The organism is Pantoea sp. JV6 (genome assembly GCF_025910055.1).
Classification (GTDB): Bacteria; Pseudomonadota; Gammaproteobacteria; order Enterobacterales; family Enterobacteriaceae; genus Pantoea; species Pantoea agglomerans.
Genome location: NZ_JAPCIM010000001.1, coordinates 115,343 through 158,431 on the forward strand (window position 1 = coordinate 115,343; position 43,089 = coordinate 158,431).

40 protein-coding genes (1 of these 40 running past the window's edge) are annotated in these 43,089 nt (G+C 57.1%); 26 read left to right on the top strand and 14 right to left on the bottom strand.

What is annotated here, in order from left to right; genetic code table 11:
- Positions 1-620, bottom strand: the 5' portion of a protein-coding gene (locus tag OK412_RS00520) for a M4 family metallopeptidase (protein ID WP_010257519.1). 394 nt of this gene lie to the left of the window's left edge; 620 of the gene's 1,014 nt are visible here — the first part of the coding sequence; its start codon is at positions 618-620; its stop codon lies off the left edge, out of view.
- A 279-nt stretch (positions 621-899) separates the two neighbouring features.
- Positions 900-2,273 (bottom strand): exodeoxyribonuclease VII large subunit, encoded by a 1,374-nt coding sequence (gene xseA / locus OK412_RS00525; RefSeq protein ID WP_052271788.1) that lies wholly within the window; start codon positions 2,271-2,273, stop codon positions 900-902.
- 168 nt (positions 2,274-2,441) lie between these two features.
- On the opposite strand from xseA, the gene guaB reads away from it, so the two are divergent.
- From guaB to OK412_RS00540, 3 genes are all read left to right on the top strand, one after another.
- The gene (guaB, locus tag OK412_RS00530) at positions 2,442-3,908 is read left to right on the top strand and encodes an IMP dehydrogenase (protein ID WP_010671324.1); all 1,467 of its coding nucleotides are present in this window, start codon (positions 2,442-2,444) and stop codon (positions 3,906-3,908) included.
- 68 nt (positions 3,909-3,976) lie between these two features.
- Positions 3,977-5,557, top strand: coding sequence for a glutamine-hydrolyzing GMP synthase (gene guaA / locus OK412_RS00535; RefSeq protein WP_022624130.1), 1,581 nt, complete (start codon positions 3,977-3,979; stop codon positions 5,555-5,557).
- 310 nt (positions 5,558-5,867) lie between these two features.
- A complete protein-coding gene (locus OK412_RS00540; RefSeq protein WP_033778668.1) occupies positions 5,868-6,641 on the top strand; it encodes a DUF3750 domain-containing protein in 774 nt (257 codons plus the stop codon).
- A gap of 30 nt (positions 6,642-6,671) precedes the next feature.
- Here the strand turns inward: OK412_RS00540 and OK412_RS00545 are convergent, their stop codons facing one another.
- On the bottom strand, positions 6,672-6,851 hold the full coding sequence (locus OK412_RS00545; protein ID WP_022624131.1) for a hypothetical protein: 180 nt from the start codon (positions 6,849-6,851) through the stop codon (positions 6,672-6,674).
- Positions 6,852-7,044: 193 nt separating this feature from the next.
- On the opposite strand from OK412_RS00545, the gene OK412_RS00550 reads away from it, so the two are divergent.
- Positions 7,045-7,290, top strand: a complete 246-nt coding sequence (locus OK412_RS00550) for a hypothetical protein (RefSeq protein ID WP_010671328.1) — start codon at positions 7,045-7,047, stop codon at positions 7,288-7,290.
- Between the two features lie 20 nt (positions 7,291-7,310).
- Positions 7,311-7,808, top strand: coding sequence for a helix-turn-helix transcriptional regulator (locus tag OK412_RS00555; RefSeq protein ID WP_022624132.1), 498 nt, complete (start codon positions 7,311-7,313; stop codon positions 7,806-7,808).
- A 3-nt stretch (positions 7,809-7,811) separates the two neighbouring features.
- On the opposite strand, the gene mgtE is transcribed toward OK412_RS00555, so the two are convergent.
- The 5 genes from mgtE to ppk1 form a co-directional block, all read right to left on the bottom strand.
- Positions 7,812-9,245, bottom strand: coding sequence for a magnesium transporter (gene mgtE, locus OK412_RS00560; protein WP_031594028.1), 1,434 nt, complete (start codon positions 9,243-9,245; stop codon positions 7,812-7,814).
- Between the two features lie 140 nt (positions 9,246-9,385).
- Positions 9,386-9,571 (bottom strand): YfgG family protein, encoded by a 186-nt coding sequence (locus OK412_RS00565; protein ID WP_010671331.1) that lies wholly within the window; start codon positions 9,569-9,571, stop codon positions 9,386-9,388.
- Positions 9,572-9,672: 101 nt separating this feature from the next.
- A complete protein-coding gene (gene tehB, locus OK412_RS00570; protein ID WP_052271789.1) occupies positions 9,673-10,287 on the bottom strand; it encodes a tellurite resistance methyltransferase TehB in 615 nt (204 codons plus the stop codon).
- Between the two features lie 41 nt (positions 10,288-10,328).
- Positions 10,329-11,855 (bottom strand): exopolyphosphatase, encoded by a 1,527-nt coding sequence (gene ppx, locus OK412_RS00575; RefSeq protein ID WP_010260078.1) that lies wholly within the window; start codon positions 11,853-11,855, stop codon positions 10,329-10,331.
- Between the two features lie 5 nt (positions 11,856-11,860).
- Positions 11,861-13,921 carry a polyphosphate kinase 1 gene (gene ppk1, locus OK412_RS00580; protein ID WP_010260075.1) on the bottom strand — a complete coding sequence of 687 codons (2,061 nt, stop codon included), beginning with the start codon at positions 13,919-13,921 and terminating at the stop codon, positions 11,861-11,863.
- Between the two features lie 150 nt (positions 13,922-14,071).
- Between ppk1 and OK412_RS00585 the strand changes: the two genes are divergently transcribed.
- From OK412_RS00585 to pstB, 3 genes are read left to right on the top strand one after another with little or no spacing between them, the layout of a single operon-like run.
- Positions 14,072-16,159: an ABC transporter permease subunit gene (locus OK412_RS00585; protein WP_264352572.1), complete on the top strand. Its 2,088-nt coding sequence runs from the start codon at positions 14,072-14,074 to the stop codon at positions 16,157-16,159.
- On the top strand, positions 16,156-17,790 hold the full coding sequence (gene pstA, locus OK412_RS00590; RefSeq protein ID WP_060680726.1) for a phosphate ABC transporter permease PstA: 1,635 nt from the start codon (positions 16,156-16,158) through the stop codon (positions 17,788-17,790). Before OK412_RS00585 ends, pstA begins: the two co-directional genes overlap by 4 nt.
- A 12-nt stretch (positions 17,791-17,802) precedes the next feature.
- Positions 17,803-18,570 carry a phosphate ABC transporter ATP-binding protein PstB gene (gene pstB, locus OK412_RS00595; RefSeq protein ID WP_010260068.1) on the top strand — a complete coding sequence of 256 codons (768 nt, stop codon included), beginning with the start codon at positions 17,803-17,805 and terminating at the stop codon, positions 18,568-18,570.
- Between the two features lie 109 nt (positions 18,571-18,679).
- Here the strand turns inward: pstB and purN are convergent, their stop codons facing one another.
- Both purN and purM read right to left on the bottom strand, forming a co-directional pair.
- Entirely contained in the window at positions 18,680-19,318 is a 639-nt protein-coding gene (gene purN, locus OK412_RS00600; protein WP_264352573.1) for a phosphoribosylglycinamide formyltransferase, read from the bottom strand.
- Positions 19,315-20,355 carry a phosphoribosylformylglycinamidine cyclo-ligase gene (purM, locus tag OK412_RS00605; protein WP_010671337.1) on the bottom strand — a complete coding sequence of 347 codons (1,041 nt, stop codon included), beginning with the start codon at positions 20,353-20,355 and terminating at the stop codon, positions 19,315-19,317. Before purM ends, purN begins: the two co-directional genes overlap by 4 nt.
- Positions 20,356-20,585: 230 nt before the next feature.
- On the opposite strand from purM, the gene upp reads away from it, so the two are divergent.
- The 3 genes from upp (at position 20,586) to hda (ending at position 23,452) form a co-directional block, all read left to right on the top strand.
- Complete coding sequence (gene upp, locus OK412_RS00610) at positions 20,586-21,212, top strand: uracil phosphoribosyltransferase (RefSeq protein ID WP_009088774.1); 627 nt, start codon at positions 20,586-20,588, stop codon at positions 21,210-21,212.
- 147 nt (positions 21,213-21,359) lie between these two features.
- Positions 21,360-22,643, top strand: coding sequence for a uracil permease (gene uraA, locus OK412_RS00615; protein ID WP_010671338.1), 1,284 nt, complete (start codon positions 21,360-21,362; stop codon positions 22,641-22,643).
- Between the two features lie 107 nt (positions 22,644-22,750).
- Positions 22,751-23,452, top strand: coding sequence for a DnaA inactivator Hda (hda, locus tag OK412_RS00620; protein ID WP_195719715.1), 702 nt, complete (start codon positions 22,751-22,753; stop codon positions 23,450-23,452).
- Here hda and arsC read toward each other — a convergent pair.
- Positions 23,449-23,790 (bottom strand): arsenate reductase (glutaredoxin), encoded by a 342-nt coding sequence (arsC, locus tag OK412_RS00625; RefSeq protein ID WP_122457929.1) that lies wholly within the window; start codon positions 23,788-23,790, stop codon positions 23,449-23,451. The two genes, hda and arsC, sit on opposite strands and share 4 nt — an antisense overlap.
- 32 nt (positions 23,791-23,822) lie before the next feature.
- Positions 23,823-25,286: a tetratricopeptide repeat protein gene (locus OK412_RS00630; RefSeq protein ID WP_010260049.1), complete on the bottom strand. Its 1,464-nt coding sequence runs from the start codon at positions 25,284-25,286 to the stop codon at positions 23,823-23,825.
- A gap of 754 nt (positions 25,287-26,040) precedes the next feature.
- On the opposite strand from OK412_RS00630, the gene OK412_RS00635 reads away from it, so the two are divergent.
- The 9 genes from OK412_RS00635 (at position 26,041) to OK412_RS00675 (ending at position 34,677) form a co-directional block, all read left to right on the top strand.
- On the top strand, positions 26,041-26,646 hold the full coding sequence (locus OK412_RS00635) for a DsrE family protein (protein WP_010671340.1): 606 nt from the start codon (positions 26,041-26,043) through the stop codon (positions 26,644-26,646).
- A 31-nt stretch (positions 26,647-26,677) separates the two neighbouring features.
- Positions 26,678-27,286, top strand: a complete 609-nt coding sequence (locus OK412_RS00640; protein ID WP_264352574.1) for a DsrE family protein — start codon at positions 26,678-26,680, stop codon at positions 27,284-27,286.
- Between the two features lie 124 nt (positions 27,287-27,410).
- Complete coding sequence (locus OK412_RS00645; protein WP_022624142.1) at positions 27,411-28,436, top strand: substrate-binding domain-containing protein; 1,026 nt, start codon at positions 27,411-27,413, stop codon at positions 28,434-28,436.
- Positions 28,420-29,442 (top strand): ABC transporter substrate-binding protein, encoded by a 1,023-nt coding sequence (locus OK412_RS00650; protein ID WP_045139762.1) that lies wholly within the window; start codon positions 28,420-28,422, stop codon positions 29,440-29,442. Before OK412_RS00645 ends, OK412_RS00650 begins: the two co-directional genes overlap by 17 nt.
- Complete coding sequence (locus OK412_RS00655; RefSeq protein ID WP_050482729.1) at positions 29,442-30,317, top strand: ABC transporter permease; 876 nt, start codon at positions 29,442-29,444, stop codon at positions 30,315-30,317. Before OK412_RS00650 ends, OK412_RS00655 begins: the two co-directional genes overlap by 1 nt.
- Positions 30,314-31,129, top strand: coding sequence for an ABC transporter permease (locus tag OK412_RS00660; protein WP_062758789.1), 816 nt, complete (start codon positions 30,314-30,316; stop codon positions 31,127-31,129). The genes OK412_RS00655 and OK412_RS00660 overlap by 4 nt, the downstream gene beginning before the upstream one ends.
- Positions 31,126-32,109: an ABC transporter ATP-binding protein gene (locus OK412_RS00665; protein ID WP_062758785.1), complete on the top strand. Its 984-nt coding sequence runs from the start codon at positions 31,126-31,128 to the stop codon at positions 32,107-32,109. The genes OK412_RS00660 and OK412_RS00665 overlap by 4 nt, the downstream gene beginning before the upstream one ends.
- 10 nt (positions 32,110-32,119) lie before the next feature.
- Positions 32,120-32,950: a phosphodiesterase gene (locus tag OK412_RS00670; protein WP_060680718.1), complete on the top strand. Its 831-nt coding sequence runs from the start codon at positions 32,120-32,122 to the stop codon at positions 32,948-32,950.
- A 161-nt stretch (positions 32,951-33,111) separates the two neighbouring features.
- Positions 33,112-34,677, top strand: a complete 1,566-nt coding sequence (locus OK412_RS00675) for a sensor domain-containing diguanylate cyclase (RefSeq protein WP_010260020.1) — start codon at positions 33,112-33,114, stop codon at positions 34,675-34,677.
- 99 nt (positions 34,678-34,776) lie between these two features.
- On the opposite strand, the gene bcp is transcribed toward OK412_RS00675, so the two are convergent.
- Both bcp and OK412_RS00685 read right to left on the bottom strand, forming a co-directional pair.
- On the bottom strand, positions 34,777-35,244 hold the full coding sequence (bcp, locus tag OK412_RS00680; protein ID WP_010260016.1) for a thioredoxin-dependent thiol peroxidase: 468 nt from the start codon (positions 35,242-35,244) through the stop codon (positions 34,777-34,779).
- A gap of 157 nt (positions 35,245-35,401) precedes the next feature.
- Positions 35,402-35,983: a glycine cleavage system transcriptional repressor gene (locus tag OK412_RS00685; RefSeq protein WP_010260011.1), complete on the bottom strand. Its 582-nt coding sequence runs from the start codon at positions 35,981-35,983 to the stop codon at positions 35,402-35,404.
- Between the two features lie 143 nt (positions 35,984-36,126).
- Here OK412_RS00685 and dapA point away from each other — a divergent pair, with 143 nt between their 5' ends.
- The 6 genes from dapA (at position 36,127) to ypfH (ending at position 42,661) form a co-directional block, all read left to right on the top strand.
- Positions 36,127-37,005: a 4-hydroxy-tetrahydrodipicolinate synthase gene (gene dapA, locus OK412_RS00690; protein WP_010260008.1), complete on the top strand. Its 879-nt coding sequence runs from the start codon at positions 36,127-36,129 to the stop codon at positions 37,003-37,005.
- A 14-nt stretch (positions 37,006-37,019) separates the two neighbouring features.
- Positions 37,020-38,051 (top strand): outer membrane protein assembly factor BamC, encoded by a 1,032-nt coding sequence (bamC, locus tag OK412_RS00695; protein WP_010260005.1) that lies wholly within the window; start codon positions 37,020-37,022, stop codon positions 38,049-38,051.
- A gap of 145 nt (positions 38,052-38,196) precedes the next feature.
- Positions 38,197-38,910 carry a phosphoribosylaminoimidazolesuccinocarboxamide synthase gene (gene purC, locus OK412_RS00700; RefSeq protein WP_010260002.1) on the top strand — a complete coding sequence of 238 codons (714 nt, stop codon included), beginning with the start codon at positions 38,197-38,199 and terminating at the stop codon, positions 38,908-38,910.
- Between the two features lie 130 nt (positions 38,911-39,040).
- Positions 39,041-39,907, top strand: coding sequence for a neutral zinc metallopeptidase (locus tag OK412_RS00705; protein ID WP_264352575.1), 867 nt, complete (start codon positions 39,041-39,043; stop codon positions 39,905-39,907).
- Entirely contained in the window at positions 39,907-41,907 is a 2,001-nt protein-coding gene (locus OK412_RS00710; protein WP_159227061.1) for a tRNA(Met) cytidine acetyltransferase TmcA, read from the top strand. Before OK412_RS00705 ends, OK412_RS00710 begins: the two co-directional genes overlap by 1 nt.
- 73 nt (positions 41,908-41,980) lie before the next feature.
- The gene (ypfH, locus tag OK412_RS00715; protein WP_264352576.1) at positions 41,981-42,661 is read left to right on the top strand and encodes an esterase; all 681 of its coding nucleotides are present in this window, start codon (positions 41,981-41,983) and stop codon (positions 42,659-42,661) included.
- The last annotated feature ends 428 nt before the right edge of the window (positions 42,662-43,089 follow it).

A 43,089-nucleotide genomic window follows, 5' to 3' on the forward strand; every position in this document is an offset into this window, starting at 1 on the left:
ATCCAGTCCGCCTCATCGGCGCGCTGTTTTTTACTGAACTGTTTCACCAGCGAGCCAAACACATCTGACAGCGACTCGTTCAGTGCACCAGCCTGCTCGAAGTAGATCAAGCCGGCTTCATTTTCCGTCACGCCATGCGCCAGTTCGTGCGCCACAACGTCAATCGCAATGGTGAAGCGATTAAAGATTTCGCCGTCACCATCACCAAATACCATTTGCTGACCGTTCCAGAAGGCGTTCTGGTATTTGTCACCGTAGTGCACGGTACCGAGCAATTTCAGCCCCTGATTATCCAGCGAATTACGCTGATAAGCCTGCCAGAAGAAGTCATAGGTTACGCCAAGATAGTTCCAGGCTTCCTCAGCCGCCACGTCGTCATTGCCGGGCTGGCCCTCCTGACGAATCAGCTTACCTGGCAGGGTCTGCTGACTTTGCGCATCATAAATTTCACGATCCACGTGGCCGCCTGCCGCGGTTTTTGCCACCGGCTGCTTTTGCCAGTGTTCCGCCATCAGGTGCTGGACGTGTGTCAGGGTGCGACGCGCCTGCTCCTGCTGGTGGCCGGAACCGTGCGCGATGATTTTGCGAAGGATATAGGGAGGAATAACGCAATAAGCCATCTGAAACTCCTTGGCGACAGGGAATGTGCCAGAAAGTATAGACCCGTCAGGCTGGTTAGACCTCATTAGTGAAGCCAGCGTTAAGTGTAAAAGTGTGAGCTGACGGGCAGAGTCAGGTGGCGGTTTTGCGGCGGCGCTTTTCTGAGGCAACAACGTTGGCAAGCCATCTGAAACGCCCTGGCGACAGGGAATGTGCCAGAAAGTATAGACCCGTCAGGCTGGTTAGACCTCATTAGTAAGGCCAGCGTTAAGTGTAAAAGTGTGAGCTGACAGGCAGAGTCAGGAGGCAGTTTTGCGGCGGCGCTTTTTCTCAGGCAGTAACTGCGTCACCTGGCTTTCAACCCAGCCATCATCAAGACGGGTACGGAGCAGGTCGCCGCTCTGGAGCTGTGCGGTTTTCTTCACCACCTGTCCGGCAGTGTCGGTGGTCACGCTAAAACCGCGCGCCAGCGTCGCCAGCGGGCTGACGCCTTCCAGCTGCGCCACCAACTGACCAAAGTGCTGTTTGCTGGTGCTCAGCTGTTTTGTCATGCTCTGCTGCAGGCGGTAGTGCCAGCTTTGCAGCTGTTTTTGCGCATCGAACAGCCGCTGCTGAGGCTGCTGGGCATTGAGTCGATGCGACAGGCGATCCTGCTGACGCGAGGCCTGACGCAGGCGGGTTTCCATCGCTTCTCCCAGTCGCTGCTGCAGGCGGAACAGGGCGGTCTGCTGACGGGCCAGACGCAGCTGCGGATGCTGCTGTTGCAGACGATGTTCAAGGCGGGAGTAAAGCCGCTGCTGACGTGCCAGGTAGTAATCCATCGCCATCTCCAGCCGCTGTTGCTGTGACTGCAACTGACGCAGCAACTCCAGCTGGTTACGGCTGACAATTTCAGCCGCGGCGGAAGGGGTGGGTGCACGTAAATCGGCAACGAAGTCGGCAATGGTGACATCGGTTTCATGACCCACCGCGCTGACGATGGGAATGCGGCTGGCAAAAATGGCGCGCGCCACGCGTTCATCGTTAAAGCCCCACAAATCTTCCAGCGAACCGCCGCCGCGTCCGACAATTAAGACGTCGCACTCGTTGCGCAGGTTGGCGATTTCAATTGCGCGGACGATAGCCGCTGGCGCATCGACGCCCTGAACCACGGTCGGGTAGATGACCACGGGCAGGGAGGGATCACGGCGATGCAGCACGCGTAACACATCGTGCAGCGCCGCGCCGGTGGAAGAGGTGATTACCCCGACCTGACGCGCTGGTTCCGGCAGCGGTTGCTTATGCTGCGGATCAAACAGTCCTTCGGTGGCCAGTTTTGCTTTCAGCAGTTCAAACTGCTGCTGCAGCAAGCCTTCACCCGCCGGATGCATACTTTCGGCAATCAGCTGATAGTCACCGCGTGGCTCATAGAGAGTGATGTTGGCGCGCACCAGCACCTGCTGACCATGCTGCGGACGGAAGGTGACGCGTCGGTTACTGTTGCGGAACATAGCACAGCGAACCTGAGCGCCATCATCTTTCAGCGTGAAGTACCAGTGACCGGATGCCGGTTGCGTGAAGTTGGAGATCTCGGCGCTGATCCAGACCAGGCCCATCTCTTTCTCCAGCAGCTGACGCACTGTCGTATTGAGACGGCTGACGGTAAAAATATTGGCGATGGGTGGCAGCGACATGTGACGAAGATCAAATTCCAAATCAGCAGGTTAATTCATCGATACTACAGGGCTGCCAGTGCGGATCAAGAGTTTTTCGTAAATAATGCTGGAGGCAATCGATTACGGCCTGTATAATGCCGCGGCAATATTTTATCTATTCTCAATCACCCGAGGTGGAGTATTGCCATGTTAAGAATCGCTAAAGAAGCACTCACTTTTGACGACGTTCTGCTCGTCCCTGCACACTCCACCGTCCTGCCGAATACGGCCGATCTCAGCACTCAGCTGACCAAAAATATCCGTTTAAATATTCCTATGCTTTCCGCTGCCATGGACACCGTGACCGAGTCGGGTCTGGCGATTGCGCTGGCACAGGAAGGCGGCCTTGGCTTCATCCATAAAAATATGTCAATCGAACGCCAGGCGGACGAAGTGCGCAAGGTGAAGAAACATGAAAGCGGCGTGGTGACTGAACCACAGACCGTCCTGCCAACCACCCCACTGGCTGACGTCAAAGCGCTGACCGAGCGCAACGGCTTTGCGGGCTATCCGGTGGTTAACCGCGACAACGAACTGGTGGGTATTATCACCGGTCGTGACGTGCGCTTTGTCACTGACCTTTCACAGCCTGTCTCTGCAGTCATGACCCCGAAAGATCGTCTGGTGACGGTGAAAGAGGGCGAAGCGCGCGATGTGGTGCTGCACAGGATGCATGAAAAGCGCGTTGAGAAAGCGCTGGTGGTAGATGACAGCTTCCATCTGCTGGGCATGATCACCGTTAAAGATTTCCAAAAAGCTGAACGTAAACCTAACGCCTGTAAAGATGAGCAGGGCCGTCTGCGTGTCGGTGCGGCAGTTGGCGCAGGTGCAGGTAACGAAGAGCGTATCGATGCGCTGGTTGCAGCGGGCGTTGACGTGCTGCTGATTGACTCTTCACACGGCCATTCTGAAGGCGTTCTGTCACGTATCCGTGAAACCCGTGCCAAATACCCGGACCTTGAAATCGTCGGCGGCAACGTAGCCACCGGTGCCGGCGCACTGGCGCTGGTTGCGGCAGGCGTCAGCGCCGTTAAAGTGGGTATTGGCCCGGGCTCTATCTGTACTACCCGTATCGTGACCGGCGTGGGCGTTCCGCAGATCACTGCCGTCTCTGACGCAGTCACCGCGCTGGAAGGCACCGGTATTCCGGTGATTGCCGATGGCGGTATCCGTTTCTCCGGTGACATCGCGAAAGCGATCGCCGCCGGTGCGTCCTGTGTCATGGTCGGTTCGATGCTGGCGGGGACCGAAGAGTCACCGGGCGAGATCGAACTCTATCAGGGCCGTTCGTTCAAATCCTATCGCGGTATGGGTTCACTGGGCGCGATGTCTAAAGGCTCTTCTGACCGCTACTTCCAGACCGATAACGCCGCTGACAAACTGGTGCCGGAAGGTATCGAAGGTCGCGTGGCCTATAAAGGCCGTCTGAAAGAGATCGTGCATCAGCAGATGGGCGGCCTGCGCTCGTGCATGGGCCTGACCGGTTGCCCGACCATTGATGACCTGCGCACTAAGGCGGAGTTTGTCCGCATCAGCGGCGCCGGCATCAATGAGAGCCACGTGCATGATGTGACCATCACCAAAGAGTCACCGAACTATCGCATGGGTTCATAATCCCGATTTCCCGCCCGGCTTCAGCCGGGCGCTTTTATTGATCAAGTCACCGTTCTGGAAAACCCTCAATGACGACGGAAAATATCCATAAGCATCGCATTCTGATTCTCGATTTCGGCTCACAATATACTCAGCTGGTTGCACGTCGCGTGCGCGAGCTGGGCGTTTACTGTGAACTCTGGGCATGGGATGTCACCGAAGAGCAGATTCGCCAGTTCAATCCAAGCGGCATCATCCTTTCCGGTGGCCCGGAAAGCACCACCGAACTGAACAGCCCGCGTGCGCCTGAATATGTCTTCAGCGCTGGCGTGCCGGTGCTGGGTGTCTGCTACGGTATGCAGACGATGGCGATGCAGCTGGGCGGCACCGTTGCTGGCTCAACCGAGCGTGAGTTTGGTTATGCGCAGGTTGAAGTGACGACGCCAAGCGCCCTGGTTCGCGATATTGAAGATGCGATCAGCGCCGCTGGCAAACCGCTGCTGGATGTCTGGATGAGCCATGGCGACAAAGTCACGGCGATCCCGGCTGACTTCGTGACCGTTGCCAGCACAGAAACCTGTCCGTTCGCCATCATGGCTAACGAAGAGAAGCGTTTCTACGGCGTGCAGTTCCACCCGGAAGTGACCCATACCCGCCAGGGCCTGCGGATGCTTGAGCGCTTCGTTATCGACATCTGTGAATGTGAAGCCCTGTGGACGCCAGCCAAAATCATTGAAGATGCGGTTGAACGCCTGCGTGTGCAGGTCGGCAACGACAAAGTGATCCTTGGCCTGTCAGGTGGTGTTGACTCCTCCGTGACGGCAATGCTGCTGCATCGCGCCATTGGCGACCGTCTGACCTGCGTGTTCGTAGATAACGGCCTGCTGCGCCTGAACGAAGCACAACAGGTTATGGATATGTTTGGCGACCACTTCGGCCTCAACATTATTCACGTTGAAGGCGAAGCGCGCTTCCTCGACGCGCTGGCAGGTGAGAATGAGCCGGAAGCGAAACGTAAAATTATCGGTCGCGTCTTTGTGGAAGTCTTCGACGAAGAAGCGCTGAAGCTGCAGGACGTTAAGTGGCTGGCACAGGGCACCATCTATCCGGATGTCATTGAGTCTGCGGCCTCTGCAACCGGTAAGGCGCACGTTATCAAATCGCATCACAACGTCGGCGGCCTGCCGAAAGAGATGAAGATGGGCCTGGTTGAGCCGCTGCGTGAGCTGTTCAAAGATGAAGTGCGTAAGATTGGTCTGGAGCTGGGCCTGCCTTACGACATGCTCTATCGCCATCCGTTCCCGGGTCCAGGTCTGGGCGTGCGCGTGCTGGGCGAAGTGAAGAAAGAGTATTGCGACCTGCTGCGCCGTGCCGATGCCATCTTCATTGAAGAGCTGCATAAAGCGGATCTCTATAACAAAGTCAGCCAGGCGTTCACCGTCTTCCTGCCGGTACGTTCAGTCGGCGTGATGGGCGATGGCCGTAAATATGACTGGGTTGTCTCGCTGCGTGCGGTGGAAACCATCGACTTTATGACCGCACACTGGGCGCACCTGCCATATGAGTTCCTTGGCCGTGTCTCTAACCGCATCATCAATGAAGTCGACGGCATCTCCCGCGTGGTGTATGACATCAGCGGTAAGCCACCAGCGACGATTGAGTGGGAATAACCTGGCCTCAGCCAGTTAATCCCTGATAAGTCTGCAGCCCGCTCCTCAGCGGGCTTTTTTTATTGCTCTGACCGTGCGCAGACTCGCTGTTTTAACCTTTCAGCACATCCAGGTCCGTCGCTGGTGTTTTTCTGTTCACTTTGCCGGGAATTACGCTATCCTCCATGCAGTAAAAGCCCGCAACTGACGTCAGTTGTGTCCCGCTTTTATCCGCCGCTTTCATCGATCGTCCGTATCCCAAAGCCGCCGCTTACTGAAACCGCCTGCTGAACAGGCGTTTCGCGATTCTTACGTCACCAGGAATGTTGTCATGCTCTCACTTAAAGTGTTCAGCCTGTTTTTTGTTGCCGTACTGCTGCTATCGCTGGGAGCCAGCATCGCGCAGGCGACGCGTCACAGCGATACCACAGAGCAGGGCGGCTGGTGGTCGGCCCGGCGCGATTCAGCCGGAATAGCGCCCGACCCGCGCGCTTTATATAGCCTGGCTATCGTACAGGTCTATGCTGCGCCGACCTATGGCTGGAAAGGGGCGGTGGCGGTGCATCCGTGGATCATCTTCAAGCGCGCAGGTGAAACGCGTTTCACTCGCTACGAAGTGATTAGCTGGGGCAGCGGCGATAAAGTCCGGCGCAACACCAACCTGCCTGATGGCTACTGGTATGGCGCAAAACCGCGGCTGCTGGTGGAACATCGCGGACCGGAAGCAGAAGCGATGATCCCGCAGATTGAAGCCGCCATTAAATCCTATCCGTGGCCGACAACCTATCGCGCCTGGCCTGGACCAAACAGCAACACCTTCCTGGCGCATATTGGCCGCGAAGTACCCGCTTTAAGGCTTGATCTGCCCGCTAACGCGCTGGGAAAAGATTACCGGCCACTGTGGCGTCCGGTCGGGCTGCCGCCATCCGGGCGCGGCCTGCAGGTGTCGATTCTGGGCGTGGCGGGCGTGACGCTGGGTGCAGAAGAGGGATTTGAAGTCAATCTGCTGGGTCTGAACATGGGAGTCGATTTCACACCGTTCCGGCTGCGTCTGCCGTTTATTGGCGGTCTGGGAAATGACAACCTTCAGCAGGATAAGCCCTGACAGTCTGGCCCCGTCAGGGGCCGTTTCACCTCAGCACACGCCAAAGTCACCCTCTTCGTGATAGAGATTGACGCTCTCTGCTTTTACTTCGATCTCTTTTTTCGCCGCATCATCAACGCGTGCACACCATAAGGTGTCGCCTTCTACGCGCAGCACCTGCATTTTCGGGCCGCCGGTTTTCGACTGAACAAAATCCTCTGCTTTAAACATATTGCCTCCGTTGATTATCGCTTCTGCTGCCAGATGACTTCTGGCGCTGATCGTTTTTTGTGTGACGTTTTCCAGTTTATACCCTGACTGTTTTACTGCGAGAAAAAGTCTGCGCATGCTGAGCCGCACTAAGATAATTTCATCAGGTTGTCAGTTGACAACTTATCAATTCGGCGTCAGGATAGGGAAAAACATGGCAAGGAAGCGGCATCCCAACAAAGAGATCGAAACGGCGTTACGTTACGCCGAATCCCATGGCTGGCTGGTCGTCACGGGAGGCCATCACGCCTGGGGCAAAATGTACTGTCCGAAAAATCTGTTGATGTGCCGATGTGGGGAGTTTTGTCTGACCTGTATCTGGAGCACACCAAAAAACGCACATCAGCATGCCCGCGCGCTGCGACGCGTGGTCGACAACTGTCACTATCTGAAGTCCTGATGCAGCACAAGGAGAAGCATATGGAATATTGTTTCACATTACGGTTCAGCCTGCCGGAAGGGCATGCGCCGGTGGATGAACTGCTGGAAACGCTGGCAGCGGCAGGCTGTGATGATGCGCTAATCGGCCTGGGCATGCCGGGCAGAATTGCACTGGAGTTCACCCGGGAGTCTGACTCTGCAACGGATGTATTGAAGCAGGCAGAAGAGGATGTGCTGCGTGCGATACCGGGGGCCACGCTGGTGGAAGCCGCACCCGATTTTGTGGGATTGACGGATGTGGCGGAGATCATCGGCATGACGCGTCAGAATATGCGTAAGCTGATGCTCAGCCACCGCCCGCCGTTTCCGCTGCCGGTGCATGACGGTAAAACCGCCATCTGGCACTTAGCGGATGTGCTGGAGTGGCTGAGTCAGCGTGGTAACTATACGCTGCCTGCGGCGACCCGAGAGCTGGCACAGGTAACGCGGCAGCGCAATCTTAACGGGTCGCTGCAACGTTACGGCCTGCAAGCCTGACGATTAGTGCGGCAGCAGGAAGATTGTCGCCAGCCCCAGGAAAATAAAGAAGCCGCCGGTGTCGGTAAGGGCGGTGATCAATACGCTGGAGCCGACGGCGGGATCGCGATTCATTTTAGTCATGACCAGCGGCACCAGCACGCCCATCAGCGCGGCCAGCAGCAGATTAAGCGCCATGGCCAGCATCATAACGCCGCCCAGCGCCATATTGTCATACATCATCCAGGTGATGCCGCCCATGATGCCGCCCCAGAACAGGCCGTTGATCAGCGCCACGCCAAGCTCGCGGACGATCAAAAACGAAAAGTTGCCCGGTTCAACCTGATGTAAGGCCAGCGCCCGCACAATCATGGTGATGGTCTGATTACCGGTATTGCCGCCGATACCCGCGACGATCGGCATCAGCGTGGCCAGCGCCACGATTTGCGAAATCGTCCCTTCAAACAGCCCGATAACCCGGGAGGCGACAAAGGCGGTGCAGAGGTTAATCGCCAGCCAGGCCCAGCGTTTACGTACCGATTTACGCACCGGCGCGAACACATCCTCTTCCTGGCTGATACCCCCCATTTTACGAATGTTGCTTTCGTTTTCGGCATTCACCAGGTCGATGATGTCTTCAATGGTCACGCGGCCAATCAGCTTGCCCTTGGCGTCGGTGACGGCGGCTGAAATGAGGTTATAACGTTCAAAGGCGCTGGCTGCGTCTTCGGCCTTATCATTGAGCTGGAAGGTGGTAGGGCGGGCGTTCATCACGTCGCTCACCAGGGTTTTGGGTTTGTTAAGCAGGATGTCCGTCAGCAGCAGTTCGCCCAGCAGCTGATTATCTTTATTGGTGATAAAGAGTTTATCGGTACCGCCCGGCATGCTTTTGCGCTTGCGCAGAAAGCGTTGCACCGTTGCAAGCGTGACATCTTCACGCACCGTCAGGATATTGAAATCCATTACCCGGCCTACGCGGTCACGGTCAAGCTGCACCATATCGAGCATGCGGGCGCGCAGGGCGGGCTCCACCGTTGCCAGCAGGCGTCCGGTCAGGTCACGTGGCAGATAACGCGCCAGCCAGACCTGATCGTCGATATCCAGCGGCTGGATAGCGCGCAGGATATCGCGGTCGCTCATCTCTTCGGTGAGGCTGGCCCAGACCGTTTCAGACGCTTCAACCAGCACATGGCCGCGCCGCTCGTTCGGCACCAGCCGCCACAGCGCCTGACGTTCTTCTTCGGGCAGGGCTTCGAGAATATCCGCGAGGTCAGCGGCATGCAGTTGCAGAATGTCCTGCTCCAGCGCGTCACGCTGGGCCGCATTTTCACGTTGCTGTTCAGGATTGAGATCGCCCGATTTCTCCAGCAGGGCATCAACCAGATCGTGCTCGCTGAGCAGCAGCGTCAGAATGCGATGACGTATTTCACTTAAACGTTGAGAGTGAGAGGCAGACACATTGGATCCCTTAAGTCTGAAAGCACCAGCACGAAGTGTAGCGTTTCGCCTGAAAAAGGGATGCAAAAAAGAGTCCAGTTAGCTGGATAACATTTACGTATCAGGTGCGTTTCAGGCGAAATGTCGTTATTGGTTATTCGCTATCGCGTATCGCCTGATGTTATGGCAACCGGTTCAGGAATAGCTTTCTGTTGCTGATGATGCTCGAAGGCAGCAGGCAGGATAAAAATCAGGCGACTAAAAAGAATGATAAAACTAATCAGCAACACAATGCGGGTCATGGTGCCGGTTTTTTGACGTCTTCGGGGAGAAATAGCGCTGTTCACGCGGGGTGGTTCCTGTAATGACCCCATCTGGGGCGACTGCAATATTTAGTCACAGTCGCCTGATGAAATCAATCGCTGTTGAAAAAAACAGCAGATAAAGATCAGTAACTCGCTTTTTGCGCCAGCAGCGTCGCGAACCGACAGGCGATGCGGTTGCCATTTTCATCTGTGCGATGCAGCTGACCGGGGTGCTCGTTGTACTTCACGATGTGCCAGTTGCGGTAGTAGTGGCTGAGCTCACCTGATTTAAACGCAAAGGAGAAATCAGCCGGGCAGGGCATATCGTCCGTGTTCATCGCCGCCACGATCAGGTTAAAACCGTCTCTGACCGTACAGGCCTGCATGTCGGCAATCAGCTGCGGAATAGTCTGCGGCTGCAGGAACATCATCACCACGGTCGACAGCACAAAGTTAAAGCCGCCATTAAAGCGCGTGTTGTTCAGGTCGCGCTGCTCGGTATGTATGCCGCTGAGATTTTCCTGCGCAATAATCTCCTGCAGGCGCGCCAGGCTTTGCGGATTATGATCCCACGCCGTGACGTCAAAACCGTGCTGATTCAGAAACAGCGTATTGCGTCCCACGCCACAGCCAAGGTCAAGCGCCTTGCCGACGTTGAGCTGGGGCAGCGCCGCAACCACTTCGGAGTGGGGCGGCGTTAAACCATAGGTTTCGGCAAAATAGTTTTCGCCTGAAAGGGGTGCGGTTGGTTGTGTCATATTCATCATTTCAGTTAAACGGGCGCCAGGCGCCCGTGTTGTCAGACTTCTTCTTCGAGGATCAGTTTCCATCCCGTGACGTCATTCCAGTAAACCTGCTCCCGTTCAAGATCGAGCTGAACCAGGTTGTTCTGCGTGAAATAGCCCGCCGGGAAGGTCAGCGTCCAGTGGCCGTCATCGCATTTCAGGGTTAACGCCTCCGGACGCGTGGTGGCCTGTCGCTGATTATTCAACAGGGTACCCAGGCGAAGCAGGAAGATCAGCGGCACAAACTGCTTTTTCTTGAACAGCGTCACGCGCGGCAGCTCATCAAGCTTTATCGCTTTACGATGGAATCTGACCAGCGCCGCCAGCAGCATCTGCTGATCCTGATTGAAGCCCGGCAGGTTGGTGTTTTGCAGAATATAGGCTGAATGGCGTTGCAGGCCGCTGTGATTGATGGTCAGGCCCACTTCGTGCAGCATCGCCGCCCATTTCAACAGCGCGGCCAGTTGTGGATTCGCCAGTTTCTGATTCTGCTCGCGCCACTGCAGATAAAGCTGCTCGGTGGTGTCGAGCACGCGTCGTGCCTGATCGCTGTCGATAGCGTAATGGTTCGCCAGACTCTGTGCCGTACGGCTGCGAATATCCTGATGGCGGAAACGGCCCTCCATCTCATAGAGCACGCCTTCACGGAGCGCACCGTCGGAGAGGCGCAATTCGCGAATGGCCAGCGCATCAAATACGCCGCACAGAATCGCCAGCCCGGGTACAAACACACCTTTACGCTCTTCCGACAGACCCGGCAGGCTGAGTGCAGCAAAGGATTTGTGTTTCATCACCTCGTCATAAAGCTTTTCGAGGCGCTCAGGCGTAATCAGCTTCTCTTTTTCATCCATCGCCAGCAGCACTTCGCAGGCGGCTTTGATGGTGCCGGACGCGCCCAGCGCATATTGCCAGCCATGCAGACGATATTGCCACGCCAGCGTTTCCAGCTTCTGTGCGGCCGCTAAACGGGCGCGACGGAAGTTTTCACGGCTGATTTCACCTTTCGGGAAATAGAGCTGGGCGAAACTGACGCAACCCATACGTCGGCTCTCAACCAGTTGCGGTTCAAAATCCTCACCAATGACCAGTTCGGTGGAGCCGCCGCCGATATCGATCACCAGCTTGCGGCCTTTCTCCGGCTGGGTGTGTTCAACGCCCATAAAGATCAGGCGAGCCTCTTCATGGCCCGAAATCACCTCGATCGGATAGGGGATCACCTCGGCCGCGCGTTGCAGGAAGGTTTCGGCGTTGACCGCCTCGCGCAGCGTGTGGGTACCGACAATCGTCACGTTGCTTGGACTGAACCCCTGCAGGCGCTCGGCGAACAGGGCCAGGCAGGCTAACCCCCGCTCCATCGCTTCCTCGCTGAGGTTGTGCCGGGCATCCAGCCCGTCAGCCAGATGGACGCGCTGCTTAAGGCGGCCCAGTACCTGCATCGCACCATCGACAACCCGCGCAATCACCATATGGAAACTGTTCGAGCCCAGGTCAATCGCCGCAAACTCCTGGGGTTTTGGCGTACTTTTATGAGAAATTGGCATAGGATTTATTCAGGTTGTTCCAGTTTCTTGATGTAATCATAAATGGCCAGCTGCGATCGCACTTTACGACGATTGCCGCGCTGGACGTAATGGTTACTCAACTCTTTATCGACGATGCGGGCTTTCACCGTATCACTCAACTGAATAGCAATAATGTCGAGTATGCGCTGCCGGATGTGGGGATCGAGAATCGCCACTGCCACTTCGATACGGTAATCAATGTTACGTGTCATCCAGTCAGCGGAGGAGAGGAACACCTTCTTATCGCCGCCATTCTCAAAAATATAGACGCGATCGTGTTCCAGATAACGGTCAACAATACTGATGACACGAATATTTTCACTGATCCCGGGCAAGTCAGGGATTAATGAGCACATTCCGCGCACCAGAAGATTGACCTTCACCCCTACGCTGGAGGCTGTATAAAGCCGATCAACCAGACCTTTGTCCACCAGATTGTTGATTTTCAGAGTAATGCCGCAGGGCTTATTCTGCTGCGCATTAGCAATTTCGGTGTCGATTAACTCATACAGCATCCGGCGCGAGTTCTGCGGCGAGACCATCAGATGATCGAACGTCACGGGCCGGTAGGGATTCTCAATAAAGTTGAACACCCGACGTACTTCATTGGTGATGCGCGCATCCGCGGTCAGCAACGAGTAGTCCGTATAGAGACGCGCGGTTTTCTCGTTAAAGTTGCCGGTACCGATATGCGCGTAGCGCACAATCTCTTCGCCTTCGCGGCGTGAAATCAGGAACAGCTTGGCGTGGATCTTCAGGCCTGGTGCGGAGAAAATGACATGCACGCCCGCTTCAGTCAGGCGTTTCGCCCAGTAAATATTAGCTTCTTCATCAAAGCGCGCCTGCAGCTCCACCACCACCGTGACTTTTTTACCGTTATAGGCGGCATGGATCATCGCATCCATAATGCGGGAGTGTTTAGCAACGCGGTAGATGTTGATTTTTATCGCCAGCACGCTGGGGTCGAACGACGCCTGACGCAGCAGCTCCAGCACATGCTCAAAGGTGTGGTACGGGTAGTAGAGCAGCACGTCGCGATTACGAATCGCATCAAAGCCGTTGCGGAAACCATCAAAGCCGATGTGGCGAATCTGCGGCAGCGGGCGGTTCACCAGGTTGTTTTTGCCGACGTTCGGGAAGCCGATAAAGTCTTTGAAGTTGTGGTAGCGGCCGCCTGGCAGGATGGAGTCCAGGTTTGAGATGGAAAGCTTGTGGCACAGCAGCGACACCATCGTGTCGGGCATATCGCGCTGGTAGACGAAACGCACCGGTTCCGCCGTCAGTCGCTGCTTCAGACTGGAGGACATCAGCTCCAGCAGGCTCGACTCCATCTCCGTGACCAGGTCGTACTCGGCGTCACGCGTCATTTTCATTGAATAGGCGTTGAGCGCGTCGTAGTCGTAGAAGCCTTTAAAAATGTCATCCAGGCAGTAGCGCAGGATGTTATCCAGCAGGATCATCGGTTTACGGCGGCGCGGTGGCTCAGCCGGTAAATTGATGAAACGCGGGACTTTGTCGGACGGAATTTCCAGCAGCGCATACTGAATATTGTCACCGCGGATAATTTCTACCGCCAGGTAGGTGTAGTCATCTTTAAGGAATTCGGTCAGATCCGTTTCATGGGTGATCAGAATCGGAGAGATATGCTGACGCAGTTCGTGCTTGAAGTAGTGGCGCAGCCACGCCTGCTGATTGGATGAGAGCTGACGTTCATTGATCAGGAAGATCTGGTTACGTGCCATCTCCAGCAGCAGATCGTTATATAACGCATCAAACTCCTGATCGGACTTCATTACCCGCTGCTGAATTTTCTTAAACAGATGGCGTGGCGTACTGGCGGAACCCTGCTCTTCACCAATCAGAATGCGGCGTTTGAGGTCGGCGAAACGCACTTTATAGAATTCGTCGAGATTATTGGAGTAGATACCCAGAAAGCGCATCCGCTCAATCAGTGGATTGCTTTTGTCTGCTGCTTCCTGCAAAACCCGTTCATTAAAGGATAACCAGCTTAATTCTTTTTCAATATAAAGCTTTACCTGACCCATTCTCACTCCATTTAGCGGTTGCAGGACTGAAGATCCAGTATCCACCAACATTATGGCGAGAGTATGGCAGCGTTGTCCAACGCCAGGAGTTGTCTTATCAATCGGCTACGGGCAACATAGCGGCTTATTTTGGCCTGCTAGCGGAACCGCATGAGCGCAAACCACATTCCTGTCCAATTCAGCGATCGTAAGCGTCGTGCCGTTGACCGTCTGACGCGGCGGCTGGTCACCTGCTGTGGCGTGGCGATCCTGCTATTGATGCTGCTGCTCTTCTGCTGGCTGATTGGCGTGGTATTACCGCTGTTTAATGCGCCGGGCCTGCAGATTGCGGCCAGCCAGCAACTCTGGGATCGTGCGCCAGCCTTAGCGATTGGCAATCAGGGGAAGGTCGGCTGGCGCATCAGCGAGCGCGGTGCGGCGCGTTTTATTCCGCTGGATGGTCAGCCTGCGGAACCGGCACTGGCGCTGACCCCGCCACCCGGGGAGATAGTGCGGAGTGCCGATGAGCAGACGCTACTGCTGAATATGCAGGGTGCGCTGACACTGATGCAGCCCACGGCCGACCAGCAGTGGCGTTTTCCGCTGGGCGATAAACCTTTTCATCTGCCTGATGGCGCAGTGACGAAGATGGCGCTGGCGACGCGCCATGCGGGTCAGTGGCGTATAGCCGCACTCACTGAGGCCGGACTCCGGGTGCTGACGCTCGGCACCGATCGCCAGGCCTCGGTTATCCCGCTGCCGCAACGCCAGCTGGATCTGCTGGCGCTCTCTCCGTCCGGCGATCTGCTCTACACCACCGAAGGCAATCTGCTGCGGGTCTGGCAACTTGATGATGACCGTGCACTATTGCGCGAAACGCACACCCTGCCGCAGCGGCCAAAAAGTCTGCATCTGCTGGTGGGCGGCACAAGCCTGCTGATCCAGGATGGCAGCGGCGTCACGCAGTGGTTTGCTATCGCCAGCGAACAGGGGCCGCGCCTGCAGCGCATTCGTACCTTTGCCAACAGCGACGGCGAGACCATTCTGGTGACGGAATCACAACGCCGCGTGTTTGCGACGCTCAGCAAACAGGGGCTGTTAAGGCTGTTCGCCAGCAAGCAGAATGGCCCGATACTGCAGCGTCAGCTGGAACCTGGCATTGTGCAGGCTCAGTTTTCGCCGCGTGGCGACAGCCTGCTGATTGAACGGGCGGGAAGCTGGCAGACTCTGCGGCTTGATAATCCGTGGCCGGACGTCACCTGGCGCAATTTCTGGCAAAAAATCTGGTATGAAAATTATCCCGGACCGGACTGGATCTGGCAATCGACCGCGGCGGGTGACAGTTATCAGGCCAAGTTCAGCCTGATGCCGATGGTGATGGGTACGCTGAAAGCGGCGAGTTTAGCGCTGCTGTTTGCCACACCGCTGGCGCTGGCGGCGGCGATGTACACCGCCTGGTTTATGGCGCCAGGCCTGCGACGCTGGGTTAAACCGGCAATCGAAATGATGGGCGCGCTGCCGAGCGTAGTGGTGGGGCTGATTGCCGGGATCTGGCTCGCGCCGCATATTGGTCAGGCGCTGGTAGGTGTGCTGCTGCTGCCGCTGACGCTGGCGGGCACGCTGCTGCTGTGCGGCGTATTCAGCGCGCGTTTACCGCCGCGCTGGCGTCAGCCGGGTCGTGAAGTGCTGATTCTGCTGCCGCTGTTACTGCTGGTCACGCTGCTGACGCTGTGGCTGCCCACGCTGTTGATACCGGATGCGGGCGACTGGCTGCCGCATTACGAACAGCGCAATCTGCTGGTGGCCGCGCTGGCGATGGGCTTTGCGCTGGTACCGCTGATCTTTACCCTCTCTGAGGATGCGCTGTTCAGCGTGCCAGCAGCATTAGGGCAGGGCTCGCTGGCACTGGGCGCGACGCCGTGGCAAACCCTGACCCGCGTTGTGCTGCCGGGTGCTTCAGCCGGTATTTTTGCCGCCCTGATGATTGGTCTGGGGCGTGCCGTAGGAGAAACCATGATTTTGCTGATGGCGACCGGCAACACGCCGCAAAGTGAAGGTGGCCTGTTCAGCGGCCTGCGCGCGCTGTCCGCCAATATCGCCATTGAGATGCCGGAAGCGGCGGCGGGGAGCGCTCATTATCGCGTGCTGTTTCTCAGTGCCCTGATGCTGCTGCTGTTTACGCTGGTGATCAACACGGTTGCCGAGCTGATCCGTCAGCGACTGCGCCAGCGCTACAGCCAGCACGAGGAGCAGGCATGAAAGCGATGCAACAGAACGATCGCTGGCGCTGGCTAACCGCCGGTGCCGTAGCCGTCTGCCTGCTGGCCTTTACGCTGCTGATTGGGTTACTGGCCTGGCAGGGGGTGCGCGCTTTCTGGCCGCAGCGCGTCGATCTCTACACGTTTAGCCAGCCTGAAGGGGGCGAGACGCGGCTGCTGGGTGAAACCCTGGAACATCAGCGGCGCTTTCCGGCCCCGGCAGATGAGCAGGGCAACAGCGGCGGACAGGTTAATCGCTATCTGATTAAAACCGGTAACCGTGACTGGGACGCACCCGATTTCCGGGTGGTTTACAGTCGCACGGCGGCGCAGGTCAGCCAGCCAGCGGACATCATGGTGCTGCAGCGCCGCAGCCACGGTCAGGCATACGGCTGGTTTGTCGGCCTGCGTGAGGATAATGAAGAGCTGACTGCGCAGGATCCCGATGCACTGCTGCATCAGCGGCTCGGACAGGTGCAGATGCTGGTGCGGCAGGCTAATCAGATTCGCCGGGTCGATATGGCGCGCCTCAACAGCCAGCGTGAGCAGCTTGATGAGCAGGCGGCCACAAACCGTGCTGCCGGGCGCTTTGATCTGCAGGCCGAGTCAGAATATCAGGCCAATCAGGCCGCTTTGCAGCGCCGGTTTAATCAGCTGAGCGAGACACTGGCTTCGCTGCAACAGCAGAGTCAGCGCGATCTGTTAATCCTGCGGGATGTGCATGGCACCGAACATGCGATCCCGCTGACCGAAATCGTTGACAGCTGGAAGCCGAACGCGATGACGCTGACCGGCAAAACGCTGCATTTTCTGCATCAGCTGTGGCGTTTCGTCAGTGATTCACCCGCTGAAGGCGAGAGTGAATCCGGGGCGTTCCCGGCGATCTTTGGCACCGTGCTGATGGTGCTGCTGATGTCGGTGGTCGTGATGCCGCTGGGTGTCATCGCCGCCATCTGGCTGCATGAATATGCCGGACGCAATGCGCTGACCAGACTGGTGCGCATCGCGGTGGTCAATCTGGCAGGCGTTCCTTCAATCGTCTATGGCGTATTTGGTCTGGGCTTCTTTGTCTGGCTGGTGGGCGGCACGATAGACCAGCTCTTCTTCGCCAGCGCGCTGCCCAATCCCACCTTCGGGACACCTGGTTTGCTGTGGGCGTCGCTGACTCTGGCGTTACTAACGCTGCCGGTGGTGATTGTGGCGACCGAAGAGGGACTATCCCGCATTCCCAACAGCCTGCGGCAGGGATCGCTGGCGCTGGGCGCGACTCAGGCGGAAACCCTGTGGAACGTGGTGCTGCCGATGGCGGTGCCTGCCATGCTGACCGGCCTGATTCTGGCGGTGGCGCGTGCCGCTGGTGAAACCGCGCCGCTGATGCTGGTTGGCGTGGTAAAAATGGTGCCGGAACTGCCCGTCGACGCGGTGTTTCCTTATCTGCATCTGGATCGCAAATTTATGCATCTGGGCTTCCAGATTTACGATCTGGCGTTTCAGAGTCCGAATATTGAAGCTGACCGGCCGCTGGTGTTCGCCACCGCGCTGCTGCTGGTGCTGATTATTCTGTCGCTTAATCTGCTGGCGATGGGCCTGCGTCACCGTCTGCGTGAACGCTATCGCCTTATGACTCAATAACAGGCTATGACTATGACGTCCGACACGGATATCGCGCTGACCGTTAACCAGCTGTCGCTGTGGTATGGCGAGCGCCAGGCGCTGCAGGCTATTTCGCTGCAGGTGCCGAAAAACAAGATTACCGCGCTGATTGGTCCCTCCGGCTGTGGCAAATCGACGCTGCTGCGCTGCTTTAATCGCATGAATGATGTGATTGATCATTGCCGGGTCGAGGGTGAGGTGTTGCTGGGATCGCAGCCGATCCTGCGACCTGAGCAGGATCTCTCGGCGCTGCGTCGTCGGGTCGGCATGGTGTTTCAGCGCCCCAATCCTTTTCCAAAATCGATCTATGAAAATGTGGTCTACGGGCTGCGTTTACAGGGTGTACGCGATCGGCGGGTGCTGAACGAAGCCTGTGAACGTGCGCTGCGCGCGGCGGCGCTGTGGAGTGAGGTCAAAGATCAGCTGTCACAGAATGCGCTGACGCTCTCGACCGGACAGCAGCAGCGGCTGGTGATTGCCCGCGCCATTGCGATTGAACCGGAAGTTCTGCTGCTGGATGAGCCGACCTCCGCGCTCGATCCCATCTCAACGCTGGTGATTGAAGAGCTGATGACTACGCTCAAGCAGCATTTCACGCTGGTGCTGGTGACGCACAACATGCAGCAGGCTTCTCGCGTGTCAGATTACACCGCGTTTATGCATCAGGGCGCGTTAGTGGAGTTTGATGAGACTGACCGTATCTTTACCGCGCCAAAACAGCGACGGACCGAAGATTATATTACGGGGCGCTACGGTTAAGTCAGTAACGGGAGCAGAGCAGGTTGTTATGTCAGACGGCTCAATGGTTCCCTGAGCCTTTACCCCGACCGCCAGCACTTCAGGGGAAGCCCCGGCTTCCCCTGTCGGGTCAGTCGTTAGCATAACCCTGCGGCGGCAGCGGTTCGCCATCCAGCCAGGCCTGGCCGTCACGCATCGCCAGACGACCCTCAACAAACCAGCCGATTACCATCGGATAGATGGCATGCTCCTGATGCTGCACCCGCTCCGTAATCTCCGCTTCGCTGTCGCCGGGAAATACCGGGACTTTGGCCTGCAGGATCACCGGACCTCCATCCAGCTCGTCAGTGACGAAATGTACGGAGGTGCCATGTTCGCTATCGCCATTTTCCAGAGCCTGACGATGCGTATGCAGACCCGGATATTTCGGCAACAGAGAAGGGTGGATATTCAGCAGGCGATCGTGAAAATGGGCCACGAACGCGCTGCTGAGAATGCGCATATATCCTGCCAGCACAATCAGGTCTGGCCTGTAGGCTTCGATTTCAGCGATGAGCTGGCGATCGAAGGCTTCGCGGTCAGTGAAGTCGCTGGCGGCAAGCGAGTGGGCGGGAATCCCCGCCTCCTGCGCCCGCGTCAGGCCATAAGCGGCGGCGCGGTTGCTGAACACGGCAGCCACGCTGCCGTGAATCCGCCCGCTTGCACAGGCGTCAAGGATGGACTGAAGGTTACTTCCGTTGCCGGAAATCAGTACAACCAGCTTTTTCATCCGTTGATGACCACACGCTCTTCGGCATCAGACGCTTTAATTACGCCGAGCTTCCAGGCTTTCTCGCCCGCAGCCTGCATCAGCGCAATCGCGTTGTCCGCGTCTGCCGGACTCAGGGCGATGATCATGCCGACGCCGCAGTTAAAGGTGCGGTACATCTCGAAACGGCTGACGTTGCCCGCCTGCTGTAACCAGCTGAAGACGGCCGGCCATTGCCAGCTCTTCTCGTCGATGACGGCCTGAGTGTTGTCGGGCAGCACGCGCGGAATATTCTCCCAGAAGCCGCCGCCGGTCAGGTGTGCGATAGCGTGCACATCGACCTGCTCAATCAGGCTCAGGATATTTTTCACGTAGATGCGGGTCGGTTCCAGCAGATGATCGGCCAGCGGTTTGCCTTCCAGCTGTTCAGCCAGCGGATCGGTGTTGCTGACTTCCAGAATCTTACGCACCAGCGAATAGCCGTTGGAGTGCGGGCCGCTGGAGCCGAGGGCGATAAGTACGTCGCCATCCTGCACCTTGCTGCCATCAATGATCTCTGACTTTTCCACCACGCCAACACAGAAACCGGCCACATCGTAATCTTCGCCGTGATACATGCCTGGCATCTCAGCGGTTTCACCGCCCACCAGCGCACAACCCGACTGCAGACAACCTTCGGCGATGCCGGTGATCACCGCAGAGGCGGTATCCACATCCAGTTTGCCGGTAGCGTAGTAGTCGAGGAAGAAGAGGGGCTCGGCGCCCTGTACCACCAGGTCGTTGACGCACATCGCCACCAGGTCAACACCAATGGCATCGTGACGTTTGAGATCCATCGCCAGACGCAGCTTGGTGCCAACGCCATCGGTGCCGGAGACCAGCACCGGTTCACGGTATTTTTGCGGCAGCGCGCAAAGCGCACCAAAACCGCCCAGTCCACCCATCACTTCCGGGCGACGCGTCTTTTTCACTACGCCTTTAATACGGTCAACCAGAGCGTTACCAGCATCAATATCAACACCGGCGTCTTTGTAACTGAGAGAGGTTTTGTCGGTCACTGCGAGGTCCCCACGCGAGTTGCGGTTGGTGGTTTAAAATAAAGCGCGGCAATTCTATCAGTGCAGGCAAACGTTTGCGAGTCCGGGATTGCGCATCGGGCGATTTTCATTAATCCTCTATTTGTCCCGGTAAAACCCGCGGCTTTGCGCAAGAGCAGGTGGCGCGGAGCGTAAAAGGCGGTATAATCCCGCGATTTTTTTTTAGCTCAACTCATTCCGGGAGAACACCAATGAAGATCGTGGAAGTCAGACACCCGCTGGTCAAACATAAACTGGGCTTGATGCGTGAGCATGATATCAGTACAAAGCGTTTTCGCGAGCTGGCGTCTGAAGTGGGCAGCCTGCTGACCTACGAAGCGACCGCCGATCTGGAAACAGAGCGCGTAACCATTGAGGGCTGGAATGGCCCGGTAGAGATCGATCAGATCAAAGGCAAAAAAATCACGGTGGTGCCGATTCTGCGTGCCGGTCTTGGCATGATGGAAGGGGTGCTGGAGCACGTTCCCAGCGCCCGTATCAGCGTGGTGGGTGTTTACCGTGATGAAGAGACACTGGAGCCGGTTCCCTATTTCCAGAAGCTGGTCTCTAACATCGAAGAGCGCCTGGCGCTGGTCGTCGATCCTATGCTGGCGACTGGCGGTTCCATGATCGCCACCATCGACCTGCTGAAGAAAGCGGGCTGCACCAGCATTAAAGTGCTGGTACTGGTTGCCGCACCAGAAGGGATTGCCGCGCTGGAGAAAGCGCATCCTGACGTTGAGCTTTACACCGCGTCAGTGGATCAGGGACTGAATGAGAAGGGTTACATCATTCCCGGGCTCGGCGATGCCGGGGACAAGATTTTCGGAACCAAATAAATCGCATAGCCGACCAGAGAGTCGGCTTTTTTTTGGCAAAAAAAAGATCCCCGAACGGGTTCGGTGTGGCTGCGAGGCTCACCGGCGTGCCTGCTGCTGTGCCAGAGGCGCGCGCCCTGGGGGATAAATAACACAAGGGGATAAATGATGACTCGTCGCGCCATTGGCGTCAGTGAACGACCGCCGTTACTGCAAACCATTCCACTCAGCCTGCAACACCTGTTCGCCATGTTTGGTGCCACGGTACTGGTACCGATTCTGTTCCACATCAACCCGGCGACGGTGCTGTTATTTAACGGCGTAGGCACGCTGATCTACCTCTTTATCTGTAAAGGCAAAATTCCCGCTTACCTCGGTTCCAGTTTTGCCTTTATCTCGCCGGTACTGCTATTGCTGCCGCTGGGTTATGAGGTCGCGCTGGGCGGATTTATCCTGTGCGGCGTGCTGTTCTGTCTGGTGGCGCTGATTGTCAAACGCGCGGGCACCGGCTGGCTCGATGTGATGTTTCCCCCGGCGGCGATGGGCGCGATTGTCGCCGTCATCGGTCTGGAGCTGGCAGGGGTAGCCGCTAATATGGCGGGTTTGCTGCCCGCGGAAGGCAGTGCGCCCGACAGTACAACCGTGCTGATTTCGCTGGTCACGCTGGCAGTGACGGTATTCGGTTCCGTGCTGTTTCGTGGTTTCCTGGCGATCATCCCGATTCTGGTCGGGGTGGTGGCGGGTTATCTGCTCTCTGCATTTATGGGCATCGTTGACTGGAGCGGCGTGGTCAAAGCACCCTGGTTTGCGCTGCCAACCTTCTATACCCCGCGCTTTGAGTGGGTGGCGATGCTGACGATCCTGCCTGCGGCGCTGGTGGTGATTGCCGAGCATATCGGTCATCTTGTAGTCACCGCCAACATCGTAAAGAAAGATCTGATTCGCGACCCTGGCCTGCATCGTTCGATGTTCGCCAACGGCTTATCAACGGTCATCTCCGGCTTCTTTGGTTCAACGCCTAACACCACCTACGGCGAAAACATCGGGGTGATGGCAATTACCCGCGTCTACAGTACCTGGGTGATTGGCGGCGCGGCGATTCTGGCGATCCTGCTCTCCTGTGTCGGCAAACTGGCGGCGGTGATCCAGGCGATCCCGGTACCGGTAATGGGCGGCGTGTCGCTGCTGCTGTATGGCGTGATCGGCGCATCCGGTATCCGGGTGTTGATCGAATCCAAAGTCGATTACAACAAAGCGCAAAATCTGATCCTGACCTCGGTGATCCTGATCATCGGCGTCAGCGGTGCGAAGGTGCATATCGGTGCTGCAGAGCTGAAAGGCATGGCGCTGGCGACAATCGTAGGGGTTGGATTAGCGCTGATCTTCCGTGTGATCTCACTGCTGCGCCCGGAAGAAGTGGTGCTGGAGGCTGAAGAATCGCGCGAGCCGTGATCGCAGCAAGCCTGACAGGATCGGGGCAGGGACGCCCCATTCATCTCTTTCTGAAAACTGTGTTAGACTTCCCCCGATTTTTTGCTTGTTCTCTTGCTGAGGTGCTTCTGAACACGCCGGCACAATTGTCATTGCCACTCTATTTACCTGACGATGAAACCTTCTCCAGCTTCTGGCCGGGGGAAAACCCGTCGCTGATTGCCGCGCTGAAAGGCGCTCTCAACCAACAACATGGCAGCTATCTCTACTTCTGGTCACGCGAAGGCGGAGGGCGGAGCCATTTGCTGCACGCCGCGTGCGCCGAGATGTCAGCGCGCAGCGAAGCGGTCGGTTACGTTCCGCTGGATAAACGCACCTGGTTTGTACCGGAAGTACTGGAAGGGATGGAGCAGCTGTCACTGGTCTGCATCGATAACATCGAGTGCATTGCAGGCGAGCCTGAATGGGAAATGGCGATCTTCGATCTCTATAACCGTATTCTGGAAACCGGTAATACGCGCCTGTTTATTACCGGCGATCGTCCACCACGCCAGCTTAATCTGCAACTGCCCGATCTCGCCTCGCGGCTGGACTGGGGGCAGATCTATCGCCTGCAGCCTCTCTCCGACGAAGACAAATTACAGGCGCTGCAATTGCGCGCCGGGTTACGCGGATTTGAGCTGCCGGAAGATGTGGGACGCTTCCTGCTGAAGCGACTGGATCGTGAGATGCGCACCCTGTTTGATACGCTGGATCGGCTTGATCGTGCCTCGATCAGCGCCCAGCGTAAACTCACCATTCCGTTTGTGAAAGAGACACTCGGCCTTTAAAACAGGTCGAGCACCGCTTCGGGCGGACGTCCGATCCGCGCCTTGTCGCCATTGATCACTATCGGCCTTTCAATCAGCACCGGATGTTCCACCAGCGCATCCAGCAGTGCACTTTCGCTTTTGTCGCTGAGTGCCAGTTCGCTATAGATCGCCTCTTTAGTCCGCATCAACTGCTGTGCGCTCTGCATTCCCAGTTTCTGTAACAGGATTTCCAGCGTCTCGCGATCGGGCGGCGCTTGCAGATAGAGCACCACGTCCGGCTCGATCCCGCGGGCGTTCAGCAGTGCCAGCGTCTCGCGGCTCTTGCTGCAGCGCGGGTTGTGGTAAATCGTCACCATCTCAGGCTCTCCTCTATTCGCAGCGTGAATGCTCAACCTTTCTGATATTGCTTAAAGCGCTGTTGTAACTGGCGCAGCTGATCGATACGGGCATCGTAGCGCGCCTGTTTCAGGCTGCCGAGCGGCACCTGTGCGCTGGCGCTGCCAAGCGCGGTGATCGCCTGATCGAGCTGGCCATTCAGCGCCAGACTCTCTGCCCGCGCCGATAACTCTTCATCATTCAATCCCTGCTGTGCAGACGCCTGGGCCAGCAAATCCCAGCCGTTGGGATCATCTTTATTAGCCCAGGTGTAGCGATTCAGAATGCGGCTGGCATTGGCATACTGTTTCGCTTCAACGTAGGCATTGGCCAGGTTGAGCTGCACCACCGGGCTGTTTTTTGCACTGGTGGCGGCGCTGAGCAGGGCGATCGCCTGTTGTGGCTGATTCAGGCCGATATCGATGTCTGACATAAGATCCAGGAACCAGACGTTATTCGGCTGTTTCGCCAGCAACGGCGTCATAATCCGCTTCGCATCGGCAAAACTTTTCGCCTGCAAAAACTGTATGGCTTTGCCATATTGTGACGCCAGCTGCTCACGAGAATTGCCGCTAGCATACTGGCTCAGCAGTTCGTCGGTGAGCTGATTACGCCCGGTTGAGTACATGCCCAGTGAACGCACTTTTGCCAGATAGAAATCTTCTGTAGATTGCACCACCACCGGCCGCATCTGGTTAGCGCGGTTGCGGGCATCCGCCAGACGGCTGTCGGGCAGGGGATGCGTCAGCAGAATTTCAGGAGGCTTCGAGGAGAAACGGCTCTGATCGGCCAGCTTCTGTAAAAAGTTCGGCATCGCCTGAGGATCAAACCCGGCGCGCTGCAGTACCTGAATTCCGATGCGGTCGGCTTCCTGCTCATTACCCTGGGTAAAACTGATAATTCCCTGCTGAGTTCCCGCCAGGGTGCCGGTCAGTGCTGCCATGCCTGCCTGCGGATTGGCCATCGCCAGCAGAATAGAGCCCAGCGCACCGACCCATGTCAGTGGCGCATTGCGCTTCTGATCTTCCATTGCGCGCGCCAGATGGCGCTGGGTAACGTGTGAGATCTCATGCGCCATTACTGACGCCAGCTGGCTTTCATTTTCGGTATAGCGGAACAGCGCTGAGTGCAGCACCACGTTGCCACCAAAAAAGGCAAAGGCGTTGAGCTCATCGTTCTGAATCAGAAAGAAGTGGAACGGGGTTTTCACTGAGTCGGCATGCGACACCAGTCGCTGACCCAGCTGATTAATATACTGATTAAGCAGCGGATCGTTGATCAGCGGCGCACTGGCACGCAGCTGGCGCACATAAAAGTCGCCCATCTGCAGTTCCTGATTAATCGACAGCGTCGAACCGGCCGTAGTGCCAATATCGGGAAGTGAATCACTGACATCGGCATAAGCAGGTGACAGAGTAGTGAAAATGAGCGTCGGAAGGAGCGCGGCGATCAGCGTTTTCTTTAACCGGTTCAACATGCCTTAATCCTGTAGAGAGGCCCTGAAAATGGACAGGTGCGCAGCGGGAATGTTCCATTTTTCGCAGATAACGACGGTTCGTGACTATCTTAACCAGAGCATCAAAAGAATGAAATGTCGTTTTCTGGCAAACGACCAACGTAATTTGTGCAAGATCGCCCATTTTGACGAAAAAAACTGAACATCCTGCCAACTTAAACCGCGGTTAAACGAACAAAACCCGGCGGAGTATCGCCGGGTTTGTGAGCGGTTAAGTAACGCCTTATTCATTTATTCCCAATGCGCTTCGGCAGAATAAAGCAGAATCTGCTGCCGCGCAGATTTAGGCTGTGATCGGATTTTTTTAAAGTTATGTAAATTCACTCAAAAAAACTGACTATGGCATGAGTTTTTCCAGGTCTACTCTGAAAAAATAGCCCTCTCTGAGCCGTGAATCTCCTCTTCGCCATTGATAAATTAAATCGTAGCTTCCGCCGTTATCCTGCTTATTCCAGCTACAACTGGCTGTTATTTATTGCTGTTAATGTCACAGAAATGGAAAAGAGCACAAAGAGTCAGGTCCATTCTGTTTAAGACCTTTTTTTCCTCATAATGAAACTTTTCGATTAATACGGAAGGTGAATAATTTCAGCGGTTATCAGCCGCGCGCTGACCTGAATTTACGCAGGCGAGAATTATGCCTGCGCTGTGATATAGATAGCCGACCTGATTCAGTCCTGAATCTGCCAGCCATTATTTGCCGGAGAGAAGTGTTATGCGTTCAGTTGTTTCATACGCGTTAATCGCCATTATTGGCGGAGTCGTTGGCGCGGCTGTCACACAGAGTGGCGAGATTTATGACAAAGTGACACGCCATTTTGCAACCGAGCCACAGGAAGCCCCGGGATTCTGGAGCACACCAGCGATTGAAGGTTACGGCAAAATTCATTATGAGCCCGACGCCGCGTTTAAACCGGTGGCGGGCCTGAGCAATAAAATTGTTTTCCAGATTACCCGAAGCGATGGCGCGATGACCGCGCCCAATCTGGGACTGGAGCGTGTGGCGCGCGTGGTGAATTTATATATCGCCTCCGGCATTCCGGCCGATCAGCTGAAGTTTGTCGTTTCGGTCACCGGCGATGCGACGCCCGCCATGCTGGATAACGCCCATTTTAAAAAGTTTTATGGCATCGAAAATCCAAACCTGAAGCTGATTAATGAGCTGAATCAGGCGGGAGTGAAAGTCTCGGTCTGCGATCAGTCCGTGGCATTCCATCACTATCCCAATAACTGGATTGATAAATCTGTGGTCCATGCGCTTTCCAGTCCGACCACCGTATCAACCCTGCAAAACCAGGGATACGCGTGGCTGGCAATGTAATTGATGTTTTAAACGATCGGGAGAAGAGTTAATGCGTCCAGCAGCTTTAGTGGTGATGGCAGCCGTAGCGGGATTTATTGGAGGCAATGTTTTACAGTTGCCGGAATTATTCGATAAGGTCAGCGGAAAAATGGCGGATAATAAATCCGAACCTGCTGATTTCTGGAGTACGCCAGCGATTGAAGGCTACGGAAAAATACATTATGTCGATACGCCTGCATTTAAACCCGGCACGACAGCGGGCCTGAGTAATAAAATAGTATTCCAGATCAACCGCAGTGAAGGGGATATTCGTAAGCCGAATCTCGGTCTGGAGCGCGTAGCGCGCGTCACCAACCTCTATTATGCGGCAGGTGTGCCACTCGACCAGCTGAAATTTGTGGTGTCAATTAACGGCGACGCGGTTTCATCAGCGCTGAATAATGACCAGTTCAGCAAAGCCTACGACGTCGATAACCCGAACCTGAAGCTGATCAGCGAGCTGAAAAAAGCGGGCGTTCAGGTCACTATCTGCGATCAGTCAGTGGCGTTTCATCAGCTTGAGCGCAACTGGATCGACCCGATGGTCACTCACACTATCTCCAGCGGCACCACCGTTGCGACCCTGGAAAACAGCGGTTACGCCTTCCTGATGCTTTAATTCCCCCACAGCGGCGTCACTGCCGCTGTCACCTGCCCGTCAAATTCCTGTGATGCCCCTGTCATAGAACGCCGCTAGTGTTGTCGCAATGAGATCGATCTCATCGACAATAAACGAGGCAGTCATGACCGATTTAATCAGCGTAGCCAGACTGGCAGGGGTCTCCCGCGCAACCGCTGCGCGCGCCTTTTCTGACCCTCATCTGCTAAAACCGGGCACGCTGCAAAAGGTGCTTGCCGCCTCGGAACAGATCGGTTTCCGCCCGAATCATATTGCCCGTCAGCTCCGCACCCAGCACTCCACCACGCTTGGCGTCCTGTTGCCTTCACTGCTCAATCCGGTTTTTGCCATGCAATTACAGGCGATGGAGCAGCAGGCTCGTCTGGCGGGATATGGGCTGCTGGTAGCAACCAGTGATTATCAGGCTGAGCGGGAAGCGGCCATTGTCGAACATATGCTGCACCAGCGTGTCGCCGGTCTGGTACTGACGGTGGCAGATGCCGACAGCAGTGCGCTGCTGCCGACACTGGCGGCGGCGAAGATGCCCTTCGTGCTGACCCACAACGTACCGCAACAGCACGAATGGCCCGCGCTGTGCGTAGATAACCGCAAAGCCATTGCCGAAGCGACCGCCCATCTGGTGTCACTGGGCCACCGCCACATCGTGATGGCTGCGGGCCCTATGCAGCAATCTGACCGCGCCCGTCTGCGCTACCTTGGCTACTGCGATGCCATGCAGCAGGCCGGTCTGACGCCGCAGGCGATGATTGAGATGCCCAGCCATATCCAGTCCGATTTCCATCCGTTGCTGCCGCTGATTAATTCACCTTCGCCGCTGACGGCGGTGATTTGCAGTAACGATCTGCTGGCTATCAGCCTGCTGGGCGCCGCTGCGCGTGCCGGCGTCAGCGTTCCGAATCAGCTCTCCGTGGTCGGCTTCGATGGCATTGAGCTGGGCGAACAGCTTTCACCTTCACTGGCCAGCGTGGTGCAGCCGATTGCGCTAATGGGCGCGCGCGCTATTGACCTGCTTCTGAATCCCGTCGGCGGTAAAACCCATCTGCTGGCACATCATTTACGTTTCGGGGAGAGTGTCGCCCCGGCATTTCATGGCTCTTTTTCAGGGGAACATCATGTCACTCACCGTTAACTTCAAACCTATCGCCAGCGCTGCGCTGCTGGCCGGATGCACGCTTGCCTCATCGTGGGCGCAGGCGGCTGAAAATGCTATCTGCTACAACTGCCCGCCAGAGTGGGCCGACTGGGCGACACAGCTCCAGGCGATCGAAAAAACGACGGGCATTCATGTGCCGCAGGACAATAAAAATTCGGGTCAGGCGCTGGCGCAGCTGGTCGCCGAGAAAAGCAATCCGGTCGCCGACGTGGTCTATTACGGCGTCAGCTTCGGCATTCAGGCAGTCAGTGCAGACGTGGTCAGCGCTTACAAACCGGCAAACTGGGATCAGATCCCGGCAGGCATGAAAGATCCTGCTGGCAAGTGGGTAGCGCTGCACTCCGGTACCATGGGTTTTATGGTCAATGTTGATGCGCTGGGTGGCGCGCCGGTGCCGCGTTCCTGGGATGATCTGCTGAAGCCGGAATATAAAGGCATGGTAGGTTATCTTGATCCGGCCAGCGCCTTTGTGGGCTACGTTGCAGCCGTCGCGGTGAACCAGGCGAAAGGCGGCAGTCTTCATGACTTCACCCCGGCCATCAACTGGTTCAAAGCACTGCAACGCAACCAGCCGATTGTGCCTAAGCAGACCGCCTATGCCCGGCTGATTTCAGGCGAAATCCCGATTCTGATCGACTACGACTTCAACGCCTATCGCGCCCGCTACAAAGATCACGCCAATGTGGAATTTGTGATCCCCAGCGAGGGGACGGTCACGGTGCCTTACGTCATCAGCCTGGTGAAAAATGCGCCGCATCCGGCCAACGGTAAGAAAGTGATCGATTTCGTGCTGTCAGATGCCGGTCAGGCGATCTGGGCTAATGCCTGGCTGCGTCCGGTCCGGGCGGGGGCGATGTCACCCGAAGCGAAGAAATATTTTCTGCCTGACAGCGACTATGCGCGCGCTCACACGGTGGATTATCAGCAGATGGCCGACGCGCAGAAGAGCTTCTCCGCCCGTTATCTGAACGAGATCCGCTGATGTCACTCTCAGAGATCAATCCGTTTGCTGCTGGCGACTCAGTTCGCCACCGCCTTCGGCCGCTGGGGGCAAACTGGCCGTGGATGCTGCTGCCTGCGCTGCTGTTCTTTGCTGCCTTCTGGCTGTTGCCGTTTGCTCGTCTGTTGCAGATCGGTATGACGGAGGATCGCACGACTCACCACAGCGGCTACTGGACGGTAATCAGCCAGCCGCAATATCTGCAAAGCCTGCTGAATACCGTGCTGCTCTCGGCAGCGGTCACACTGGTGACGCTGCTGATTGCTGCGGTGGTGGGCTGCTTTCTGGCACGGCAGCGCTTTACCGGGCGAGGCACGCTGCTGGCGCTGCTGACCTTTCCGCTGGCCTTTCCGGGCGTGGTGGTGGGATTTCTGATGGTCATGCTGGCGGGGCGTCAGGGTGTTCTGGCGCAACTCAGTCTCAGCCTGTTTCATGAGCGCTGGGTCCTTGCTTATTCGCTCAGCGGCTTATTTATTGGCTATCTCTATTTTTCGCTGCCGCGCGCCATCGTGACGCTGGTGGCGGCCAGTGAAAAGCTGGACCGTTCACTGGAAGAGGCCGCCCGATCGCTGGGTGCCAGCCAGTGGCGCATCATCATTGACGTCATCATTCCTGGGCTGAAACCGGCGCTGCTCTCCTGCGGCGCGCTCTGCTTCGCCACCAGCATGGGCGCCTTTGGCACCGCATTTACCCTTGGCACAGAGCTCGCGGTGCTGCCGCTGACCATTTATGGTGAGTTCACTAATTACGCCAACTTTGCCACCGCAGCGGCGCTTTCGGTGGTGATGGGGGCGGTGGCCTGGCTGGCGCTGATGCTGGCGAACGGACTGGCTGCCCGCCGTAAGGAGAAGGCATGAAACGCCGGGGGCTGTTCTGGCTGCAGGTGGTGATCACCAGCCTCACCGCGCTGTTTATGATTGTGCCGGTTGTGCTCTCGATGCTGGCGGGCGTCACGCAGAACTATTTCACTGGCCTGCACAGCGGCCTGACGCTGAAGTGGGTGGAACAGGTGTGGCAGATGTATGCCGACACCTTCTGGCTGTCGCTGCTGATCGCTCTGAGTTGTCTGGCGGTGACGGTTATCGCTGGCGTGCCGGCCGCCTGGGGCTTACTGAAATCACCGTCACGCTGGGCCAGCCGCATTGAGGAGTGCCTGATGCTGCCAGTCGCATTGCCGGGCCTCGCCACCGCTCTGGGCATCATTCTGCTTTATGGTCAGTTCAGCGCGTTGCGCGACAGCTGGCTCTTCATCCTTATCGGCCATGTGCTCTTTACCTTGCCCTTTATGATCCGACCGGTGCTGTCGGTGATGCAGGCGATTGATCTGCCGCGCCTTGAAGAAGCCGCCGCCAGCCTGGGGGCGGGCTTCTGGCGCCGCTTCTTTACCGTGGTCGTCCCGAACTGCCGCAACGGCATTCTGGCGGGCGCATTTATGGTGATCACCCTGTCGGTGGGGGAGTTCAACATTACCTGGATGCTGCACACGCCACTGACCAAAACCCTGCCGGTCGGTCTGGCCGACAGCTACACCTCGATGCGGCTGGAAGTCGGGTCCGCCTATACCCTGATCTTTATTATGATGATTTTACCGCTGCTGCTGTTGCTCAACGCCTGTAATCACTGGCTGGAACGGCAATCTTCGCGGCAGCAGAGAGAGGAAACCGTATGAATGAGGCCGTCAACGTGACGCTGAGCCACTGCTCGCGTCGCTTTAATCAGCAGGTCGCGCTGCATCCGCTCGACCTGCGGGTTCACGCCGGTGAAACACTGGTATTGCTGGGGCCGTCAGGCTGTGGCAAAACCACGCTGCTGCGTATTATCAGCGGTCTGGATAGCAGCGATCCCCCGGGAGAGATCTGGTTTGACAAGCGTAACGTCACCGCGCTGCCGATTGAGAAACGCAATGTTGGCATGGTGTTTCAGAACTACGCGCTGTTCCCGACGCTCAACGTGGCGCAGAACGTCGCCTATGGTCTGAAGGTGCAGGGCGTGCCACGTGCCGAGCGTGATGCGCGGGTCGCGGAGATGCTGGCACTGGTTGACCTGACACATCTGTCCCACCGGGCGATTGATAAATTGTCCGGCGGGCAGAAGCAGCGGGTGGCGCTGGCACGTGCGCTGGCCGCCCGGCCTAAAGTCCTGTTGTTCGATGAGCCGCTGGCGGCGCTTGACGCCAGGCTGCGCGATCGACTGCGGCTGGAGATCGGCGCGCTGCTCAAGCGGCTGGCGATCACTGCGGTTTACGTCACCCACGATCAGCAGGAAGCGATGGCGCTGGGCGATCGCATCGCGGTGATGGAGCAGGGCCGTCTGGTGCAGCTCGATACTCCGCAGGGAATTTATCAGCGCCCTGCCTCCCGCTTTGTGGCGGATTTTGTGGGCGCCATAAACTGCATTGCGCACGATCCCGACGGTCATCCCCTGCGTTTTTGCCGCCCGGAAGATGTGTTGCTGGCCGACGACACCCGCTATGCCCAGCGCGGTGTGGTGGTGGGCAGTACGTTTCTTGGCGCCTCGCAGCGCTTACTGATCGATATCGGGCTGGATAACCCCATTCAGGTCGAGCGTCATGCCCGCGAAATCTGGCAGGCGGGACAGCGCATCAGCTGGTCGCTGACCCGCCAGGCCGCGCTGGAATTTAGTTGCTAAGGAGTCTGTTGTGTCTGTTCAACCCACGGTCATCGCTCAAATCAGCGATCTGCATATCAAGGCCTTTGGTCGTCTCTCTTATAAACAGGTCGATACCCATGCCGCTTTACTGCAGGTTATCGATACCCTTAACGCGCTGCAGCCGCGCCCCGATGTGGTGGTGATTACCGGCGACCTGGTCGATTTTGGCAGGCCGGAAGAGTATCAGACGCTGCGCGAAGCCCTGCAGCGCCTCCAGTTGCCCTTTTATCTGATGGCGGGCAATCACGACGATCGCGAGGCACTGCGTGCTGCCTTCCCGGATCACACCTACCTGCAGGCGGGACCAACCCTGAACTGGCAGCTTAGTGTGGGCGGCGTCAGGCTGCTGGCCCTGGACTCCAGCGTACCGCAACAGCCGTGGGGGGAGGTGGATGAGCAGCAGTTGCAATGGCTGGATCAGGCACTGCGTGAGGCCGCGGATCAGCCCACGCTGGTGATGCTGCATCATCCCCCTTTTGCCTGTGGCATTGCGCATATGGATCGGCAACGGTTACGCCATCCTGAGGCACTTGAGGCGATCATTGCCCGCCATCCGCAGGTTGAGCGGGTGCTTTGTGGTCATCTGCATCGCAGCCTGCAGACCCGCTTTGCCGGAACCCTGGCCTGTGTTGCACCCGGCGTGTCGCATCAGGTGGCTCTGGATCTGCACCCGGAGGGGCCCGCTCACTTTATTCTGGAGCCGCCCGGCTTTTTGCTCCATTGCTGGCAGCCAATGCAGGGAATGGTCACGCATCAGTGCGCGATTGGCCACTTTTCGGGACCCTGGCCATTTTACGATAGTCAGGGGTTAATCGATTAGTGCCAGCTAAATCTGTATTAAGCGGGGTGATATTTGTCTTAATGCTGCTCAAAAATGCCGACACAGTGTAGACTTAAGCCCGGCTATCAGGGCTTCTGGCACACATTAAAAAAATAATCAGGCATTCACGACATGATACTCTTCTCCGGGGCGGCGACGCCATGTTAAAGCTCTTTCGGCCCAAGGCCGACTTGCGCAATCTGATCGCCCTGCTGGTGATTGTCAGCATTGTTATCACGCTCGCGAATACGCTCTACGCTACGTGGCGGGTGCAGCGCCAGGTGCTGATTGACACCACGCTTGAGGCTAACCGGGCCTATGCCGCCAAGCTGGCTTCAACCAGTGAAATCTTTTTTCAGCTGGCGCAGTCACAGTTGCACTACAGCGCCAATCAGCTAAGCCGTGACTTTAATAATGAAGGACTGCTGAATAGCGAAGTCAATCGTCTGCGTGAGCAGACTACCAGTTTCAACTCGGTTGCTGTGGTGGATGAGCAGGGCGCGATCAAAGCGATCTCGCCCGAATCCCTGACGCTGAAAGGGATGCGTGTCACCAGCGACGCCTCCCGCGAAGCGCTGACGTTGCGGCAGCCGATCATCAGTAAACCGACCCTTTCTGCAGCCAATAATCTGCTGGTGTTTGTCTCCTGGCCAATCTGGAGTCCCGATGGCGACTATCTGGGCTACATCGGCGGCACGATCTATCTGAAGAAAAAAAGCATTCTGAATGCGCTACTGGGTGAACAATTCTACCGTGATGGCACCACGGTCTATGTGCTCGACAGTAATAATGAGGTGTTGTATCACCAGAATCGTCAGCTGATTGGTAAAGTTCTGCCCGCCATCGTCAGTCCGCGTGACGAGCAGACCAATGGCTCGCTGATGCTTGCGGGTGCAGGTGAGTCCACGCAGCTGGCGGGCTATGCCGTCGTGCCGACCACCGGCTGGACGGTGGTGGCGCTGAAGCCGATTAACGTCACGCTGAACCCGCTTTCAGGCCTGTTAATGAAAGTCCTGAAAAACTCGGTGCCGTTCGCGCTGCTGACCCTGCTGGTTGCGTTAGGGCTGGCACGGCTGATTGCCCGACCACTGTTCCAGCTGGCCCGCAAAGCCAGCCGGATGGATGCGCAGGGCGTATCAAAAGAGATTGGCGGCATCAGTGCCTGGTATTTTGAGGCGGCGCAGGTCAAGCGCGCGCTGCTCACCGGCATCGGACTGGTGCAGGACAAAATCGGTCGTCTGAGTTCGGAAGCCCAGACCGACCCCCTGACTCAGTTGCTGAATCGCCGTGGTCTTAATGCGGTACTGGAGTACTACCGCACGCTACGCCAGCCTTTCTCGGTGCTGGCGCTGGATATCGATCACTTTAAAAACGTCAACGATAGCTGGGGCCACGATGTGGGTGACCGGGTGATTCAGCAGGTCGCTAGCACGCTGCGTGCCAGCGCCCGTCAGTCTGATGTGGTGTGCCGCAACGGCGGAGAGGAGTTTCTGATGCTGCTGCCGGGAACGGCGCTGGATGAGGCGCAGATTATCGCCGAGCGCGTGCGACTGGGTATTGCAGAAGCCTGGCTCACCGACGTGGGACGCATTACCTTGTCTATCGGCGTCGCGGCCTGGAATGGTTCGCAGGATGTCGGGCTGGAAGGCAGTTTAAAACAGGCGGATGCGGCACTCTATGAGGCGAAAAATGCCGGGCGCAACTGCGTTATCGTGGCCGCCGCGTAATCGCGTTAACTCACAGTGTTTCGCAACGGCAGGATAAAAATGGGTGGGGAAGGGGAAGTTAAGCAGGGCGCGGCGTTAAGGCTACCGCGCCCCTCAACATCAGGCTGACTTGACGTAATCCAGCACCATGTCGTGGTGATTCGAGGTCTTGAAGTTATCAAACACTTTTTCGATCCTGCCCTCAGCATCTATCAGGAAGCTGATGCGATGAATGCCGTCATAGGTTTTCCCCATAAACGTTTTTTCACCCCAGACGCCAAACGCCTGGCAGACTTCATGGTTTTCATCGGAGAGCAGGGTAAAGTTCAGCAGCTCTTTTTCGACAAACTTTGACAGTTTTTCCGGTTTGTCGGTGCTGATGCCCAGCACTTCCACGCCCGCTTTTTTCAACTCATCCATGTTGTCACGCAGACCGCACGCCTGCACGGTGCAGCCTGGTGTCATCGCTTTCGGGTAAAAGTACACCAGAACGCGCTGTCCCTGGAAGTCGGTCAGATTCACGTGTTCGCCGTCCTGATCGGGCAGGCTAAATGCGGGTGCAGTATCTCCGGCTTTCAGTGGATTCATTACATCTCTCCATTTTCTTATTCAGGCTGTGGGTAATACACCATCCGGTCAGAAACGGCCAGAGGGAAAATTACCATCAGGGGGTATTTCACCACATAGCCGGTCACCTTTCAGTGGCAGTAATGTGGAGAAATAACTCCGGTTAATTGACCAAAGCTTAGCGTACCGCGCTGACAGATTCGCTGCTGTCGGCATCTGATACACTGTAAAGGCGCAGCGTTCCCTGAGCATTCAGCTCCTGACACAGGGTATTAAACGCCTGCTCAAACGGGGTGCCACTGGTTCGCGTCGGACTGTGAGCGGTCATTTGAATATAGAGCGTAGGGGGCAAATTGTGTTGCGCTGGCGTAATGCGCGACACCAGTTCGGCCACATTCATCTGATGCTTATCGATAAGATCGGTAAAGCGTTCAATAATATGCGGCGAATCAGCCACCTCAACCTGAATGAACGCGGTGTCGGGCATCGGCGGACGGAGCCGGGCATTGGTGCGCTTCATGACGATCAGCAGTTCCAGCTCTGCCCCTTTCAGTGGCAGGGTCGATTCAATCAGTGTGATCGCGTTCCAGCTGCCCGACAGCAGCATGATAAAGGTGAACTCATCCCCAAGCATGGCAAGACGGCTATCTTCAATATTGCAACCGCAGCTGCTGACGTGTCGGGTAATGGTGTTGACGATACCCGGACGGTCAACACCGAGCGCGGTGATCACCAGATGATGGGGCTGAGATTGCGGCAAAATGGCTTTTCCTCTGCTTTCGCTAATAACCATAAGGTAAACATAAAAAAAACTGCTGACAAGCGCGGGAATGGCGTGGCTGGCTTGCTTTTCCCTAAGTGTAAAACGTACCATGAAGCACTTGTTTGTCGAGGGGATCGCCAATGTTTACGGGAAGTATTGTTGCACTCGTTACGCCAATGGATGACAGCGGTAATGTCTGCCGGTCGAGTCTGAAAAAACTGATTGATTATCACGTCGCCAGCGGCACCGCGGCGATCGTTTCCGTCGGCACCACAGGCGAATCTGCTACCCTGAGCCATGAAGAACATGGTGATGTGGTGATGCTGACCCTGGAACTGGCCGATGGCCGTATTCCGGTGATTGCCGGAACCGGGGCAAACGCCACCGCTGAAGGCATCTCTCTGACTAAGCGTTTTGAAAATTCCGGCGTTGTGGGTTGCCTGACCGTGACTCCGTATTACAACCGTCCGACGCAGGAAGGGCTGTTCCAGCACTTTAAAGCGATTGCGAATAGCACCAGCCTGCCACAGATGCTGTATAACGTTCCTTCGCGTACCGGTTGTGACATGCTGCCGGAAACCGTTGCCCGCCTGGCCGAAATCAAAAATATTATCGGAATCAAAGAGGCAACCGGGAACTTATCGCGGGTTAGTCAGATCCAAGAGCTGGTTAATGAAGATTTCATTCTGGTGAGTGGCGATGACGCGACTGCGCTGGACTTTATGCAACTGGGCGGCAAAGGCGTCATTTCGGTGACGGCCAACGTGGCTGCGCGCGAAATGGTCGAACTGTGTCAACTCGCACAGCAGGGCAATTTCGTCGAGGCACGCCGCCTGAATCAGCGTCTGATGCATCTGCACCAGACGCTTTTCTGTGAACCCAATCCTATCCCGGTGAAATGGGCTGCGAAACAGCTAGGATTAATCGCTAACGACACGCTGCGTCTGCCAATGACGCCACTGACTGCAGCCGGCCAGCCGAAAGTGGAGCAGGCGCTGGTGAAAGCGGGTTTGCGATAATTTAGGGAGTTTGAATGAATTACTCAGTAAAGCGGTCAACAGTAGCCACAGTGGTGGGGCTTTCTACCCTGATGCTGTTGTCGGCCTGTTCAAGCGATCAGCGTTATAAGCGCCAGGTCAGCGGTGACGAATCTTATCTTGAAGCCAGTCAGTTAAATGAACTGAAAGCGCCTGCCGGAATGATCCTGCCGGTGCAGCGTGGTGATTTCGACGTGCCGCGCACGACCAGTCAGGCACCCACCGGCAAGCAGCTCGACATCCGTCCGCCAGCCCAGCCGCTGGCGCTGATGAACGGCACCCGCGCACAGTTCAGCAACAATACCGGCGCGCTGATGATTGATAACAGCCGCGGTTCAGTCTGGTCGCAGGTCGTCAACGTGGTGCAGTCATACAAATTCCCGATTGCTTCCCGTAATGACGCAGGCCAGCAGCTGACGACGGACTGGGTGCAGTGGAACCGTGCTGATGAAGATCAGCAGTATCGTGGCCGCTACCAGATCAGCGTGCAGTCGCAGAGCTATCAGCAGCAGTTAACCGTTCGTCTGCTGGAGCTGCAGCAGGATGGTAAAACCATTACCTCACCTGTGCAGATCCAGCGTTACACCGCGCAGATGCTGAATGACATCAGCACCGGTATGGACAAGATTGATACGGCGAGTGAAAACGCGGCCTCTGGTCGGGTGAATGGGGCCATTGATGTGCAGAGCGGTGCAGATGATACCGGCCTGCCACTGCTGATCCTGCGTACGCCATACAACGTGGCATGGCAGCGTCTGCCTGATGCAATGAAACGCGTCGGGATGGAAGTGACCGACACGACCCGCTCAACCGGCAGCATGAAGGTGACCTACAAGTCACTGAGCAGCAGCGACTGGGATTCAGTCGGTGCGAAAGATCCGGAATTACCAAACGGTGATTACAAAGTGCAGGTCGGCGATCTCGACAACCGCACCAGTCTGCAATTCATCGACCCGAAAGGGCATGTGCTGACCCAGTCGCAGAACGATGCGCTGGTGGCCGTGTTCCAGGCGGCGCTGAACAAATAAAGTTGCCCCAGGCCGGAGATTCTCCGGCCTTTTTATTTTGTTTTTGGCATAATAGCGCGCGGCGAAGTAAACGATTGCGTCAAGGCAATCGCCGCAGCGGCACTGGCCGCTGAACACCCGTTATTTCAAGTCTGGAGTGAACAAGATGCAAAAGCGAGCTGAGTTGTATCGCGGTAAAGCGAAAACCGTATACAGCACCGATAACCCGGATCTGCTGATACTCGAATTCCGCAACGATACGTCAGCAGGTGATGGCGCCCGAATCGAGCAATTTGATCGCAAGGGAATGGTTAACAACAAGTTTAACCATTTTATCATGACTAAATTGCAGGAAGCGGGTATCCCGACCCAGATGGAAGCGCTGCTGTCAGATACTGAAGCGCTGGTGAAGAAGCTGGAGATGGTGCCGGTAGAGTGCGTGGTACGTAACCGCGCCGCAGGCTCGCTGGTAAAACGCCTGGGCGTGGAAGAGGGCATTGTGCTCAATCCGCCGCTGTTTGATCTTTTCCTGAAAGATGATGCAAAGCATGACCCGATGGTCAATGAATCCTACTGCGAAACCTTTGGCTGGGTCAGCAAACAGAACCTGGCGCGGATGCAGGAGTTGACCTTTAAAGCCAACGAGGTGCTGAGCAAACTGTTCGACGATGCGGGCCTGATTCTGGTCGACTTCAAACTGGAGTTTGGTCTGTTTAACGGCGAAGTGACGCTGGGCGATGAGTTTTCGCCAGACGGTGCGCGCCTGTGGGACAAAGAGACGCTGGATAAAATGGATAAAGACCGTTTCCGCCAGAGCCTCGGCGGCGTGGTGGAAGCCTATGAAGCGGTTGCACAGCGGCTGGGCGTGAAGCTCGACTGAGTTTGCCTGCCGCGCAGAAAGAAAAAGGAGAGCCCCGGCTCTCCTTTTTTCATTTCAGGGTAAAGCTGGTGATTGCTGCCTCACACAACTAAAATCATGCCATCTGAAAAAATGACTGAGGGAATACAGCATGCGCTGGCAAGGGCGTCGCGAAAGCGACAATGTAGAAGACCGTCGCGATCAATCGTCCGGTTTAGGCGGCGGAGGCCGCCAGATTCGTCTGCCGCGCGGTAAAGGCGGTATTGTGCTGCTGATTGTCGTGGCCATCGCGGGTTATTACGGTTACGACCTGACCGCACTGCTGACAGGCGGCGAAGTTGCACCGACCAGCCAGCAGCAACAGCGCAGCGTCAGCGCCAATGATGATGAGGCTGCGAAATTCACGAAGGTGATCCTGGCCACCACGGAAGACACCTGGGGCAAACTGTTCCAGCAGATGAACAAACAGTATGTGGCACCGAAGCTGGTGATGTATCGCGGCGCAACCCGCACCGGCTGTGGTACCGGACAGTCAGTCATGGGGCCGTTCTACTGTCCTGCCGATCAGACCGTCTACATCGACCTCTCTTTTTATGACGAGATGAAAACCAAACTTGGCGCGGACGGTGACTTCGCCCAGGGCTACGTCGTCGCGCATGAAGTTGGCCACCATGTCCAGAAACTACTGGGTATTGAACCGAAAGTGCGTGAAATGCAGCAGGGTGCCAGCCAGACGCAGGTTAATCAGCTCTCCGTCAAAATGGAACTGCAGGCGGACTGTTTTGCCGGTGTCTGGGGACACTATATGCAGCAGGAAAATATCCTTGAAGCGGGCGATCTGCAGGAAGCGCTGAATGCCGCCGAGGCAATTGGCGATGACCGCCTGCAGCAGAAAGGTCAGGGCCGCGTAGTGCCGGACAGCTTCACCCACGGCACGTCTGAGCAGCGCTATACCTGGTTCAAGCGCGGGTTTGATGGTGGCAATCCAGGACAGTGCAACACCTTCGTCAGCAACTAATGAGTCTGCAGCCTCTTACGCAGCTTATGCAGCAGGCCGGTGTGCGTCGTCTGGCGGTGATCAGCGGCGACCCGGCCTGGTGTTTACTACGGGCTGCGGCGTGGCGTGAAACGCTGACCGGCGACTGGCTGGCGTTGAGCCCGGAACCGCTGTTCTCTGCTTCGGATAAAGGGCCGGGTCAGTATAAAACGCCGGTCCTGCACAAACAGCCTGCTGCGGTGCGCACGCTGCTTGGCCGTGAATTTCGTCATGCTCTGTTTGACGCCCGTCAGGGCTTTCATGCCGACGCTTTCGCTGCGCTGGCTGGCACGCTCACCGCCGGTAGCTGGCTGTTACTGCTGGTGCCGCCCTGGGAACAGTGGGCGCAGCAGCCTGACAGCGACAGCCTGCGCTGGGCCGATGTCGCTGAACCCATCGCCACCCCTTATTTTGTTCACCACCTGCAACAGCTGATATTAGCGGATGACCAGGTGCTGCTGGAGCGGCAGCATCAGCCATGCCGGTTTCCGGCGCAGCCGGACTGGCCGCAGTGGCACTGTCAGGCACCGCAGCAGCAGCAGGCGATACTCGATCAGCTGATGAGGCTGCCATCGGGGGTTGCCGTGCTGACCGCGCCCCGCGGACGCGGTAAATCGGCGCTGGCGGGTATACTGGCACGATTGAACGGACATTGTCTGGTGACGGCTCCGGCCAAAGCCTCAACGGAGGTGCTGAGCATCTTCGCCGCTGACGCTTTTCACTTTATGGCACCCGATGCGCTGCTGGCGCTGGAGACGCCGCCGCAGGCGGAATGGCTGATTGTGGATGAAGCGGCGGCGATCCCGGCACCGCTGCTGCAGGCGCTGGTCAGTCGATATCCCCGCGTATTGCTCACCACCACCGTACAGGGCTACGAAGGAAGCGGGCGCGGGTTTATCCTTAAATTCTGCGCCGGGCTTCCTGATGCACACTATTTTACGCTCGATGAGCCGCTGCGCTGGTCGCGTTTCGATCCGCTGGAGCAGTGGCTGAACCGGGCGCTGCTGTTTGAAGATACCGCCGCAACCGCACCCGATTCTCCTGTAACGCCTCATCGTGTTGAGCGCCACGATTTCAGCGCGCTGGAGGCCGCGTATCGTCTGCTGACCAGTGCACACTATCGTACCTCACCACTTGATCTGCGCCGCCTGCTGGATGCCCCGGGCATGCAGCTGTGGCGGGCCGGCGACGCGTCGGCGTTACAGGGCGCGCTCTGGCTGGTGGAAGAGGGCGGTCTTGAACCTGCACTGGCACAGGCGGTCTGGGCGGGCACCCGGCGACCCCGCGGGAATCTGGTGGCGCAGTCGCTGGCAGCCCACGCTGGTCTGGCTGAGGCGGCGACATTGCGCTCGCTGCGCATCAGCCGTATTGCCGTGGCGGCGGAGCGGCGTCGTCTGGGAACCGGACAGCAGCTGGTTGCGGCAGCGGCCAGTGCGGCCGTCGGATATGACTACCTCTCCGTCAGCTTCGGCTACACTGAATCTCTCTGGGCGTTCTGGCGCGCCTGTGGCTTTAGCCTGGTGCGGATTGGCAGTCAACGCGAAGCCAGCAGCGGCTGCTACGCGGCGATGGCCATGTTGCCCTGTTCTGCTGCGGGTGAGGCATTGCAGCACCGCGCGGCAGAACAGCTGGCGCGAGACTGGCCGCTGTTGCGCCAGCATATCGCACTGGAACTGCAGTTTGATCAGGTTACTGACGACGGATTGACCGCGCAGGATATTCGTCTGGCGGCGGGTTTTGCCTGGGCGCAGCGGCCACTGGAAGCGAGCCTGCCGGTGTTGCAGCGTCTGGTGCAGGCCAGTTCAGCCTCTTTACCGCTGCTGGCTGCGGCGGTTGCCACACCCACAGCCCTGGGCGAACTGGCCCAGCAGGCTGGAGTGAGCGGGCGCAAAGCGCTAGTCGCAGCGCTGCGTCAGCAGGCGGCAGCGGCCCTCCAGACACTGGGCGTTGATGCAGCCTTGCTGCACCTGCCGTTGAAATAATTCGACCAGCTGGTTCAAATTATCCTCATATGATTTTATGCCAGGCGGCGTAGAGTGAACACAGGAGGTCAACATGACACTGAAATATGTAATCGTTCAACAGCCTGCCACCACAGCACAGCTGTTTCTGCTCTACCATGGCGTTGGCGATAACCCGGATTCAATGGGCGAGATTGGCAACTGGTTTGCCCGAACGTTTCCCGACGCGCTGGTGGTGTCCGTCGGCTCGCCTGGTGCGAGTCGTCAGTGGTTCGGCGAAACCGACCTGCACGATCAGACCGTCCAGCAGCGGGTTGATGCGGCCATGCCGCAGTTTGTTGGGTCTGTGCGTCACTGGCAAAAAAAGAGCAGCGTGCGGCCGGAAGCGACAGCCTTAATCGGCTTTTCGCAGGGCGGCAGTATGGTGCTGGAAGGGGTTAAGGCGCATCCGGATCTGGCGGGCCGCGCGGTGGTGTTTAATGGCCGGTTTATTACCCTGCCGGAGAAGGCCAGCACCCGCACCACCATTCACCTGATCCACGGTGATTATGATGAGCAGGTCCCGCTGCACCATGCGCAGCAGGCGGAGCATCGGCTGACCGCCTGCGGTGGCGATGTTACCCTGGATATCGTTGACGATCTGGCGCACGCCATCGATCACCGCAGCATGGAGATGGCGCTGAATCATCTGCGTTATACGGTGCCAAAACGCTACTTTGATGAGGCGTTAAGCGGCGCAAAACCGGGTGACGATGATGTTATCGTAATGATGTAAAAAGCCCCTGAATAGCAGGTAATGCTGGTCAGTTAAGATTAGATTTGTAAAGGCTGTCACGGTCAGACGTGGCAGCTTTTTTTATGGGCGAGGGAGCCGCAGTGCGAGCCTGAGCACCTCTGCTGCTGCCGGGCCGTCCTCGCGCCGCTCAGGCGGTACCTTCGGCTTTGACGTCGTGCCGACGAACCGTTCGGGGATCGGCCCTCCCTGGCCGGCCCCGAACTGTCCACGCTTCCCGGCGTGGACTTCTGGCCCGCCGTCACGCCTCAGCGCTGCGGATAGCCCTTTCAGCAGCAGAGGCGCTCAGGCCTTCACTCTCGTGCCCTTTTTAACAATACGCACCAGAAGCTTCAGAGCAGGCAGGGGCCGGGCAGGGGCAGGCAATCCGCAGCGCTGAACAGAATGAGTCTGCCAGGAGAGCCCGCAGG

Bases quoted from the DNA above. Each gene is read 5' to 3' on its own strand.
- xseA (WP_052271788.1), bottom strand. From the start codon at position 2,273: ATGTCGCTGCCACCCATCGCCAATATTTTTACCGTCAGCCGTCTCAAT.
- guaB (WP_010671324.1), top strand. From the start codon at position 2,442: ATGTTAAGAATCGCTAAAGAAGCACTCACTTTTGACGACGTTCTGCTC.
- guaA (WP_022624130.1), top strand. From the start codon at position 3,977: ATGACGACGGAAAATATCCATAAGCATCGCATTCTGATTCTCGATTTC.
- OK412_RS00540 (WP_033778668.1), top strand. From the start codon at position 5,868: ATGCTCTCACTTAAAGTGTTCAGCCTGTTTTTTGTTGCCGTACTGCTG.
- OK412_RS00545 (WP_022624131.1), bottom strand. From the start codon at position 6,851: ATGTTTAAAGCAGAGGATTTTGTTCAGTCGAAAACCGGCGGCCCGAAA.
- OK412_RS00550 (WP_010671328.1), top strand. From the start codon at position 7,045: ATGGCAAGGAAGCGGCATCCCAACAAAGAGATCGAAACGGCGTTACGT.
- OK412_RS00555 (WP_022624132.1), top strand. From the start codon at position 7,311: ATGGAATATTGTTTCACATTACGGTTCAGCCTGCCGGAAGGGCATGCG.
- tehB (WP_052271789.1), bottom strand. From the start codon at position 10,287: ATGACACAACCAACCGCACCCCTTTCAGGCGAAAACTATTTTGCCGAA.
- ppx (WP_010260078.1), bottom strand. From the start codon at position 11,855: ATGCCAATTTCTCATAAAAGTACGCCAAAACCCCAGGAGTTTGCGGCG.
- ppk1 (WP_010260075.1), bottom strand. From the start codon at position 13,921: ATGGGTCAGGTAAAGCTTTATATTGAAAAAGAATTAAGCTGGTTATCC.
- OK412_RS00585 (WP_264352572.1), top strand. From the start codon at position 14,072: ATGAGCGCAAACCACATTCCTGTCCAATTCAGCGATCGTAAGCGTCGT.
- pstA (WP_060680726.1), top strand. From the start codon at position 16,156: ATGAAAGCGATGCAACAGAACGATCGCTGGCGCTGGCTAACCGCCGGT.
- pstB (WP_010260068.1), top strand. From the start codon at position 17,803: ATGACGTCCGACACGGATATCGCGCTGACCGTTAACCAGCTGTCGCTG.
- purN (WP_264352573.1), bottom strand. From the start codon at position 19,318: ATGAAAAAGCTGGTTGTACTGATTTCCGGCAACGGAAGTAACCTTCAG.
- upp (WP_009088774.1), top strand. From the start codon at position 20,586: ATGAAGATCGTGGAAGTCAGACACCCGCTGGTCAAACATAAACTGGGC.
- uraA (WP_010671338.1), top strand. From the start codon at position 21,360: ATGACTCGTCGCGCCATTGGCGTCAGTGAACGACCGCCGTTACTGCAA.
- arsC (WP_122457929.1), bottom strand. From the start codon at position 23,790: ATGGTGACGATTTACCACAACCCGCGCTGCAGCAAGAGCCGCGAGACG.
- OK412_RS00630 (WP_010260049.1), bottom strand. From the start codon at position 25,286: ATGTTGAACCGGTTAAAGAAAACGCTGATCGCCGCGCTCCTTCCGACG.
- OK412_RS00635 (WP_010671340.1), top strand. From the start codon at position 26,041: ATGCGTTCAGTTGTTTCATACGCGTTAATCGCCATTATTGGCGGAGTC.
- OK412_RS00640 (WP_264352574.1), top strand. From the start codon at position 26,678: ATGCGTCCAGCAGCTTTAGTGGTGATGGCAGCCGTAGCGGGATTTATT.
- OK412_RS00645 (WP_022624142.1), top strand. From the start codon at position 27,411: ATGACCGATTTAATCAGCGTAGCCAGACTGGCAGGGGTCTCCCGCGCA.
- OK412_RS00650 (WP_045139762.1), top strand. From the start codon at position 28,420: ATGTCACTCACCGTTAACTTCAAACCTATCGCCAGCGCTGCGCTGCTG.
- OK412_RS00655 (WP_050482729.1), top strand. From the start codon at position 29,442: ATGTCACTCTCAGAGATCAATCCGTTTGCTGCTGGCGACTCAGTTCGC.
- OK412_RS00660 (WP_062758789.1), top strand. From the start codon at position 30,314: ATGAAACGCCGGGGGCTGTTCTGGCTGCAGGTGGTGATCACCAGCCTC.
- OK412_RS00665 (WP_062758785.1), top strand. From the start codon at position 31,126: ATGAATGAGGCCGTCAACGTGACGCTGAGCCACTGCTCGCGTCGCTTT.
- OK412_RS00675 (WP_010260020.1), top strand. From the start codon at position 33,112: ATGTTAAAGCTCTTTCGGCCCAAGGCCGACTTGCGCAATCTGATCGCC.
- bcp (WP_010260016.1), bottom strand. From the start codon at position 35,244: ATGAATCCACTGAAAGCCGGAGATACTGCACCCGCATTTAGCCTGCCC.
- dapA (WP_010260008.1), top strand. From the start codon at position 36,127: ATGTTTACGGGAAGTATTGTTGCACTCGTTACGCCAATGGATGACAGC.
- bamC (WP_010260005.1), top strand. From the start codon at position 37,020: ATGAATTACTCAGTAAAGCGGTCAACAGTAGCCACAGTGGTGGGGCTT.
- purC (WP_010260002.1), top strand. From the start codon at position 38,197: ATGCAAAAGCGAGCTGAGTTGTATCGCGGTAAAGCGAAAACCGTATAC.
- OK412_RS00705 (WP_264352575.1), top strand. From the start codon at position 39,041: ATGCGCTGGCAAGGGCGTCGCGAAAGCGACAATGTAGAAGACCGTCGC.
- OK412_RS00710 (WP_159227061.1), top strand. From the start codon at position 39,907: ATGAGTCTGCAGCCTCTTACGCAGCTTATGCAGCAGGCCGGTGTGCGT.
- ypfH (WP_264352576.1), top strand. From the start codon at position 41,981: ATGACACTGAAATATGTAATCGTTCAACAGCCTGCCACCACAGCACAG.